The 57,671-nt window shown below is 51.2% G+C and carries 53 protein-coding genes, 7 tRNA genes, 1 rRNA gene and 1 riboswitch (1 of these 62 running past the window's edge); of the genes, 43 read left to right on the forward strand and 18 right to left on the reverse strand.

Annotated features, from left to right (window positions below; genetic code table 11):
* From WN56_RS09780 to WN56_RS09795, 4 genes are all read right to left on the reverse strand, one after another.
* Positions 1 to 587 (reverse strand): 16S ribosomal RNA (locus WN56_RS09780); the annotation flags it as partial.
* 553 nt (positions 588 to 1,140) lie between these two features.
* Complete coding sequence (hemG, locus tag WN56_RS09785) at positions 1,141 to 1,686, reverse strand: menaquinone-dependent protoporphyrinogen IX dehydrogenase (protein ID WP_046074829.1); 546 nt, start codon at positions 1,684 to 1,686, stop codon at positions 1,141 to 1,143.
* 21 nt (positions 1,687 to 1,707) lie between these two features.
* Positions 1,708 to 3,165 (reverse strand): TrkH family potassium uptake protein, encoded by a 1,458-nt coding sequence (locus WN56_RS09790; RefSeq protein WP_046074830.1) that lies wholly within the window; start codon positions 3,163 to 3,165, stop codon positions 1,708 to 1,710.
* Between the two features lie 67 nt (positions 3,166 to 3,232).
* Positions 3,233 to 3,871, reverse strand: coding sequence for a YigZ family protein (locus WN56_RS09795; protein ID WP_046074893.1), 639 nt, complete (start codon positions 3,869 to 3,871; stop codon positions 3,233 to 3,235).
* A gap of 216 nt (positions 3,872 to 4,087) precedes the next feature.
* Between WN56_RS09795 and fadB the strand changes: the two genes are divergently transcribed.
* From fadB to WN56_RS09810, 3 genes are all read left to right on the forward strand, one after another.
* Complete coding sequence (gene fadB, locus WN56_RS09800) at positions 4,088 to 6,268, forward strand: fatty acid oxidation complex subunit alpha FadB (protein WP_046074831.1); 2,181 nt, start codon at positions 4,088 to 4,090, stop codon at positions 6,266 to 6,268.
* A gap of 16 nt (positions 6,269 to 6,284) precedes the next feature.
* Positions 6,285 to 7,448, forward strand: a complete 1,164-nt coding sequence (gene fadA / locus WN56_RS09805) for an acetyl-CoA C-acyltransferase FadA (protein WP_046074832.1) — start codon at positions 6,285 to 6,287, stop codon at positions 7,446 to 7,448.
* A gap of 159 nt (positions 7,449 to 7,607) precedes the next feature.
* On the forward strand, positions 7,608 to 8,600 hold the full coding sequence (locus WN56_RS09810) for an MDR family oxidoreductase (RefSeq protein ID WP_046074833.1): 993 nt from the start codon (positions 7,608 to 7,610) through the stop codon (positions 8,598 to 8,600).
* 130 nt (positions 8,601 to 8,730) lie between these two features.
* On the opposite strand, the gene WN56_RS09815 is transcribed toward WN56_RS09810, so the two are convergent.
* The gene (locus WN56_RS09815) at positions 8,731 to 8,934 is read right to left on the reverse strand and encodes a hypothetical protein (RefSeq protein ID WP_046074834.1); all 204 of its coding nucleotides are present in this window, start codon (positions 8,932 to 8,934) and stop codon (positions 8,731 to 8,733) included.
* A 121-nt stretch (positions 8,935 to 9,055) separates the two neighbouring features.
* Here WN56_RS09815 and tusA point away from each other — a divergent pair, with 121 nt between their 5' ends.
* Positions 9,056 to 9,304 (forward strand): sulfurtransferase TusA, encoded by a 249-nt coding sequence (gene tusA, locus WN56_RS09820; protein WP_046074835.1) that lies wholly within the window; start codon positions 9,056 to 9,058, stop codon positions 9,302 to 9,304.
* Positions 9,305 to 9,337: 33 nt separating this feature from the next.
* On the opposite strand, the gene WN56_RS09825 is transcribed toward tusA, so the two are convergent.
* Complete coding sequence (locus WN56_RS09825; RefSeq protein WP_046074836.1) at positions 9,338 to 9,898, reverse strand: TMEM165/GDT1 family protein; 561 nt, start codon at positions 9,896 to 9,898, stop codon at positions 9,338 to 9,340.
* 28 nt (positions 9,899 to 9,926) lie between these two features.
* Positions 9,927 to 10,099, reverse strand: a riboswitch (yybP-ykoY riboswitch).
* Between the two features lie 175 nt (positions 10,100 to 10,274).
* On the opposite strand from WN56_RS09825, the gene glyQ reads away from it, so the two are divergent.
* The 3 genes from glyQ (at position 10,275) to WN56_RS09840 (ending at position 14,898) form a co-directional block, all read left to right on the forward strand.
* Positions 10,275 to 11,186, forward strand: coding sequence for a glycine--tRNA ligase subunit alpha (gene glyQ, locus WN56_RS09830; RefSeq protein ID WP_046074837.1), 912 nt, complete (start codon positions 10,275 to 10,277; stop codon positions 11,184 to 11,186).
* Positions 11,187 to 11,195: 9 nt separating this feature from the next.
* A complete protein-coding gene (gene glyS / locus WN56_RS09835; RefSeq protein ID WP_046074838.1) occupies positions 11,196 to 13,268 on the forward strand; it encodes a glycine--tRNA ligase subunit beta in 2,073 nt (690 codons plus the stop codon).
* A 376-nt stretch (positions 13,269 to 13,644) separates the two neighbouring features.
* Positions 13,645 to 14,898: a valine--pyruvate transaminase gene (locus WN56_RS09840; RefSeq protein ID WP_046074839.1), complete on the forward strand. Its 1,254-nt coding sequence runs from the start codon at positions 13,645 to 13,647 to the stop codon at positions 14,896 to 14,898.
* Between the two features lie 568 nt (positions 14,899 to 15,466).
* Here WN56_RS09840 and WN56_RS09845 read toward each other — a convergent pair.
* The 7 genes from WN56_RS09845 to dnaA all read right to left on the reverse strand — a co-directional run bounded on the left by WN56_RS09845 (position 15,467) and on the right by dnaA (position 23,102).
* Positions 15,467 to 15,904, reverse strand: coding sequence for an Hsp20 family protein (locus WN56_RS09845; RefSeq protein WP_046074840.1), 438 nt, complete (start codon positions 15,902 to 15,904; stop codon positions 15,467 to 15,469).
* A gap of 213 nt (positions 15,905 to 16,117) precedes the next feature.
* Complete coding sequence (locus WN56_RS09850) at positions 16,118 to 16,516, reverse strand: VOC family protein (RefSeq protein WP_046074841.1); 399 nt, start codon at positions 16,514 to 16,516, stop codon at positions 16,118 to 16,120.
* A 29-nt stretch (positions 16,517 to 16,545) separates the two neighbouring features.
* Entirely contained in the window at positions 16,546 to 16,923 is a 378-nt protein-coding gene (locus tag WN56_RS09855; RefSeq protein ID WP_046074842.1) for a VOC family protein, read from the reverse strand.
* 159 nt (positions 16,924 to 17,082) lie between these two features.
* Entirely contained in the window at positions 17,083 to 19,500 is a 2,418-nt protein-coding gene (gyrB, locus tag WN56_RS09860) for a DNA topoisomerase (ATP-hydrolyzing) subunit B (protein WP_046074843.1), read from the reverse strand.
* Between the two features lie 18 nt (positions 19,501 to 19,518).
* Complete coding sequence (recF, locus tag WN56_RS09865) at positions 19,519 to 20,598, reverse strand: DNA replication/repair protein RecF (RefSeq protein WP_046074844.1); 1,080 nt, start codon at positions 20,596 to 20,598, stop codon at positions 19,519 to 19,521.
* Positions 20,599 to 20,601: 3 nt separating this feature from the next.
* Positions 20,602 to 21,702: a DNA polymerase III subunit beta gene (dnaN, locus tag WN56_RS09870; RefSeq protein ID WP_046074845.1), complete on the reverse strand. Its 1,101-nt coding sequence runs from the start codon at positions 21,700 to 21,702 to the stop codon at positions 20,602 to 20,604.
* 2 nt (positions 21,703 to 21,704) lie between these two features.
* Positions 21,705 to 23,102 carry a chromosomal replication initiator protein DnaA gene (gene dnaA / locus WN56_RS09875; protein WP_046074846.1) on the reverse strand — a complete coding sequence of 466 codons (1,398 nt, stop codon included), beginning with the start codon at positions 23,100 to 23,102 and terminating at the stop codon, positions 21,705 to 21,707.
* 368 nt (positions 23,103 to 23,470) lie between these two features.
* On the opposite strand from dnaA, the gene WN56_RS09880 reads away from it, so the two are divergent.
* From WN56_RS09880 to WN56_RS10045, 35 genes are all read left to right on the forward strand, one after another.
* Positions 23,471 to 24,223 (forward strand): amino acid ABC transporter substrate-binding protein, encoded by a 753-nt coding sequence (locus tag WN56_RS09880; RefSeq protein WP_046074847.1) that lies wholly within the window; start codon positions 23,471 to 23,473, stop codon positions 24,221 to 24,223.
* A gap of 58 nt (positions 24,224 to 24,281) precedes the next feature.
* Positions 24,282 to 24,953 carry an amino acid ABC transporter permease gene (locus tag WN56_RS09885; protein WP_046074848.1) on the forward strand — a complete coding sequence of 224 codons (672 nt, stop codon included), beginning with the start codon at positions 24,282 to 24,284 and terminating at the stop codon, positions 24,951 to 24,953.
* Positions 24,950 to 25,696 (forward strand): amino acid ABC transporter ATP-binding protein, encoded by a 747-nt coding sequence (locus WN56_RS09890; RefSeq protein ID WP_046074849.1) that lies wholly within the window; start codon positions 24,950 to 24,952, stop codon positions 25,694 to 25,696. The genes WN56_RS09885 and WN56_RS09890 overlap by 4 nt, the downstream gene beginning before the upstream one ends.
* A gap of 209 nt (positions 25,697 to 25,905) precedes the next feature.
* Complete coding sequence (gene rpmH, locus WN56_RS09895; RefSeq protein WP_025672864.1) at positions 25,906 to 26,040, forward strand: 50S ribosomal protein L34; 135 nt, start codon at positions 25,906 to 25,908, stop codon at positions 26,038 to 26,040.
* Between the two features lie 13 nt (positions 26,041 to 26,053).
* Positions 26,054 to 26,425 (forward strand): ribonuclease P protein component, encoded by a 372-nt coding sequence (rnpA, locus tag WN56_RS09900; RefSeq protein WP_046074850.1) that lies wholly within the window; start codon positions 26,054 to 26,056, stop codon positions 26,423 to 26,425.
* Positions 26,377 to 26,637, forward strand: coding sequence for a membrane protein insertion efficiency factor YidD (gene yidD / locus WN56_RS16765; RefSeq protein ID WP_077456636.1), 261 nt, complete (start codon positions 26,377 to 26,379; stop codon positions 26,635 to 26,637). Before rnpA ends, yidD begins: the two co-directional genes overlap by 49 nt.
* A 2-nt stretch (positions 26,638 to 26,639) precedes the next feature.
* Positions 26,640 to 28,253: a membrane protein insertase YidC gene (gene yidC, locus WN56_RS09905; protein WP_046074851.1), complete on the forward strand. Its 1,614-nt coding sequence runs from the start codon at positions 26,640 to 26,642 to the stop codon at positions 28,251 to 28,253.
* Positions 28,254 to 28,352: 99 nt separating this feature from the next.
* On the forward strand, positions 28,353 to 29,717 hold the full coding sequence (gene mnmE, locus WN56_RS09910; protein ID WP_046074852.1) for a tRNA uridine-5-carboxymethylaminomethyl(34) synthesis GTPase MnmE: 1,365 nt from the start codon (positions 28,353 to 28,355) through the stop codon (positions 29,715 to 29,717).
* Positions 29,718 to 29,867: 150 nt separating this feature from the next.
* Complete coding sequence (locus WN56_RS09915; RefSeq protein ID WP_052708062.1) at positions 29,868 to 30,968, forward strand: GGDEF domain-containing protein; 1,101 nt, start codon at positions 29,868 to 29,870, stop codon at positions 30,966 to 30,968.
* Positions 30,969 to 31,034: 66 nt separating this feature from the next.
* On the forward strand, positions 31,035 to 31,487 hold the full coding sequence (gene mioC / locus WN56_RS09920) for an FMN-binding protein MioC (RefSeq protein WP_046074853.1): 453 nt from the start codon (positions 31,035 to 31,037) through the stop codon (positions 31,485 to 31,487).
* A 393-nt stretch (positions 31,488 to 31,880) separates the two neighbouring features.
* Complete coding sequence (gene mnmG / locus WN56_RS09925; protein WP_046074895.1) at positions 31,881 to 33,770, forward strand: tRNA uridine-5-carboxymethylaminomethyl(34) synthesis enzyme MnmG; 1,890 nt, start codon at positions 31,881 to 31,883, stop codon at positions 33,768 to 33,770.
* Positions 33,771 to 34,397 (forward strand): 16S rRNA (guanine(527)-N(7))-methyltransferase RsmG, encoded by a 627-nt coding sequence (gene rsmG, locus WN56_RS09930; protein ID WP_046074854.1) that lies wholly within the window; start codon positions 33,771 to 33,773, stop codon positions 34,395 to 34,397.
* Between the two features lie 13 nt (positions 34,398 to 34,410).
* Entirely contained in the window at positions 34,411 to 35,208 is a 798-nt protein-coding gene (locus tag WN56_RS09935; RefSeq protein WP_046074855.1) for a ParA family protein, read from the forward strand.
* Between the two features lie 8 nt (positions 35,209 to 35,216).
* Positions 35,217 to 36,107, forward strand: coding sequence for a ParB/RepB/Spo0J family partition protein (locus WN56_RS09940; protein ID WP_046074856.1), 891 nt, complete (start codon positions 35,217 to 35,219; stop codon positions 36,105 to 36,107).
* A 180-nt stretch (positions 36,108 to 36,287) separates the two neighbouring features.
* Positions 36,288 to 36,677, forward strand: a complete 390-nt coding sequence (locus WN56_RS09945; RefSeq protein WP_046074857.1) for a F0F1 ATP synthase subunit I — start codon at positions 36,288 to 36,290, stop codon at positions 36,675 to 36,677.
* 8 nt (positions 36,678 to 36,685) lie between these two features.
* Positions 36,686 to 37,474, forward strand: coding sequence for a F0F1 ATP synthase subunit A (gene atpB / locus WN56_RS09950; RefSeq protein ID WP_046074858.1), 789 nt, complete (start codon positions 36,686 to 36,688; stop codon positions 37,472 to 37,474).
* A 70-nt stretch (positions 37,475 to 37,544) separates the two neighbouring features.
* Positions 37,545 to 37,796 carry a F0F1 ATP synthase subunit C gene (atpE, locus tag WN56_RS09955; RefSeq protein ID WP_025672872.1) on the forward strand — a complete coding sequence of 84 codons (252 nt, stop codon included), beginning with the start codon at positions 37,545 to 37,547 and terminating at the stop codon, positions 37,794 to 37,796.
* Between the two features lie 52 nt (positions 37,797 to 37,848).
* Positions 37,849 to 38,319 (forward strand): F0F1 ATP synthase subunit B, encoded by a 471-nt coding sequence (gene atpF / locus WN56_RS09960; protein WP_046074859.1) that lies wholly within the window; start codon positions 37,849 to 37,851, stop codon positions 38,317 to 38,319.
* A 15-nt stretch (positions 38,320 to 38,334) separates the two neighbouring features.
* Positions 38,335 to 38,868, forward strand: coding sequence for a F0F1 ATP synthase subunit delta (atpH, locus tag WN56_RS09965; protein ID WP_046074860.1), 534 nt, complete (start codon positions 38,335 to 38,337; stop codon positions 38,866 to 38,868).
* Positions 38,869 to 38,884: 16 nt separating this feature from the next.
* The gene (gene atpA / locus WN56_RS09970) at positions 38,885 to 40,426 is read left to right on the forward strand and encodes a F0F1 ATP synthase subunit alpha (RefSeq protein WP_046074861.1); all 1,542 of its coding nucleotides are present in this window, start codon (positions 38,885 to 38,887) and stop codon (positions 40,424 to 40,426) included.
* Between the two features lie 46 nt (positions 40,427 to 40,472).
* Complete coding sequence (gene atpG / locus WN56_RS09975; RefSeq protein ID WP_046074862.1) at positions 40,473 to 41,339, forward strand: F0F1 ATP synthase subunit gamma; 867 nt, start codon at positions 40,473 to 40,475, stop codon at positions 41,337 to 41,339.
* 36 nt (positions 41,340 to 41,375) lie between these two features.
* The gene (gene atpD / locus WN56_RS09980) at positions 41,376 to 42,779 is read left to right on the forward strand and encodes a F0F1 ATP synthase subunit beta (RefSeq protein ID WP_046074863.1); all 1,404 of its coding nucleotides are present in this window, start codon (positions 41,376 to 41,378) and stop codon (positions 42,777 to 42,779) included.
* A gap of 19 nt (positions 42,780 to 42,798) precedes the next feature.
* Complete coding sequence (locus WN56_RS09985) at positions 42,799 to 43,221, forward strand: F0F1 ATP synthase subunit epsilon (RefSeq protein WP_046074864.1); 423 nt, start codon at positions 42,799 to 42,801, stop codon at positions 43,219 to 43,221.
* A 155-nt stretch (positions 43,222 to 43,376) separates the two neighbouring features.
* Positions 43,377 to 44,735 (forward strand): bifunctional UDP-N-acetylglucosamine diphosphorylase/glucosamine-1-phosphate N-acetyltransferase GlmU, encoded by a 1,359-nt coding sequence (gene glmU / locus WN56_RS09990; protein ID WP_046074865.1) that lies wholly within the window; start codon positions 43,377 to 43,379, stop codon positions 44,733 to 44,735.
* 118 nt (positions 44,736 to 44,853) lie between these two features.
* Positions 44,854 to 44,928, forward strand: a tRNA-Gln gene (locus tag WN56_RS09995).
* Between the two features lie 2 nt (positions 44,929 to 44,930).
* Positions 44,931 to 45,007, forward strand: a tRNA-Arg gene (locus WN56_RS10000).
* Between the two features lie 42 nt (positions 45,008 to 45,049).
* Positions 45,050 to 45,134: transfer RNA gene (locus WN56_RS10005), tRNA-Leu, on the forward strand.
* Positions 45,135 to 45,169: 35 nt separating this feature from the next.
* Positions 45,170 to 45,244 (forward strand) — tRNA-Gln (locus WN56_RS10010).
* A gap of 9 nt (positions 45,245 to 45,253) precedes the next feature.
* A tRNA-Met gene (locus tag WN56_RS10015) sits at positions 45,254 to 45,330 on the forward strand.
* A 41-nt stretch (positions 45,331 to 45,371) separates the two neighbouring features.
* Positions 45,372 to 45,458, forward strand: a tRNA-Leu gene (locus tag WN56_RS10020).
* A 45-nt stretch (positions 45,459 to 45,503) separates the two neighbouring features.
* Positions 45,504 to 45,588 (forward strand) — tRNA-Leu (locus WN56_RS10025).
* 155 nt (positions 45,589 to 45,743) lie between these two features.
* On the forward strand, positions 45,744 to 46,508 hold the full coding sequence (locus tag WN56_RS10030; protein ID WP_046074866.1) for a DeoR/GlpR family DNA-binding transcription regulator: 765 nt from the start codon (positions 45,744 to 45,746) through the stop codon (positions 46,506 to 46,508).
* 21 nt (positions 46,509 to 46,529) lie between these two features.
* The gene (glmS, locus tag WN56_RS10035; RefSeq protein WP_046074867.1) at positions 46,530 to 48,368 is read left to right on the forward strand and encodes a glutamine--fructose-6-phosphate transaminase (isomerizing); all 1,839 of its coding nucleotides are present in this window, start codon (positions 46,530 to 46,532) and stop codon (positions 48,366 to 48,368) included.
* A 279-nt stretch (positions 48,369 to 48,647) separates the two neighbouring features.
* Positions 48,648 to 49,019, forward strand: a complete 372-nt coding sequence (locus WN56_RS10040) for a helix-turn-helix transcriptional regulator (protein ID WP_021022741.1) — start codon at positions 48,648 to 48,650, stop codon at positions 49,017 to 49,019.
* Positions 49,020 to 49,205: 186 nt separating this feature from the next.
* Positions 49,206 to 49,577 carry a helix-turn-helix transcriptional regulator gene (locus tag WN56_RS10045; RefSeq protein WP_046074868.1) on the forward strand — a complete coding sequence of 124 codons (372 nt, stop codon included), beginning with the start codon at positions 49,206 to 49,208 and terminating at the stop codon, positions 49,575 to 49,577.
* A 38-nt stretch (positions 49,578 to 49,615) separates the two neighbouring features.
* Here WN56_RS10045 and ilvA read toward each other — a convergent pair whose 3' ends face one another.
* The 5 genes from ilvA to ilvG are packed head-to-tail and all read right to left on the reverse strand — an operon-like array spanning position 49,616 to position 55,897.
* Positions 49,616 to 51,175: a threonine ammonia-lyase, biosynthetic gene (gene ilvA / locus WN56_RS10050; RefSeq protein WP_046074869.1), complete on the reverse strand. Its 1,560-nt coding sequence runs from the start codon at positions 51,173 to 51,175 to the stop codon at positions 49,616 to 49,618.
* Between the two features lie 2 nt (positions 51,176 to 51,177).
* Complete coding sequence (gene ilvD, locus WN56_RS10055; RefSeq protein ID WP_046074870.1) at positions 51,178 to 53,019, reverse strand: dihydroxy-acid dehydratase; 1,842 nt, start codon at positions 53,017 to 53,019, stop codon at positions 51,178 to 51,180.
* Between the two features lie 17 nt (positions 53,020 to 53,036).
* Positions 53,037 to 53,978, reverse strand: a complete 942-nt coding sequence (gene ilvE, locus WN56_RS10060) for a branched-chain-amino-acid transaminase (RefSeq protein WP_046074871.1) — start codon at positions 53,976 to 53,978, stop codon at positions 53,037 to 53,039.
* Positions 53,979 to 53,996: 18 nt separating this feature from the next.
* A complete protein-coding gene (gene ilvM / locus WN56_RS10065) occupies positions 53,997 to 54,254 on the reverse strand; it encodes an acetolactate synthase 2 small subunit (RefSeq protein ID WP_046074872.1) in 258 nt (85 codons plus the stop codon).
* Positions 54,251 to 55,897: an acetolactate synthase 2 catalytic subunit gene (gene ilvG, locus WN56_RS10070; protein WP_046074873.1), complete on the reverse strand. Its 1,647-nt coding sequence runs from the start codon at positions 55,895 to 55,897 to the stop codon at positions 54,251 to 54,253. The genes ilvM and ilvG overlap by 4 nt, the downstream gene beginning before the upstream one ends.
* A 489-nt stretch (positions 55,898 to 56,386) precedes the next feature.
* Here ilvG and WN56_RS10075 point away from each other — a divergent pair, with 489 nt between their 5' ends.
* Positions 56,387 to 57,671, forward strand: the 5' portion of a protein-coding gene (locus WN56_RS10075; RefSeq protein ID WP_046074874.1) for a YifB family Mg chelatase-like AAA ATPase. The gene runs 239 nt beyond the window's last position; 1,285 of the gene's 1,524 nt are visible here — the first part of the coding sequence; it begins with the start codon at positions 56,387 to 56,389; the stop codon falls past the right edge of the window.

The raw sequence follows: 57,671 nt of genomic DNA on the forward strand, positions 1-57,671 counted from the left end.
CTTTACGCCCAGTAATTCCGATTAACGCTCGCACCCTCCGTATTACCGCGGCTGCTGGCACGGAGTTAGCCGGTGCTTCTTCTGCAGCTAACGTCAAGCCATGCACGTATTAAGTACACCACCTTCCTCACTGCTGAAAGTGCTTTACAACCCGAAGGCCTTCTTCACACACGCGGCATGGCTGCATCAGGGTCTCCCCCATTGTGCAATATTCCCCACTGCTGCCTCCCGTAGGAGTCTGGGCCGTGTCTCAGTCCCAGTGTGGCTGATCATCCTCTCAAACCAGCTAAGGATCGTCGCCTTGGTAAGCCATTACCTTACCAACTAGCTAATCCTAACTGGGCCCATCCCAACGCGATAGCTTACATGTAGAGGCCACCTTTGGTCCGTAGACATTATGCGGTATTAGCCGTCGTTTCCAACGGTTATCCCCCTCGTCAGGGCAGGTTCCCAGCCGTTACTCACCCGTCCGCCGCTCGACGTCCAGTAAATCCACCGAAGCTTCAATACTGCCGTTTCCGCTCGACTTGCATGTGTTAGGCCTGCCGCCAGCGTTCAATCTGAGCCATGATCAAACTCTTCAATTTAAGTTTTGGTGTTCGCTTTCCCAAAGGAAAGACAAACGGCTCGATAAATACTGTTTTGTTCATCTCTTACGAGACAAACGAATTGACTGTGCCGAACAACTGTAAAAGTTGTCGTTTGGTCACTCAGTTCATCGAATAAATCTTTTTGTCTATTCTCAACGAGTGCCCACACAGATTGCATAGGTCAAATTGTTAAAGAGCGTTGACGATGCGAAGCTGCGCTTCGCTTGGTCAGGGCTGCGTATCTTACGCGCCTTGCCGTTAAAGTCAAGAAGAAATTTTATCTTTTATTCTCAACCCGCCGGGTGAAATAAAACCTCTTTTTGACTCCCCTAACGCTTGGCGTTAAGTAGGTCGGCCATCTTAATCTTTTAAAAAATCACGTCAAGCGTTTATTTTTATTTGATTTTTTTCTCGACATGCTCGCTGAACGCTTGCCCTGCGTGCCGTGTCGATGGAGGCGCATTATAGAGAAACCACTCACCTTCGCAAGACTAAAAAGCGACTTTTTTTAGAAAAAGTCGCCGTTCGGTCAAACAATCAGCGTTATGACCTAAAAGCGGGCAAATTGCTCGCTAAATTCCGCCACTTTTCGCCAATCCGTGTATTCAACCTCTTTGGTCGTATCCGTCTCCCCACCCGTGATATGCATGATGAAGCGAATCATCACTCGATCAAACCATTTATAACGTGGGTAGTAGAGTGCGCCGGCAAAGACACCATGCAGTTCGGGGGTCCAGGGTGACTTTTCGATAAACTTACGGCTATAAGCGCTGGTTTCTGGCGTATCTTTCCCCGGTTTACGCGCGGTGAGATTGACACTAAAGAATGCTGCTTTCACGGTTTTAAGCTGATCTGCATGCGCATCAATGAATTGATATAGCTTTTTATTAAAGTGGCCATAGCGAATAGACGCACCAATCAGTATCCGATCGTATTGGCTGAGATCGATGTCTGGCCGCTGATGAATATCTTTCACCTCACACTGCGCCGAAGCCCCCAGCTGTTGCTCGATAAAATGCAGGATTTTCTTGGTCTGCCCTTCTCGGCTGGAATGTAGCAGTAAGACTTTTTGCGTTGCGTTGCTTTGCTCGCTCATGTCCTCTCCTTCCCCATACGGCTAGCTCCGCCAGAATGTGGGAGTAAATAAAACCAATAATGTGAATATTTCTAAACGACCGAATAGCATGGCAAGGATCAATACCCACTTCGCCGTGTCATTAATATCACCAAAGTGAGCAGCCACTTCGCCTAGCCCTGGGCCTAGGTTATTGAGCGTCGCTGCAACGGCTGAAAACGCCGTTAGCTCTTCAATCCCCGTCGCAATTAAGGCCAACATACAAATGACAAATACCAGCGCGTAGGCGGAGAAGAACCCCCATACGGCATCAACCACTTGCTGCCTTAGCGCCTTATTACCCACTTTGATGGTATATACCGCGCGAGGGTGCACCAAGCGTTTCAATTCTCGCGTTCCTTGGAGTGACAACAGCAAGATACGAATGACCTTCATCCCGCCACCGGTCGAGCCTGCACACCCACCAATAAATGACGAGAACAAGAGTAAAACGGGGAGGAACAACGGCCAATGGGCAAAGGTTGTGGTGGTATACCCCGCGGTGGTTGATATTGATACCGACTGAAATAGCGCCTGGGTGAAGGTTTCCGTGGCGCTCTCATAAACCTGATGCCCGCTCAGCATGGTAAACACCACCAGCCATAGTAGGAACTGAATCACCAAAAACGCGCGAAATTCTGGATCACGCAAGTAAAACTTTAGATTGAGCCCATTATTGGCAAAGGCGGCGAAATGGAGAGAAAAGTTACACGCAGAAATCAGCAGAAACACCACAGTGATGAGATTAACCGCAGTGCTATCAAAGTGACCAATGCTGGCATCGTGGGTTGAGAACCCGCCGATGGCAACGGTCGAAAAGCTGTGCCCAATGGCATCAAAGGCAGACATGCCCGCCAGCCAGTAGGCCAAGGCACAACTTACGGTTAAAGTCAGATAAATGTACCAGAGCACCTTGGCAGTCTCAGCGATCCGAGGTGTCATTTTGGTGTCTTTCACGGGGCCAGGGATCTCGGCGCGATAAAGCTGCATCCCCCCGATGCCGAGTACTGGTAGGATGGCCACCGCCAGCACAATGATCCCCATACCACCAAACCACTGTAGCAACTGACGATAGAACAAAATCGCTTTAGGTAACTCATCTAGCCCCACAATGACGGTTGCGCCCGTCGTGGTTAAACCAGAAAAGGACTCAAAAAACGCCTCGCTCACGGAAAGATCGGGCTGTTCAGACAGCATCAACGGAACTGCCCCTGCACTGCCGATCACCGTCCAGAATAATACAACAATCAAAAAGCCATCACGTGCTTTGAGTTCATGCCGATAATTTCGATTGGGGAACCAAAGTAACCCGCCACCTGCGAGTAGCAGAAAAAACGTCAAAACAAAAGGATAGCCCGCGCCATCACGATAGATAAACGCAACCAATGCAGGCGCTAACATGGTGATGCTGAACAGGGCCAGCAGGAGTCCGACAATGCGGGTAATGGAACGAAATTGCATAGCCTGACGTGGCCCTCTTATCGGCGGTAGCGACTTTCTACCGTCTCGTCGTTACACGTAAAGCAGGCTAAGTGCCTGACGTTGTCTTATGTTCTAACGGGTGCGCGCTTGCTTGTCCGCGGGTTTGATTTTTAAGTGCTTCAAGAAACACATCGATATAGCGCGCATCGATACGCACACTCAATCGCACATTATGGCTGAATTCTGCATCGAGCTGAACGCCATCGTACTGCTTGAGCAGCGATTCTATCGTATCAATGTGAGCATATTCACAGCTTATCGTGTAAGGGACTGTCACTGCCACTTCTCGCGTGGTCAAAAGGCCCAGGGCTTGCTGCACACTACTGCCATACGCTTTGACCAAGCCCCCAGTACCCAGTTTAATCCCGCCAAAATAGCGTACTACCACGGCACAAATCTCACCGACGTTCGCACCTGATAACTGCGCAAGCATCGGCTTGCCTGCCGTTCCCGCTGGCTCACCATCATCGCCACACCCCCATTGCACGGAAGATTCAGGCCGGCCTGCGACAAATGCCCAGCAGTGATGGCGTGCATCAGGATACGCTTCTCGCAACGATTGAATAAATTGCTTTGCCTCTTGTTCTCCGGGCGTATGAGCAAGATACGTAATAAACCGGCTTTTTTTGATTTCAAGCTCGTGCCTCACGGTGTCAGCAGGCACTGCGTATGGGGTGATAGGCATCATGGTACAACCTTTGTTTCTCAGCGATGCACTGTATCATATTCCCTCAAGCACGACAGGGACTCGACCACAGTAAAAACAACCCACACCACATATTTTAAACATTCGTTTAACTTTTGGTTGTCATTTCTTATAACAATGATCCACACTAGGTCGCATCTGGTCTAACCAGAACACTATTCAACCAGGATGGTACTGCCAACGTGGAGAACAACCATGATCTACCAAGGAGATAACCTATCAGTTCGTGCTTTGGATAACGGCATTGCAGAACTGACCCTAGACAGCCAAGGTTCTGTCAACAAATTGGATCTGGCAACGCTAGAAAGCTTAGACCAAGCCCTCGATGCCTTGTCGGGTCGCGATGATATTAAAGGACTGCTGCTGACCTCTGCTAAATCAGCCTTTATTGTCGGCGCAGACATTACCGAATTTCTCGGATTGTTTGCCAAACCCGACCAAGAGCTCTCTGATTGGGTATCTCGCGCCAATGCCATTTTCAATCGTTTAGAAGATTTACCCTATCCCACCCTTAGTGCCGTCAATGGCCATGCACTCGGCGGTGGCTGTGAGTGCATACTCGCGACCGATTTACGTGTAGCAGGTCAGGACGCGCGTATCGGTCTTCCTGAAACCAAGCTCGGTATTATGCCCGGCTTCGGTGGTACGGTGCGCTTGCCTCGACTTATCGGCGCCGATACCGCGATGGAAATCATCACTGCTGGGAAAGAAAAACGCGCGTCCGCGGCATTAAAAGAAGGCGTAGTGGATGCCGTTGTCGATAACGCGCACCTGCGTGACGCGGCGATTCGAATGCTAGGCCAAGCGATCGACGAAAAAATTGACTGGCAAAGCCGTCGCCAACAGAAAAAACAACCACTGAAGCTTAACCGCACCGAGGCAGCGATGAGCTTTACCATGGCCAAAGGCATGGTGGCACAAGTTGCAGGGAAACATTATCCGGCTCCAATGACGGCAGTGACGGCCATTGAAGAAGCCGCAGGGATGACACGCGATGAGGCACTTGAGGTCGAAAACCGCTATTTCGTCAAGCTAGCCAAAACCGATGTCGCACAAGCCTTGGTGGGCATTTTCCTCAATGACCAGGTCATCAAAGGCAACGCGAAAAAAGCAGCCAAACAAGGTAAAGACACACAACGTGGTGCGGTATTAGGCGCAGGCATCATGGGCGGCGGCATTGCCTATCAATCGGCACTGAAAGGCGTGCCGGTGATGATGAAAGACATCGCCCAAGCCTCACTCGACCTCGGTATGAAAGAAGCAACCAAGCTGCTGAATAAGCAGCTAGAGCGTGGTCGTGTCGATGGTTTTAAAATGGGCCAAGTATTGTCGTCAATCACCCCAAGTCTTCACTATGCGGGCATTGAGCAAAGTGACGTGATCGTCGAGGCCGTGGTCGAGAACCCGAAAGTGAAAACCAGCGTCCTCAAAGAAGTCGAAGCGCTAGTCAGTGACGACACGGTCATTGCGTCCAACACCTCTACCATTCCTATCAATACACTGGCGAAGTCATTGGCCCGTCCAGAAAACTTCTGTGGCATGCACTTCTTTAACCCGGTTCATCGCATGCCATTAGTGGAAGTGATTCGTGGCGAGAAAACCTCTGATGAAACCATCGCACGCGTGGTGGCTTACGCCGCCAAGATGGGTAAGTCGCCCGTGGTCGTCAACGACTGCCCCGGCTTTTTCGTCAACCGTGTATTGTTCCCCTACTTCCATGCCTTTAGCTTGCTACTGCGTGACGGGGTGGACTTCCAGCGCATTGATAAAATCATGGAAAAACAATTTGGCTGGCCGATGGGTCCGGCGTATCTGCTTGACGTGGTCGGTATTGATACCGCACATCATGCGCAGGCAGTGATGGCAGAAGGCTTCCCAGACCGCATGAGTAAGTCTGGCCGCGATGCCATTGATGTGATGTTTGAGGCCGAGCGCTTTGGTCAGAAGAATGGCAAAGGCTTCTACCGCTACACCACAGACAAAAAAGGCAAGCCGAAAAAAGAAGCCGATGAAGCCGTCCCTGCTTTGCTCGCACCCGTAATTGAAGGGGGTCAAGCAGAGATCAGTGACGAGGATATTATCGCTCGCATGATGGTGCCGATGATCAACGAAGTCGCCCGCTGTTTGGAAGAAAACATCATTGCCTCTCCGGCAGAAGCAGACATTGCTTTGGTTTACGGTATCGGCTTCCCGCCATTCCGAGGCGGTGCCTTCCGTTATGTCGATACTTTGGGTGTTGATAACTACGTCGCCATGGCTGACAAATTCTCTGAGCTCGGCGCTTTGTATCATGTTCCTACGGATATGAAACGTCGTGCCAGCGATAAACAGGCTTACTTTGATGTCACACCGGTCAACGCACCGCAATCAGCCTAAGTTTAAGGAGAGAACAATGAACAATGTAGTGATCGTTGACTGTATCCGTACCCCCATGGGCCGTTCGAAAGGCGGTGTGTTTCGCCACGTTCGTGCTGAAGATCTATCCGCGCACCTGATGAAGTCTCTATTGGTACGTAACCCTGGGGTAGACAGCACCAGTATTGAAGACATCTACTGGGGCTGTGTACAACAAACGCTCGAGCAAGGTTTCAACATTGCCCGTAATGCGGCGCTCCTTGCTGGCATTCCACATAGCGTGGGTGCCACCACGGTCAACCGCCTGTGTGGCTCGTCGATGCAGGCACTGCACGATGCGGCTCGCGCAATCATGGTCGGTGATGGCGACACCTTCTTGATTGGTGGTGTCGAACACATGGGCCACGTGCCGATGAACCATGGTGTCGACTTCCACCCTGGCTTATCTAAGTCAGTCGCTAAAGCCGCTGGCATGATGGGACTGACCGCAGAAATGCTCGGTCGCATGCATGGCATCAGTCGTGAAATGCAAGACCAGTTTGCCGCTCGTTCTCATGCCCGTGCGCATGCCGCCACCGTGGAAGGCCGTTTTAGAGATGAGATTGCGCCTATTGAAGGCCATGATGCCGATGGCTTACTCACCTTGGTGGAAGACGATGAAGTGATTCGTCCAGAAACCACTGTAGAGAGCCTCGCTGGTTTACGCCCCGCCTTTGACCCTGCCAATGGCACAGTAACCGCTGGCTCGTCGTCGGCACTATCGGATGGTGCCTCTGCAATGTTGGTGATGAGTGAAGAAAAGGCCAAAGCCTTGGGGCTGCCTATCCGTGCACGTATCCGTGCCATGGGCGTCGCCGGCTGTGACCCATCCATTATGGGATATGGTCCGGTCCCAGCGACCAAAAAAGCGCTCAAACGTGCGGGCCTAAGCATCGATGACATTGACTTGGTCGAACTGAATGAGGCATTTGCCGCCCAGTCTCTGCCTTGTGTCAAAGATCTTGGCCTGATGGATAAAGTGGATGACAAAGTTAACCTCAACGGTGGTGCAATTGCACTGGGTCACCCGCTAGGCTGTTCCGGCGCACGCATCTCGACCACCTTGCTACATCAAATGGAACGCCAAGATGCTACCTTAGGCTTAGCGACCATGTGCATTGGTCTCGGTCAGGGGATTGCGACAGTGTTCGAACGCGTCTAACCACAATGCGCACTTTCATCAATAAAGAGCGGCTACGTCCGCTCTTTTTTTGGCTTGCGTCATCCCGCACGCAATCGCATAGTGATTGATGTAACGCATGTGGTGGTAACATCATCTGGCCTAGTATGGCCACTCACTGACTTCAACCGGGAGAATGCCATGTTTAACGCGCTTGTCCTTGAACAACACGAAAAGCAAACCCTCGCCAAAATCACCTCACTCGATGATGACCTTCTTCCAGAAGGCAATGTCACCGTCAATGTTGATTTCAGCTCCCTCAATTATAAAGACGGCTTAGCCATTACCGGCAAAGGTAAGATTGTTCGCCAATTCCCCATGGTGCCAGGGATCGACTTTGCCGGCACAGTTGCCGATAGCCAACACCCCGACTATCAACCCGGAGATAAAGTGGTGCTCACTGGTTGGGGCGTCGGTGAAGCACACTGGGGAGGCATGGCAGAGAAAGCGCGTGTTAATGGCGACTGGCTCGTTCCCCTTCCTGAGGGGCTCACTGCGCAACAAGCAATGATGGTAGGCACCGCGGGGTTTACCGCGATGTTATGTGTGCAAGCCTTAATCGATGGTGGCGTCAAACCTGAAGATGGCCCTGTGGTAGTCACCGGAGCCAGTGGCGGCGTTGGCTCTGTCGCGGTCACCTTATTGCATGCGTTGGGCTATCGCGTCAGTGCCGTCACAGGCCGACTTGAAGCCAACCAAGCGTGGCTTAAGCAACTAGGCGCTGACGAAGTGCTACCGCGCGAGTCCTTTAGCGCACCAGGTCGCCCGCTGGACAAGCAACAGTGGGCAGGCGCAATTGATACCGTGGGCAGTCAAATGCTCGCCAATGTCCTTTCACAAATCCAGTACGGTGGCACAGTTGCCGCATGCGGCCTTGCCGGCGGTTTCGATTTACCCGCCACTGTGATGCCGTTTATTTTGCGCAATGTGCGATTGCAAGGTGTCGATTCAGTCTCTTGCCCGAAAGCGCAACGTCAAGCTGCGTGGCAGTCACTGACCAAGCTATTGCCCGCCAGTTACTTTGAACAGGCGTGCCACACCATCGCACTGGCGCAAACCCCAGAGTATGCGGATAAAATTATTCAGGGCGAGGTGAAAGGCCGCGTCGTTATCGAGATCGCTCACCAAGACTAATCCGCGCAAAAAGGCCAATCTTTATTACGGGTTGGCCTTTATTGGCGACGTGCAGACAAAAAAAATCCCGCTCGAAGAGCGGGGAAGCCCAAGAAAACTGGGAGTGAGTGTAGCTGTTGAGTGAGTTAGCCTAGTCAGGCTGCGAGCGTGGCGTTGAGGTCGATAAGGCTTCTACCAATAACCCCAAGGCTGCGGCGCAGATTGCTAGTGTTGCCAAGAGAGTGTGCTCATGACTGTGCGTTAATCCCCAAAAAGCGAGTCCGCTAAGCCCTGTGTAAGCAGCGATACGGTGTCCATAAGCCAAGCTCAATGTGCTCGTTTGTGCTTTTTTCATGATTCCGCCTTTCGTTAACGACTTGTTAAATAATTTACACAACTCATTTACAAGCGCAACCCTGTTTGAATAATTTGTCGCCATAAGTATGATCAGGTCGACACTTTTTGAGGTAAAAACAATGACACTCGCTTTTGACCACGCCGATCTTCAACTTGATGCCTTAGGCCTGCGCTGCCCGGAGCCTGTAATGATGGTACGTAAACGTATCCGTCATATGGACGAGGGACAAACCTTGCTGATTACCGCCGATGATCCCTCAACCACGCGTGATATTCCCAGCTTTTGTCGTTTTATGGATCACACCCTTATCGCAGCCCAAACAGAGAGCGTGCCGTTTCAGTTTTTGATCAAAAAAGGGCTGGCATAACGCCAACCCTTACTCATTCATCATTGTCCTGCGTTAGCTCAGTAGATACCAAGTATCGAGCACAGCCAATGCGGCAAACATCGCCGCCGCGAGCACCCGCACGACAGCAAGCGGGACATGGCGCTGAATTTTATCACCCGCCAGCACCACAGGGACATTGGCTAGCAACATACCAATGGTTGATCCAATCACTACCACCCACAACGCTTCATTAAACTGTGCGCCCAATGCGGTCGTGGCGAGCTGGGTTTTATCGCCAATTTCTGCGACAAAGAACGCACTGAAGCTCGCCCAAAACGCGCTTTTGCCCTGAATACCTTCATCCTCAAGCTTATCCGGGATCAGCATCCATACCGCCATCACGCCAAAACTGATGATCAAAATAATATGCAATACGGTATCGGTCAGAATATCGGCCGCAACCACGCCGAGCCAAGCAGCAATGGCGTGATTGACTAACGTCGCCAATAAAATGGCACTGATAATCACCGCAGGTTTACGAAAACGTGTCGCTAACGCCAGCGATAATAATTGGGTTTTATCCCCGATTTCCGCCAAGGTGACGGTAGAGATAGAAATGGCAAGAACGCTCATGACATTGCTCATCTGGGGCAGGGCTTATTATGATTCAACCACGACAACACACACGCCCCACCCCGGTTCGTGCGATTGTCGTTGGTCTCGTCAAGCCCAGAGCACCTAATGGCAGGCTTGCAATCACCATGAAGATTTTGCTTCAACTATGTTGATGATTGCCCCACTGACTGTGCAGTGGTCGACTACTCCCCAAGACGGCGCTAGTGTACGATTTGAACAATCGCTTGGCAACTTCTATTCCTCTTGCCCCTGCACGGAGAAAATAAGCGCCTCAAAGGCGCACAAAAATCCGCCAGCCCCCTACTGCTTGAGCGCGCTGCGAGTTATAATTGCCAGCTATTTTCTCCATTCATCAACTCGCGCGAACCTGACAATGCATAAATTCGATATCAAAACCTTTCAGGGTATGATCCTCGCGCTGCAGGATTATTGGGCCCAGCAAGGCTGTACCATTGTTCAGCCGCTAGACATGGAAGTGGGTGCAGGTACCTCCCACCCAATGACATGCTTGCGTGCACTTGGTCCAGAGCCCATTGCAGCGGCTTACGTTCAACCTTCTCGTCGTCCTACCGATGGGCGTTATGGCGAGAACCCGAACCGTCTGCAGCACTACTACCAGTTTCAAACCATCCTGAAGCCGTCACCCGATAACATTCAAGAGCTGTATTTAGGCTCGCTGCGAGTGCTGGGAATTGACCCAGAAGTCCACGACATTCGCTTTGTGGAAGATAACTGGGAAAACCCAACGCTTGGCGCTTGGGGCCTCGGCTGGGAAGTCTGGCTGAACGGGATGGAGATCACCCAGTTTACCTACTTCCAGCAAGTCGGCGGATTGGAATGTAAACCGGTCACCGGTGAGATTACCTACGGTATCGAACGTCTAGCGATGTACATTCAAGAAGTCGATTCTGTGTATGATCTGGTTTGGACCGATGGCCCATTTGGCAAAGTCACCTACGGCGATATTTTCCACCAAAACGAAGTGGAGCAATCGACCTACAACTTTGAACACGCTGATGTTGATTTTCTGTTCCGCTACTTTGATCAGTGCGAAGCCGAAAGTACCAAGCTTCTGGATCTCGAGCAGCCGCTCCCGTTGCCTGCTTACGAACAGATCCTAAAAGCCGGTCATGCGTTCAACCTGCTGGATGCGCGTAAAGCCATCTCAGTGACTGAACGTCAACGCTATATTCTGCGCATTCGCACACTGACTAAACGTGTCGCCGAAGCCTACTACGCATCTCGCGAAGCGCTGGGCTTCCCGATGTGCCGACACACCAAATAAGGGAGCATCATGGCAACGCAAAATTTCCTGATTGAGCTCGGCACTGAAGAGCTACCACCCACAGCCTTGCGCACCTTGGCTGAAGCTTTTGCCAGCCAATTCGACGCACAATTGAAAGACGCTGATCTGAGCCACCAAGGCATTACTTGGTACGCCTCCCCACGTCGCTTAGCACTTAAAGTGGCGGCGTTGAGCGATCGCCAGCCAGATAAAGTGGTTGAGAAGCGCGGTCCTGCGGTTAGTGCCGCCTTTGACGCAGATGGCAACCCCACCAAAGCGGCCATGGGTTGGGCGCGCGGTAACGGGATTGACGTGAGCGAGGCCGAGCGCCTAAAAACCGATAAAGGTGAATGGTTGCTGTATCGTCAACACGTACCCGGTCAAGCCATTGACGCCTTACTGCCGGTACTGGCCGATAACGCTCTGAGCAAGCTGCCTATTCCTAAACCCATGCGCTGGGGTGACAAAGACACCCAGTTTATCCGCCCAGTGAAAACCTTGGTGATGCTGTATGGGGACACCTTGATTGAAGGCACCATCCTAGGCGTGGCGTCTGATCGCGTGATTCGAGGTCACCGCTTTATGGGTGAATCTAGCTTAACGCTGGATCATGCTGACCAATACCCAGAGCGCCTTGAGCGTGAAGGTAAAGTCATGGCCGATTATGAAAAGCGTAAGGCGTTGATTATTAAAGATGCCAAAGCAGCGGCTGACGCGGTTGGCGGGATTGCTGAGCTTGATGAAGACTTGGTTGAAGAAGTCACCTCACTGGTGGAATGGCCAGTGGTACTGACGGCCTCTTTCGAAGACAAGTTCCTTAAGGTGCCATCAGAAGCGCTGGTGTACACCATGAAAGGCGACCAAAAGTACTTCCCGGTTTATGACGCTAACGGCGAGCTACTGCCCAAGTTCATCTTCGTGTCGAACATTGAATCGAAAGATCCGGCGCAGGTTATCTCAGGGAATGAAAAAGTCGTGCGTCCTCGCCTCGCGGATGCGGAGTTCTTCTTTGATACTGACCGCAAGCGCCCATTGATTGATCGCCTGCCAGAGCTTGATAGCGCGGTATTCCAAAAGCAATTAGGTACCATCAAAGATAAAACCGATCGCATTACTGCACTCGCAGGACAGATTGCAGAGCGTATCGGCGCCGACAAGTCACACACTGAGCGCGCGGGCCAACTGGCTAAGTGCGATCTCATGACCTCGATGGTGTTTGAGTTCACCGAAACCCAAGGCGTGATGGGCATGCACTATGCGCGTCATGATGGCGAGCCTGAAGCCGTAGCGCTGGCACTGAATGAGCAATACTGGCCGCGCTTCGCCGGTGATAAGCTACCTACCACACCGGTCTCCTCAGCACTCGCGATGGCTGACAAAATGGATACCATCGTGGGCATCTTTGGTATTGGTCAAGCACCGAAAGGGAGCGACCCCTTCGCCCTGCGTCGGGCCGCGTTAGGCGTTCTACGTATTATCGTCGAGAACGGCGGCTATCAGCTTGATCTTGTCGACCTCATCCGTGATGCCAAAGCTCAGTACGATGACCGTCTGACTCACAAAGAGGTAGAGGCGGATGTCCTCGACTTTATGCTAGGTCGTTTCCGCGCTTGGTACCAAGATATGGGCTATAGCGTTGATATCATCCAAGCCGTGTTAGCACGTCGACCAACCAAGCCTGCTGACTTTGACAGCCGCGTGAAAGCGGTGTCGCACTTCCGCAGTCTTGAAGAAGCCGAAGCACTTGCCGCGGCCAACAAGCGTGTAGGCAATATCTTGGCCAAGTATGACGGCGAGCTCCCTAGCAGCGTCAATACTAGCTTGCTACAAGAAGACGCTGAAAAAGCATTGGCGGACGTGGTCGCAGAGAAAGTCGCTGCGGTTAAACCTTTATTTGATGACAGCGATTATCAAGGCGCTTTGACCGAGCTGGCGCAATTGCGTACACCGGTTGATACCTTCTTTGATAACGTGATGGTTATGGCAGATGATCCTGCACTGAAAGCCAACCGCTTGGCGATGCTTCACCTTATCCGTGAGCAGTTCCTCAACGTGGCAGATATTTCTGTTCTACAGAAGTAATTATCAGCAACACACGACTCAGCCCCGCTATGACGCGGGGCTTTTTTTGGGTGTTGATACGCGGACGCCCCTCTTCGCTACCAATTCTCATCTACCTTGCTATCAGCTCTCAGCCTCGTTGGCTACCCAATTTAATGACGCTAATCACCCTGTTTGTCGAGCCAAGCCGAGTTGGTTTCACGTGGAACACTTGGATTTCTACACCTCTAAGCGACTTTCGCCCTAGTGTGTACCGATAGCGTAACAACCCCGTCAACCATACCCTTTAATGACGAGACGATAACAAACTTACCATGCTTTCTTTTACACAATAGATTGTTGTATGTTGATTGCAGCTTAACCACAACATCGATACAGATATTTAAAGGTAGTAATCATGGAAGTCACTCACTTTGGAGAGAAGTTCGCAAATCACTCGGGCATCACACAGTTAATGGACGATCTTAATGACGGCTTACGTAATCCAGACGCCATTATGTTGGGGGGCGGCAACCCCGCTGCGATCCCGGAAATGCTCGACTACTTTAAGACGCTAAGCCAATCAATGCTCGACGACGGTAGTCTCGTTCACGCCATGGCAAACTACGATGGTCCACAAGGAAAATCGGCATTACTGAATGCCCTCGCCGAGCTGCTGAATAAGACTTATGGCTGGCAGCTGTCAAGCAAAAACATCATGCTGACCAATGGCAGCCAAAGTGCATTCTTTTATCTGTTTAACCTATTAGCGGGGCGCTATGCCGATGGCAGCCACAAAAAAATATTGCTACCCCTCGCCCCCGAGTATATCGGCTATGGTGACGCCGGTATCAACGACGATATCTTTGTTAGCTATCAACCTGAGATTGAATTATTGGATAACCGCCAATTTAAATACCATGTCGACTTCAGCCGCCTGAAGATTGATGGGAGCATTGGTGCCATCTGTGCCTCCCGCCCGACTAACCCAACCGGGAATGTGCTAACCGATAACGAAATCCGACAACTGGACCAACTCGCGCGCGACCACAATATTCCACTGATCATCGATAACGCTTATGGCACGCCCTTCCCGGATATTATTTTTGAAGACGTTGCACCGTTCTGGAATGACAACACCATACTCTGCTCGAGCCTCAGTAAGCTAGGTTTGCCTGGTGTGCGTTGCGGGATTGTGATTGCCAATGAAACGGTGATCAATGCGATGTCCAACATCAATGGTATCGTCAGCCTGTCGCCAAACAGTATGGGGCCAGCAATGGCACTAGCAATGATAGAACGCGGTGATCTATTACGCTTAAGCAAAGACGTCGTTCGTCCTTTCTACCAGCAAAAGTCACAGCGCACATTAAAGATGGTGCTTGAGACCATTAATGATGAGCGAGTTCGTGTTCATAAGCCAGAAGGAGCTATCTTCCTGTGGCTCTGGTTTAACGAGCTCCCAATCTCTACCCAAGAGTTATATAAACGCTTAAAAGCTCGCGGTGTACTGGTTGTCCCCGGAGAATATTTCTTTATTGGTGTCGATCACGAAGGCTGGGATCATGCTAAGCAATGCATACGCATGAACTATGTCCAAGAGGATGATGCTATGCAACAAGGTATAAAAGTGATTGCTGAAGAAGTCGCGCGCGCCTACGACGAAGGATAAGTTTTGGTTTCACGTGGAACACAAGTACATACATGTTCCACGTGAAACCTGTCATTAAACCTCTGGCAACGAGAAAATGCGCCATAACATTTTCCTTCTCGCTTCTATCTAACCAGACCTTCTTCTGCTGACCGACTACTTTCTCCTTTCATCAGCTTAAGCCTTAATCATCGGTCGCTTGATCTAACTATCGAACCATTCTGCACCCCATATTTCTAAACGGGGTAATACGGCGCAGTGCGAACAATCATGTGGTTTGGTTCGGCTTGGCTTGGATCGTTCTATTAAGACAATCCAAATGTTCCACGTGAAACCTATCGGCTCCAATCTGTGCGAATCTTATTCAAGTCCACGAGCCTACGGAGATTCTTTTCGGCCAGGCTACAATCGTGGGTTCAACCTTCACCTTCATTCGCTAGGGCTATTCACCAACAGCGGCGAGTGAAAAGAACGTGTCTATAATGAGAAGGATTGAAGCCGGCTAGTGAATCTGAACATCACGATTTGCTATCCACAAAAAAGGGCAGCGGTGCTGCCCTCTCCTTTTTCGTATCGTTATGGCCGACACTTACTCAACGTTTTCGAGTAAACGGCTACCGATTTCGATACGACGAGGTTTCTCCTCTTCAGGCACCTCACGCACCAAATCAATATGAAGCATACCGTTTTCCATTTCCGCCCCCGTCACTTTAATATGATCGTCGAGGTGGAACTTGCGTTCGAAGTCACGCTCAGCAATGCCCTGATACAAGAACTTCGTATCTTGATTACGGCTGGCTTTTTTACCCGCAACCGTTAGGCTGTTCTTTTGTTGGGTAATGTCTACTTCGTCTTGGCTAAAGCCTGCTACCGCCATTGTGATTCGGTATTGGTTCTCTTTGCCTTGCTCAATATTGTAAGGAGGAAAACCACCTGCATTTGACGCATTCGTGTTTTCAACCAAATCAAACAAACGGTCAAAGCCAATCGCGGTACGATAGAGTGGAGAGAAATCAAAGTTACGCATAATCTTATCCTTCCTATGAAGCAATAAAATGTTATCTACGGCTTTCCAACCTGGACAAGCCCCCGGCGACCCAATGGCATCGCCTCATTACTGTATATAGGGTTGGGTAATTTGATTTCAAGCCTCATCGAACGATTTTTATCATCGCCAGACGTGTTACCGTTTTATCTACCCATACGGGTACGTTCAAATACCTCTGACCGCTTTAATAAACTACGGCTCTGGATGATGACATACCGCTTCAATGTTATTGCCGTCTGGGTCAATAAGAAATGCCCCAAAGTAATGGTTGTGATACATAGGCCTCAGACCTGGCTTACCATTATCGATTCCCCCAGCCTCCATTCCAGCATCGTAAAACGCCTCCACTGTCGCTCTTGTTGGTGATGAAAATGCTATATGACGAGGGGTATAGGGAGTCTGGGTTTCTATCACCCAAAAGATGGGCCGATCGCTTGGTCCAAAAGCACACATTCGCTGGGTCGGAAAATCAGTATTCCATTCTGCAACAAACTCCATTTGGATCGCATAGCCGAGCGGTTCAAACACCGAACGATAGAACTCTTTAGTTGCCGAGAAGTTCGTTGCGTAGGTACTTAGATGGTCAATCATAATTGCTCCTTATTGGAATAGCGATATGCTTAATCAAGCGGCGCAACGCGCACGAGATGCCCATCAGGGTCTTGAATCACGAATGTTCGACCAAACACATCATCGTAAGGAGCTTGCACAACATTGATGGTTAGGTTGTTCGACCATTGGTCAAAAACGGCATCAACGTCATCATTGGTAGGCACCATAATGCCAATTTCACTCAGTCGTGTCATCGAGGGTGAGGGCTGCTCGCCGCCTGTCCACAACGCGAATAAGGCATCTCCCTGCTCAGAGGCAGAAAACGCCACATACCTGGGACTGGTAAAGACAGGATCACATTGAAACAGTTGCTGATAGAAACCCACAGAACGGTCAATATCAGAAACATAAACCAATTGCAGATTAGCACGCGTTTTTATAGACATCAGGCTTCCTATCACTTTGTCGTTAAGGGAATGATAAGTGTACTCGCGCTAGATGTACTGTATATAAAAACAGTTATGCATTGCGATTTGTCTCGCAAAGAGATATGAAAAAGGCCAGCAATGCTGGCCTTAACTGTTGATAAATAGTTGATTTATCAGTTATACATCGAGGTTTTCTACTTTGAGCGCATTATTTTCGATAAACGCACGACGTGGCTCAACTTGATCACCCATCAAGGTGGTAAACAACTCATCCGCGGCAACCGCATCCTGAATCGTCACCTGCATCATGCGGCGACCTTCAGGATCCATAGTGGTTTCCCAAAGCTGCTCTGGGTTCATCTCTCCCAAACCTTTATAGCGCTGACGAGACACACCACGGGTTGACTCTTTGATTAACCAGTTGAGTGTTTGCTCAAAGCTCTCTACCGATTGCGTACGTTCACCGCGCTTAACATACGCCCCTTCATCCAAGAGATCATTCAAGGTTTCTGACAAGCTAGCGATTCGGCCGTACTCTTTCGAGTTCAGGAAGTCATAACTCACCAAGTACTTGTAATCAACACCGTGCGTCCGCACCACCAGCTCAGGCACCCATACTTGATGCTCTTCATCGAGTCGACATGATGCCTGGTACTGGCTTTCACCCGTTGATTTGCGATTCAAGATCCCAACAATGTTCTCTACCCATTGCTTCGCCGCCCATTCGTCCCGTAGGTCGTCGACTGACAAGCGAGGTTGGTAAAGTAACTCATTAAGCAGCGCCGCGGGATAGCGACGCTTCATGCGCTGAATCAGCTTGAGCACACCGTTGTACTCTTTCACCAATTTCTCGAGTGATTCGCCGTGCATCGCTGGCGCATCTGGGTTCACGAACAATGACGCGTTCTCCAATGCCAATGCCACCTGATACTGCTCCATCGCCTCATCATCTTTGATGTATTGCTCTTGCTTGCCCTTTTTCACTTTATAAAGTGGCGGTTGAGCAATATAGATGTAGCCCCGTTCAATCAACTCTGGCATTTGGCGATAGAAGAAGGTCAATAGCAAGGTACGAATGTGTGAACCGTCGACGTCCGCATCGGTCATGATAATGATGCTGTGATAACGCAGCTTATCCGGATCGTACTCTTCTCGGCCAATGCCGCATCCCATCGCCGTGATCAACGTTGCCACCTCTTGTGACGATAGCATTTTATCGAAGCGGGCTTTTTCTACGTTGAGGATCTTACCTTTCAAAGGCAAGATGGCCTGGTTCTTACGATTACGCCCTTGCTTGGCTGACCCACCTGCCGAGTCACCCTCCACAATGTAGAGCTCAGAAAGCGCTGGATCTTTTTCCTGGCAATCAGCAAGCTTGCCGGGAAGACCAGCTAAATCCAACGCGCCTTTACGGCGAGTCATTTCACGTGCTTTACGTGCCGCATCACGCGCACGGGCAGCGTCAATGATCTTGGTACACACTACTTTCGCATCGGCAGGGTGCTCAATAAGAAAGTCTGATAAGTGGCTGCTCATGGCGGACTCAACCGCCGATTTCACTTCCGATGACACCAGCTTGTCTTTGGTCTGGCTTGAGAACTTAGGATCGGGTACTTTCACTGAAACCACTGCGGTCAAGCCTTCTCGGGCATCATCGCCAGATGTCGCCGCTTTGGCTTTTTTGGAGTAGCCTTCTTTGTCCATAAAGCTGTTGAGCGTACGTGTCAATGCCGCGCGGAAACCCGCAAGGTGAGTACCACCATCGCGCTGGGGAATATTGTTGGTAAAGCAATAGATATTTTCTTGATAGCCATCGTTCCACTGCATCGCCACTTCAACGCTCACTCCGTCTTCACGGGTATGTTCAAAGTGGAAGACTGATGGGTGGATGGAGGTTTTCTTATTGTTGAGGTGTTCAACAAACGCGCGGATACCGCCTTCGTATTTAAAGTGATCCGCTTTGTCTTCTTCGCGCTCGTCAATCAGCTTGATGGAGACACCCGAATTAAGAAAAGACAACTCACGCAAGCGCTTGGCAAGCACGTCATAATTAAAGTTGATATCAGAGAACGTCTCTTCGCTTGGCCAAAAACGAATACGGGTACCCGTTTGGTCGGTCTCACCCATTTCAGCCAGCGGCCCTAGAGGCTCGCCGTGGGCAAAGTTAAGCTGGTGAACATGACCATTACGCCAAATGGTCAGTTCCAATTTCTCTGACAAGGCGTTAACCACAGAGACCCCAACACCGTGGAGACCACCGGAGACTTTATAGGAGTTATCATCAAATTTACCGCCGGCGTGGAGGACGGTCATGATAACTTGCGCGGCTGAGACGCCTTCTTCTTCATGAATATCTACAGGGATGCCACGGCCATCATCACGCACTGATACCGAGCCATCTTCGTGGATTGTCGCCACGATATCATTACAATGTCCGGCCAGTGCTTCATCGATCGAGTTATCGACCACCTCAAACACCATGTGGTGTAGGCCGGTACCGTCGTCGGTATCGCCGATATACATTCCCGGACGCTTACGCACGGCATCCAAGCCCTTCAGTACCTTGATACTCGATGAATCGTATTCGTTGGACATTGAGTTACTCTCGCTTATTTATCCTGCGTTAATTTTGCCATGTTCCACATGAAACATCTTACTATTTTCGTCGCAAATTTCCGCGACTTGATCGGCACTAATGGCGCTAACAAAAACCTGAGCCCCAATGCGGGTCAACTCACTGGCCAATAGTGCTCGCCGGCGACTGTCTAATTCGGAGGCAAAGTCATCGATTAAGTAGATACAAGCGATACCTTGCTCCTCGCTATACAACTGGCCTTGTGCAAGCCGAAGTGCACATACCATTAATTTTAACTGTCCGCGCGATAGCACATCATCGACTGGCGTACCTGCCACCTTGATGCGCAAATCGGCTTTATGCGGCCCTGATACCGTGTATCCCATTTGCTGGTCGCGCTCAAAGTTCGCCGCCAACAATGCCTGATAGTCTGCGCCTCGCTCCCATCCTTGGTAAAAACGAAACTGGATGGAAAACTCGGGAAGAAATGCTTGGCATAATGCGGTCGCTCGCGCGGCAACCGCATCAACGTAAGCCTGACGCCATGCGCTGATTTGTTCGGCAAGGCGTGCTAGTTCCGTATCCCATACTTGGATATCGCCATAGTGGCGCGCTGTTTTCAACGCGGCGTTGCGTTGCTTCGTTAGGCGCTTCACTCGTGTCCAAGCTTCAAAAAAACCTGGCTCAGAATGAAACACCCCCCAATCGATAAACGCACGACGAAACTTGGGCCCATCGGTTAATAACTCAAAACCTTCAGGGGTGATCAATTGCAATGGCAGCACTTTGGCCAGGGCCACCAGCTTTTGCCCTTTTTCTTGACCGATTTTAACATCTGCACTGCCGTCTCGGCGCTTTTGAATGCCGACCGGAAGCAAGATCCCATCTTGCGTTTTTACTCGACCATGTACTGTAAGATTGGGTTGCTGATGACGAATCACTCGGCTGTTAAGCGCGCTGCGAAAGGAGCGCCCATGACCGAGAAAGTGGATGGCTTCCAATACACTGGTTTTACCACTGCCATTGGGGCCAATTAAAAAGTTAAAGCCTGACGACAACTCAATATCGCAGGCTTCAATATTTCGAAAGTCGTGGACGACCAGTCGTGATAGCGCCATAACCTAGAGGCGAATTGGCATCACAACATACATGGCGTCTTCGCGATCGCAGTCCTCAATCAAGGTACTGCCCACCGCGTCTGTCATCGAAAAACGCACCTTGTCACAACGTAAAACATTGAGCACATCGAGCACGTAACTGACATTAAAACCGATTTCGATTGGCTCACCTTGATAGTCGACTTCCAAAAACTCTTCCGCTTCTTCTTGCTCAGGGTTGTTGGCGGAGATACGCAGCTCGCTACCTTCAATATTCATTCGCACGCCGCGAAATTTCTCGTTCGATAATACCGCGGCTAATGACAATGCTTGCTTGAGCTCAGCACAGTCGACCTCAAGCGTTCGGGAAGTGGATTGTGGCAACACACGCCGATAATCAGGAAAGCGTCCATCAACCAATTTAGAGGTAAAGGTCACATTGCCCACCACCGCACGAATATTAGACGCGCCAATTTGGATATTCACCGGGTGCTCGCTATCATCGAGCAAACGCGCCAACTCACTGACGCCTTTACGTGGCACAATCACTTGTTGTGCGGGCAACGCCTCTTCCATGGATAAATGACACACCGCCATCCGGTGGCCGTCCGTCCCAACGGTGCGCAGCGTATGCCCATCGGTTTCGAATAAGAGTCCATTGAGATAATAGCGTACATCTTGGTTCGCCATCGAAAACTGCGTGGCGTCAATCAGATGACCCAGCTTGCTTTGCGGTACTTGTAAGCTCACTTCGGCATGCCAGTCTTCGATGTTGGGATAATCTGAAGCCGGTAAGGTCGATAATGTAAAGCGGCTTCGTCCCGCTCGCACCACCACGCGGTCACCTTCTTGCGCCACAGTGATACGAGCTTCGCTATGTAAGCCTTTGATGATATCCATAAACTTACGCGAAGGCACAGTGATCGCCCCATCAAGATACTCACCGTCCAGCGGTGCGGTGGCATTGAGCTCGACCTCCATATCGGTCGCCGTCAGCTTGAGTTGCTGCTCCGCCACTTCAATCAATAGGTTACTTAAAATCGGCAAGGTACTACGCCCGCCAAGTGCCCCAGAAACTTGCTGAAGCGGTTGAAGTAATTGCTCACGCGTAAGAGTAAATTTCATAATTAGGACGACAACGTTCGAATCAGGTTAGAGTAGTCTTCTTTAATATCGTGACTTTCTTCACGCAGCTGCTCAATCTTACGACAAGCATGCAATACGGTGGTATGGTCACGACCGCCAAATGCATCACCAATTTCCGGTAAGCTGTGGTTGGTCAGCTCTTTTGCTAGCGCCATCGCCATCTGGCGGGGTCGCGCCACTGAGCGAGACCGACGCTTAGACAACAAGTCTGCCATCTTGATTTTATAATATTCAGCCACGGTTTTCTGGATATTATCAATGGTGACCAACTTTTCTTGCAAGGCGAGCAAATCCCGCAACGCTTCTCGGACGAAATCGATGGTGATCGCACGGCCTGTAAAGTTGGCATTGGCGATCACGCGGTTAAGCGCCCCTTCAAGTTCACGCACGTTAGAACGCAGTCTTTTCGCGATAAAAAAGGCCACTTCATCAGGCAAACGAATGGCATGGTCTTCCGCTTTTTTCATTAAAATCGCCACCCGGGTTTCCAGCTCTGGCGGCTCAATCGCGACGGTCAGCCCCCAGCCAAACCGCGATTTTAAGCGGTCCTCGACCCCGTTGATCTCTTTGGGATAGCGGTCGGAGGTGAGAATGATTTGCTGGTTACCCTCAAGCAACGCATTAAAGGTATGGAAGAATTCTTCTTGCGAGCGCTCTTTGTTGGCAAAGAATTGGATATCATCAATCAATAGCGCATCGACACTGCGGTAATAACGCTTAAACTCTTCGATAGCATTATTTTGCAGCGCTTTCACCATATCTTGCACAAAGCGCTCTGAGTGCATGTACACCACGCGCGCATCCGCTTTGCGATCAGAAATGGCATTACCCACCGCATGCAACAAGTGCGTTTTACCTAAGCCCGTTCCGCCATAAAGAAAAAGGGGATTATAGGCCGCCCCCGGGTTATCCGACACCTGACGCGCGGCTGCCAAGGCTAACTGGTTCGATTTACCCTCAACAAAGTTATTGAACTTGTGTTTGGGGTTGACGTTGGAGCGATGATTAACATCCGATTGCACCGGTGAGGGAGCAGGCTCCCACACTCGTCCTTGCGGCGGCGCTGGCGCCGCTTGTTGCGGAGCGGGCGCAGCAGCAGGCCCGGCAGGGGCAGCTTGTGGCGTTGCGGCAACCGGTTTGCTCCCCACCTCAAAGCGCAGCATGGGTACGTCGACACCACAAAACTCGTTCAGTAATTGATTAATTTGATGCAGATACTTATCTCGCACCCAATCAAGCACAAAACGGTTTGGGGCAAAGAGGGTCAACGTATTGTCATTGAGCTCGGCTTGAAGTGGCCGTACCCACATACTGAATTCTGTCGCAGGTAAATCATCTTGAAGACGTTCAAGACACTGCAACCAAAGCGATGATGACACGTTTGACTCCACGCAGTTGTACCGAAAAGAGAAAGGCCACAATGGTACTCCTGTCGCGCCCAGATCGCTACCCACAAGATCCCGAAATCAGTGAATAAGATCCGAGTTATTCACATAGATCCCACAGAAATACGTGAGATCGCCACAGCAAACCCATGTTTTACTCACAAGAATAGGATCAGATTGGCCAATGATCCTGTTCTTTCCTTGTGCATAATTTTGATCAATGTGGGGTTTATCCCAGGAATTACACGACAACTTCGGTGAATAAGTTATTACTCATAACAAGAAGGTATTTCTCGCCTGCCACTGCCACCCTCTATATTACGCACCTTATCAATATCGATGTGGTTACTACGGAGCTTTTCATGACTAAATGGTTCATCAACGCCCTGCTCAGCGTGAGCATGATTCTCACTGCCCCCGCCTTTGCTTCTGAAACAGTAAAAGTGGGCATGTCTGGCCGCTACTTTCCGTTTACGTTTGTTAAACAAGACCAGCTACAAGGTTTCGAAGTCGATTTGTGGGATGAGATTGGCGAGCGCAACGACTACGATGTGGAGTATGTCACCGCTAACTTCTCAGGACTGTTTGGTCTGTTACAAACCGGCCGTATCGACACCATTTCAAACCAAATCACCATCACCGATGAGCGCCAAGCGAAATATCTATTCACTGACCCGTATGTGGTGGACGGCGCACAAATCACGGTTCGTAAAGGCAATGATGCCATTAACTCGGTCGCCGATCTGAAGGGCAAAACCGTGGCCGTTAACTTAGGCTCGAACTTTGAACAACTGCTGCGTGAACACCCAGCCGCTGATGACATCAACATCAAAACCTACGAAACCGGGATTGAACACGATGTGGCCTTGGGTCGTGCTGATGCCTTTATTATGGATCGCCTCTCCGCGCTACAATTGATCAAAGAGTCAGGTCTGCCCCTACAATTAGCTGGACAACCTTTTGAAACCATTGCTAATGCATGGCCGTTTGTCGACTCAGAGCGTGGTCAACGCTTACGTGATGAAGTCAATGCTGCGCTAAACGCGATGCGTGAGGACGGCACCTTGGCGGATATCTCAACCAAATGGTTCGGTGGCGATATCACTAAAAAGTAAGTGTTTACTTTCATTTAATAAGCCCGCGCAGGCGGGCTTTTTTGTTTAAAGGTCAATCATGGCGTTCGATTTTGATTACATGGCCTCCTTGTTTCCCCTGCTGCTGCGTTATTTGGGGATCACCATGGAGATGGCTGTACTGGGCCTCATCTTCGCCCTCGCCTTGGCAGTGGCGATAGCCTTGATTCGCGTGTTTCGCATCCCTGGGCTCAATGGTATTGCACAGATCTTTATTAGCTTCTTCCGTGGCACCCCGCTATTGGTGCAACTGTTTCTACTTTATTACGGTCTCCCTCAGGTCATCCCCGCCTTAGTAGGAATGGAAGCCTTTACCGCCGCAGTGATCGGAATTAGTCTGCATTTTTCTGCGTATATGGCCGAGTCAATCCGCGCCGCCATTACCGGGGTGGATCGCAGCCAGATGGAAGCCAGTCTGGCGGTGGGCATGACCACCCGCCAAGCGATGCAACGCATCATCTTGCCGCAAGCGGTGCGTATTGCCCTGCCATCGTTGATGAACTACTTCATTGATATGATTAAAGCCACGTCACTCGCCTTTACGCTCGGGGTCGCGGAAATCATGGCACAAGCGCAAATGGAAGCGTCATCCAGCTTCAAGTTCTTTGAAGCTTACTTAGCGGTGGCACTCATCTATTGGGCCGTGGTTGTGGCATTAACGCGTGTTCAGTATTGGGCAGAGGCACACCTTAATAAGGCGTATCAACGATGATAAAGATAGAAAAGCTAAAAAAAATCTATCAAGGCGTTGCGGTGCTCGACGGCATCGACCTCACTATCGACCGAGGCGAAATAGTTTGCATTATTGGTCCTAGCGGCACCGGTAAATCGACCTTATTGCGTTGCATTAATTTTCTCGAGCGTGCCGAGCAAGGGATCATCGAAATCGGGGAGCAACGCGTTGATAGCGGCAATATGGCCACCCGTAAGCAGGATATTCTGGCGTTGCGGCGTCAAACTGGCTTTGTTTTCCAAAATTATGCGTTATTTGCTCACCTCAATGCCCGTGACAACATTGCCGAAGGGCTGCGCACCGTTAAAGGATGGGCGAAAGACAAAGCCCGTGAGCGTGCCCAGCAAATTCTCGATGATATTGGGCTTGGCGATAAAGGGGATCATTACCCGGCCTCTTTATCGGGTGGACAACAGCAACGGGTTGGCATCGGCCGGGCGATGGCGCTGGAGGCTGAGCTGCTGCTGTTTGATGAGCCCACATCAGCCCTCGATCCAGAGTGGGTTGGCGAAGTGTTGGCGTTGATGAAAAAGCTCGCCACTCGCCACCAAACCATGCTGGTGGTCACCCATGAAATGCAGTTCGCTCGCGATGTGGCGGATCGGGTGGTATTTATGAACGACGGCCATATTATTGCCCAAGGGACACCGGATTGGTTATTTAACCAATGCGACGATCCCCGTTTGCATAAGTTTTTGAATCAAGTCGGGATCATCCCCTAGTCAACGATCGCTTGGGGATCGATCCTTGCGATCTGTGCCCAAGTGCTTATAATTCACCGCCCGGAGTGGCGTCGGTTAGTGATTGACTAATCGTTAGTCAATGGCTACAATCCGCCCTCTTTGTTGAGAGGCGTCGGAGTCAAGCCTAGTGCTACCCTCCCACGTCGGGTTAACAAACCTAACACTGATCAGTAATAAAGGTAGAAACCATGAAACGCACTTTTCAACCTTCAGTTCTAAAGCGTAAGCGCACTCACGGTTTCCGTGCGCGCATGGCGACTAAGAACGGCCGTAAGGTCATTGCCGCTCGCCGTGCGAAAGGCCGCAAGCAGCTTTCTAAATAATCCGCAGTGATTTGTGAATAAGCTCGCTTATCCTCGGGAGTTACGTCTGCTAACTCCCGAACATTTCAGTGCCGTCTTCCAGCAACCGCATCGCGCCGGTTCGCCGCACTTAACTATACTCGCCAGAAACAACCCACTCGGCCATCCACGTCTCGGTCAAGCTGTACCGAAAAAGCAAATCAAACTTGCTGTTGATCGCAACCGCTTTAAACGTGTGGTCCGCGAAAGCTTTCGTTTACGTCAACATCAACTGCCGGCGAAAGACTTTGTGGTGATCGCGAAAAAAAGTGCTAACAACCTAAGCAATCAAGCGCTGCGAGACGAATTGGACAAGTTATGGCAACGTTTGTCGCGACCGCCGCGCAAAAAGCGCTCATCGCGCTGATTCGGGGATACCAACTGGTTATAAGTCCACTTATTGGACCACGATGCCGGTTTACACCAACCTGCTCTCACTACGCCATCATGGCGATTCAATCCCATGGTGTGATAAAAGGGTGTTGGTTGGCAGGCAAACGTCTATTAAAATGCCACCCTTTGAATGATGGCGGTTACGATCCTGTGCCGCCTTGCGACCACCATAACAGAGACAATTAACAATGGATTCCCAACGCAATATCCTGTTGATTGCCCTATTGTTCGTTTCTTTCATGCTTTACATGGAATGGAACAAACCAGACTCCCCGCAACCGCAGGGACAGGGCGTTGAGCAGCAGCAAACCACTCACAGTGACGTGCCAAGCAGCAATGACGGTGATACCACGTCTCTTGATGCACAGCCTGTCTCTGACAAGCTTGTCACCATCAACACTGACGTTTTAACACTGAAAATTGATACGCAAGGCGGTGATGTTGTCCATGCCGAGCTCCCGCAATATGATGCGGAGCTGGATTCTGACAACGCCTTCACGCTGTTGCACAGCAAACCTGATCATACCTTTGTGGCACAAAGCGGCTTAATTGGTGCCAACGGCATCGATACGGCAGAGGGACGCGCACAATACCAGGTGACGCAAAACAACTTCTCGCTCTCGGACGATCAAGACACCCTACGGGTGCCAATGACGGTTGAGAAAGATGGCATTACCTACACCAAAACCTTCGTGTTTGAGCGTGGTAGCTATGCGGTAGATGTTGAACACACTATCAACAACCAAACCGACAACAACGCCAGTGTCACTATGTACACCCAGCTTAAGCAAAACTTGCTGGACGATGGCGGCAGTTTGACCATGCCGACTTATCGCGGTGGCGCCTACTCCACCGACGACAAGCGTTACGAAAAGTACAGCTTTGATGATATGCAAAGCAAAAACCTGAACGTGACGTTTGACCAAGGTTGGGCCGCGATGATCCAGCACTACTTTGCTACCGCGTGGATCCCACGGGCGGACAATAATGTGCTGAGCACCCGTACCACGGCTCAATACGGTTATATCCAAACCAAGACCCGCGATACCATTGCCGCTGGCACCAGCAAGACGCTGACAGCAACCTTATGGGTCGGTCCGAAACTGCAAGAACAAATGGCCGCGGTGGCACCAAGCCTGGATTTGGTGGTCGACTACGGCTGGCTATGGTTTATCGCTAAACCGCTGCACTGGTTGCTCTCCACCATTCAAACCTTTGTGGGGAACTGGGGTCTGGCCATCATCATGCTAACCTTCATCGTGCGTGGCGCCATGTACCCGCTCACTAAAGCGCAGTACACCTCGATGGCGAAAATGCGCATGCTGCAGCCTAAACTGCAAGAAATGAAAGAGCGTATCGGTGACGATCGTCAACGCATGAGCCAAGAGATGATGGAGCTCTATAAGCGTGAGAAGGTCAATCCGCTTGGCGGCTGTCTGCCATTGGTTCTGCAAATGCCGATCTTTATTGCCTTGTACTGGGCACTGATGGAGTCGGTAGAATTGCGCCATGCGCCATTCTTTGGCTGGATTCAAGACTTGTCGGCACAAGACCCATACTATGTGCTGCCGCTGTTGATGGGTGCATCCATGTTCTTGATTCAGAAGATGAGCCCCACCACGGTCACCGATCCGATGCAGCAGAAGATCATGACCTTTATGCCTGTGGTCTTTACGTTCTTCTTCTTGTTCTTCCCATCCGGTCTGGTTCTATACTGGCTGGTATCGAACGTGGTCACGCTTATCCAACAGACACTGATTTACAAGTCGTTGGAGAAAAAAGGCCTGCATTCACGCTCGTAACTCAGGCCGCGTCACGTAATAATAAAAAGGCGACCCGGTGGTCGCCTTTTTTGTCGTTTATGGCCTAAAGGCCTGTAATTCAAATAAAGAGTGTGCACTATGGCTCAAACCGACACTATCGTGGCACAAGCCACTGCAACTGGCCGCGGCGGCGTAGGGATTGTCCGCGTGTCTGGCCCGCTCGCCCATGAGATTGGTACAAAAATGACGGGACGTGATCTGGCGCCTCGTCGTGCAGATTATTTGCCCTTTCTCGACCAAGAGGGTCAACCTATCGATCAGGGCATTGCTTTATTCTTTAAAGGCCCTCATTCGTTCACAGGCGAGGATGTGCTTGAACTGCAAGGCCATGGTGGCCCAGTGATCATGGACATGCTTATTCAGCGCATCAGTGCCTTTTCTGGGGTGCGTGCCGCACGACCCGGAGAGTTCTCCGAACGCGCGTTTTTAAACGACAAACTGGATTTAGCCCAAGCTGAAGCCATTGCCGACTTGATTGATGCCAGCTCCGAGCAGGCCGCCCGCTCGGCCTTGCAATCGCTGCAAGGCGCCTTCTCTAGTCAGGTGAATGCGCTGGTGGAAAAAGTGATTCACCTGCGTATTTACGTTGAAGCCGCAATTGACTTTCCCGATGAAGAAATCGACTTTCTCTCTGATGGCAAAGTCGCCAGCGATCTCACGCAGATTATCGAGCACCTCGCCACACTGCGCAAAGAAGCCAACCAAGGGGCGATTATGCGTGAGGGAATGAAAGTGGTGATCGCAGGCCGCCCCAACGCCGGAAAATCAAGCTTATTAAACGCCTTATCAGGGAAAGATAGCGCGATTGTCACGGATATCGCCGGTACGACTCGAGATGTCTTGCGTGAGCACATTCATATTGACGGTATGCCTTTACACATTATTGATACGGCAGGGCTACGCGATACCGCTGATGAGGTCGAACGTATTGGTGTCGAGCGGGCATGGGATGAAATTGAGCAAGCCGATCGCGTTTTATTTATGGTCGATGGCACCACTACCGACGCCACTCATCCTGCGGAAATTTGGCCAGACTTTGTTTCACGTTTACCTAAAGCGATGGGCATGACAGTGATCCGCAACAAAGTCGATATGACCGGCGAGCCAATGGGACACGATAGTAACCATGATCCCGCACTCATCCGCTTAAGTGCCAAAACGGGCGAAGGCATGGACGCATTACGTCAGCACCTCAAAGCCTGTATGGGCTACGCCGGCGGCAGTGAAGGCGGATTTATGGCGCGTCGCCGTCACCTCGACGCGCTTGCTAATGCCGCACATCACTTGGACATCGGTCAGGCGCAACTAGAAGGTTATATGGCCGGCGAGATTTTAGCAGAAGAATTACGCCTCACTCAGCAACACCTCAATACCATCACCGGTGAGTTCAGTGCCGATGATTTGCTGGGGAAAATTTTCTCTTCATTCTGCATCGGGAAGTAATTATCCCCAACCTGATCACGGGATCCTTCTACTAAGGATCCCTTGTAATACCTCGCCTGATCCCCTTTATCCTTGTTATTCGATCGTAAGTTATCCACGTAGTTTTCACCATGATCAGCTACGCTTTAACGAGGTGTGGATGGAGGTACTATGCTGGCAAGTTTTAACCCGATCTTATCAATAGGCCTGAGTGAACATAATCAACTGATGCGGCATCAGATCCGCATGACCAATCTACTCACGGTGATCTGCGTGGTTGGCACGATCATTTTCTCCACCATGTACTGGCTTGCTTTCCAAACCCCGATCGCGGCTTGGCACAACGTCAGTTACGCCTTTTTGTACGCGGCAACCTGGCTGTTGATGTGGTCAGGACGCTGGTATATCGCTCGGTACTACCTTTTTTTCATGTTTTTTGCCCAGCAGTTCATCATGTCTTACTGGGTGTTTGCGGCACAAAGCCAGAACGAACTCTTGTTACTGGTCTCGCCCACTATCGTCTTATTGCTGTTTGACCCCAATGAGCGTCTGGCGCGTTACGGGCTATCACTGACAGCCATCGGCTTAATGTTTTCCATCCAGGTATTACCCACACCCGACCCCTTGGTAAACCTTTCCACCCTAAACAGCAAAACCATTTACCTTAGCGTTGTCCTGATATTTATTGCCTTATCAGTGATTTTAATGGACTTCTATCTCCATGATCTCTACACCCTCAACCGGCAGGCACGGCAGTACATTCAGCGCGAGCCCCTAGCGCAAACATGGAATGCAACCCAGTTTTATCGCCGACTGAGCACGGAGTGCCAATCATCGACCGACAAGCCGATCGCAATCCTTTGCATTAATATTGATCATTTTCAGCATTTTAATACGCAACATGGCCACTCTATTGGTGATCAAAGCTTACAGTTCCTAGCCGGCTTACTTCATCGTCATCTACCACGCGATGCCCTACTTAGCCGCACTCACGCCGATCAGTTTTTAGTCATGCTCAAAGAAAATGATTGCGCCGATGCCCCAAAATGGGCGGTTAAATGTTATCACGCCATCGCAGAGACCCCCTTTACCTTTCATGGCGGCGCCCATGCATTCACCGCCTCGATAGGCATCGTTCAGCACTTTTCCGGAAACGGTCAAGCGATCGAGTTAATTGACCAAGCCTGCCAAGCCATGACGGAGGCGAAACAAGCGGGCGGCAACCAATGTGTCTGTCAACTTAGCCAGATGACGGCTAGCCAAGCGGTTTAAGCGGAGATTGACTCCTTGAGGTAAGGTCGAAATACTAGGGATGAATACCTTAACGATGAGGAAAGCATGGCAACTATCACTATTATTACCGGCAGTACCCTAGGTGGCGCTGAGTATGTCGGCGATCATCTCGCAGATCTCTTGCAAGCAAAAGGCCATCACCCTCAAGTGGTCAACGAGGGGCTCATTGATGATGTGCTCGGTGCCTCTACCCTATTGATCGTCACGTCAACCCATGGCGCAGGGGACTTTCCAGACAGCATCGCTCCCTTAATGGAACAACTGATCACCGAGCGCCCGATGCTACGCGACGTTCACTATGGCGTGGTCGGGATTGGGGACTCGAGCTACGACACGTTTTGCGAAGCAGGCATGAAAGCAGATGCGTTATTACAAGACTTGGGCGCAATCAAAGTCGGTGAGCGCATTGATATCGATATTCAAGCGCATCCGGTCCCAGAAGATGAAGCCGAACGCTGGTTAACAGACTGGGAACCACAACTTCACGCGCTCAAGTGAACAAAAAACAACCAACCTAACTGTGGATAACTAAGGAATAACCCAGTGATCTTCCTTTAGTTATCCATTTAATACTTTTCACCCCCTGCCCCCTATGTGGATAACTACCCATTTTGATCCCAGGTGATACAGGATCGGATCCAAGGCCACCCACAGAAAGTGATCGTTTCAAGATCCTTGATCTCTATGATCTTTTTTTAGTTATCCACTAAGATCCCTTTCCCTAATAGTAGATCTAACAAAGGATCTATATAAAGATCTTATATATATAAAGCCAATGCGCTCTAACGATCCGGATCAAGGTTTGGTTCCCTGTTGGCAGAAAAAGCGCTAGAATGTCGCCCCTTTTGCTTAGTTCATGCGCAAACACTTAACCAGGTTGAGGCTTTAATCATGTTTTACCAGGATCACTTTGACGTCATCGTTGTGGGTGGTGGCCATGCTGGTACCGAAGCGGCACTGGCTGCTGCCCGGATGAATCAAAGAACACTGTTGTTGACCCATAATATCGACACCTTGGGACAGATGTCGTGTAACCCCGCGATTGGTGGGATCGGGAAAGGACACCTGGTAAAAGAAATTGATGCCCTGGGTGGTGCCATGGCGCAAGCCACCGACAAAGGCGGGATCCAATTTAGAACGCTGAATGCATCTAAAGGACCGGCGGTACGCGCGACACGAGCTCAAGCTGATCGCGCACTTTACAAAGCGGCGATCCGTCATACCTTGGAGAACACGCCAAACCTTTCTTTGTTTCAACAAGCGGTGGTCGACCTGATCGTCGAGCAGGATCGTGTTACAGGCGTAGAAACAGAAATGGGGCTGAAGTTCAGCGCGACCACGGTTGTGCTAACGGTCGGAACCTTTTTGGGTGGGAAAATCCATATCGGTATGGATAATTACGCCGGTGGACGTGCCGGTGATCCGCCGTCAAACAAACTTGCGGATCGCTTACGTGCATTACCGTTTCGCGTTGATCGACTGAAAACCGGCACACCTCCGCGCATTGACGCACGCTCGGTCGATTTTTCAGTGATGCAAACCCAACATGGTGATACCCCTTGCCCGGTATTTTCATTCATGGGAAATGTCCAGCAGCATCCGCAACAAATCCCGTGCTATATCACCTACACCAATGAAAGAACGCACGACGTCATCCGCGAAAACCTTTCTCGTAGTCCGATGTATTCTGGCGTGATTGAAGGTATTGGGCCGCGTTATTGTCCGTCGATTGAAGACAAGGTGATGCGGTTTGCCGACAAAGACAAACATCAAATCTTTGTGGAACCAGAAGGATTGACCAGCAATGAGTTGTATCCGAATGGCATCTCCACCAGCTTGCCGTTTGATGTGCAAATGGGCATTATCCAGTCGATCAAAGGGTTTGAAAACGCCAAAGTGATCCGCCCTGGCTATGCGATCGAGTATGATTTCTTTGATCCTCGCGATCTCAAACAAACGCTAGAAACCAAATTTATCGACGGGTTATTTTTTGCGGGACAAATTAACGGTACCACCGGTTATGAAGAAGCCGGGGCGCAAGGTTTGCTCGCTGGGTGTAACGCGGCATTACAAGCTCAAGGCAAAGAAGGCTGGAGCCCACGTCGCGATCAAGCCTATATGGGCGTGTTGATCGACGATCTCTCCACCATGGGCACCCAAGAGCCTTACCGCATGTTTACCTCTCGTGCCGAGTATCGATTACTATTGCGCGAAGACAATGCTGATATGCGCTTAACCGAAAAAGGGCGCGAGCTTGGTTTGGTCGACGATGCTCGCTGGGCGCGTTTTAATCAGAAAATGGAAAACATGGAGCAAGAGCGTCAGCGCCTGCGTGGGACTTGGATCCATCCACATTCGGACGATGTTACTGCGCTTAACGCCATGCTGAAAACCCCCTTAGCACGTGAAGCCAATGGCGAAGATTTGCTGCGTCGTCCCGAGCTGCGTTATCAAGATATTGTGGCGTTACCGACCTTTGGGCCGGCCCATCAAGACACGCAAGCCAGTGAGCAAGTGGAGATCCAAGTGAAATATGCCGGTTACATCGACCGTCAGCAGGATGAAATCGCCAAGTCGCAGCGTCATGAACATACGACACTGCCAACAGACCTCGATTATGAGCAAATCAAAGGCTTGTCCAATGAGGTGAAAGGGAAGCTTGCCGATGCACGCCCGGAAACCGTGGGCAAAGCGTCTCGCATTTCTGGTGTGACACCCGCTGCCATCTCCATTTTGCTTGTGCACTTGAAAAAGCAAGGCATGTTGAAGAAAGGGGCATAAATGGAATCACAACTACAACAAGGGCTTGCCAAAGCAGGCCTGTTTTTGTCTGCACAACAACAGGCTCAGCTCCTTGCCTATGTGCGCCTGTTGGATAAATGGAACAAGGCGTACAACCTGACATCTGTCCGTCGTCCTGAAGACATGGTGATGAAACATATTCTTGATAGTTTGGTTGTTTCCCCCCATCTTGACGGCGATCATTTTATCGATGTGGGGACAGGTCCAGGATTACCAGGTATTCCTCTGGCTATTGCGAATCCGGATAAACACTTCACCTTACTAGACAGTTTAGGGAAACGGATCCGCTTCATTCGCCAAGTGTTGCACGAACTAGAAATAGACAATGTCACGCCGGTACAAAGCCGCGTCGAGGACTTTATCCCCGATAATGGCTTTGATGGCGTCTTGAGCCGGGCGTTTGCTTCCATGAACGACATGGTGAGCTGGTGCCAACATCTTCCTCATGCTGAGGGACAATTTTACGCGCTGAAAGGGCAAGTGGACCAGCAGGAGCTGGATGCCTTGCCTGCTGCTTGTTCTGTGACCGATATCAAAGCTTTGAAGGTACCGGGATTGGAAGGGGCGCGTCATCTAGTAATCTTGAGAGCAAAGAGTAACGAATAGAGGTCGAGAGCACGTGGGTAAAGTTATCGCGGTAGCAAACCAGAAAGGCGGCGTGGGGAAAACCACCACCAGTGTCAATCTTGCAGCGTCACTGGCTGCCACCAATCGCAAAGTGCTACTGATTGATTTAGACCCACAGGGCAACGCGACCATGGCCAGTGGGGTGGATAAATACGATGTGCATGCCACTGCCTACGACCTCTTAATTGAAGACACACCGTTTGAGCAAGTCGTGGTGGAAGACACGGCAGGCAGCTATCACCTGATTGCCGCCAATGGCGACGTGACCGCCGCTGAAATTAAGCTGATGGAAGTATTCGCTCGCGAAGTTCGCCTGCGCACCATGCTTGAGCCGGTGGTGGATCGCTATGATTATATTTTTATTGATTGCCCACCTTCGCTCAACTTGCTGACAATTAACGCAATGACCGCTGCCAACTCTGTGTTGGTTCCCATGCAGTGTGAGTACTTTGCCCTGGAGGGATTAACGGCATTGATGGATACCATCAGCAAGCTTGCCAGTGTGGTCAATGCTGAGCTTCACGTGGAAGGGGTGCTGCGCACCATGTACGATCCGCGTAACCGATTAGCGACCGAAGTATCGGATCAGATCAAAAAACACTTCGGTGATAAGGTGTATCGTACCGTGATTCCTCGCAACGTGCGGCTTGCGGAAGCGCCAAGTCATGGCCGACCCGCCATGTACTACGACAAATTATCGAGCGGTGCCAAAGCCTACCTCGCCCTTGCGGGTGAAATCCTGCGTCGCGAAGAGCAAGCACGCTCCTCGCCAGACGCTGTCAATGCCTGAGGAAAACAATGAATTCAGCGAAACGCGGTCTTGGAAAGGGCCTGGATGCCTTGTTGGCGACCAGTGCACATGCACAGTCATCCACCCAAGCTTCCCCTGAGTCCACCAATACGAGTAACAGCGAATTACAGCAGTTGCCCGTTACTGCGTTGGAGCCAGGTCAGTATCAGCCACGTCAAGATATGGCTGAGGAGGCACTGGAAGAGTTAACCGAGTCCATCCGCGCGCAAGGTATTATTCAGCCTTTGGTTGTCCGTCAAGTGGCAGCCGGGCGCTATGAAATCATTGCCGGTGAGCGTCGCTGGCGTGCCGCTAAGCAAGCAGGGCTTAACAATGTTCCCTGCTTGGTGCGCGAGATGAGCGATAAGGTCGCCAGTGCGGTCGCCTTGATTGAGAATATCCAGCGCGAGAACCTGAATGCGATGGAAGAAGCCCAGGCACTCGCGCGCTTAGTTGACGAATTTGAACTGACTCACCAACAGTTGGCGGAGTCACTCGGTAAATCTCGGGCCACCATTAGTAATCTACTTAGGTTAAATGGATTGGAGTCCGGTGTGCGGCAATTGCTGCTTAACAAACAACTCGAGATGGGTCACGCACGTGCCCTGCTGGCGCTCGAAGGCGACGCACAAATCGATGCGGCGCTGACCGCCGTCAATAAAAAGATGACGGTTCGCCAGATAGAAAAACTAGTAAAAAAGATGCTTTCGCCTCCTGTTGAAACGGAAAAGCCTAAATTATCACCTGAAGTCGAAGCGCTCCAGCAACGACTTGGCGATAAGCTAGGAGCCAGTGTCGCGTTAACACAACAGAAAAACGGTAGTGGGAAATTGGTGATTAATTTTGAAGAATCTGAAAAATTAGCGCAAATTCTTGCAATTTTCGACGAAGAAATGTGACCTATGCCATTCGCTTTTTGTTACATAAAAGCGCTTACTGTGATCAGGTTACTCTGTTGTAAAATTTTCCCCGCTTTTTTACATCGATGCGATTGCATTAGTTGGGGCGAAACGTATAATTTTTGCTGTTTTCCCAGCACGGCAACAGTGCTAAGTGGAACGGAATCGAGGAACAAATACATGGTATCGACGCTCGCGCGGCCGGGTCGTGAAATCGCGACAAAATTGGTGCTTTTGCAAGCTGGCGTCGTATTAGCAACGGCAATCGTGATGGCGCTTGCTATCAATGTCGACTGGGGAAAATCCGCGCTGATCGGTGGGGGCATCTTTGTGGTTGCCAATGCTGCCTTTGCGGCGTGTGCTTTCCTTTTTAGTGGGGCAAGAGCTGCGAAATTCGTAGTTGCGTCCTTCTTTAGCGGTGAAGTGTTGAAAATTTCACTGACTGTCGTCTTGTTTGTCCTTGCTTACCTGTATGTCGAGGTGGAATTGCTTCCCCTCAAACTGGCCTATTTGCTGGCATTAGGGGTTAATATCCTCGCGCCAGTTTTATTCATTAACAACAACAAATAGGATGAGTTATGGCTGCGTCAGGTGATGCGCTTACACCGTCTGGCTATATCACTCACCACCTGACACACTTGTCAAGCGGTGAGGGGTTTTGGGCGGTTCACATTGATAGCCTGTTTTTCTCTGTCCTCATCGGTATTGTCTTCCTAGGCCTTTTCCGATCGGTGGCAAAGAAAGCATCGACAGGTGTCCCGGGTAAGTTTCAGTGCTTCGTTGAGATCTTGGTTGAGTTCGTTGATGACAACGTCCGCGAAACCTTCCATGGACGAAATCCACTGATCGCACCTTTGGCCCTGACTATCTTCGTCTGGATATTCTTGATGAATACGATGGACTTAATCCCTATCGATTTTCTACCGTATCCGGCGGAACACTGGTTAGGCATTCCTTACTTGAAAGTGGTGCCAACTGCAGACGTAAATATCACCCTTGCGATGGCGCTGGGCGTGTTCTTCTTGATGATTTTCTACAGCATCAAGATTAAAGGTGTGAGTGGCTTTGCCAAAGAGCTGGCGCTACACCCGTTCAATCACCCTATCATGATTCCGTTCAACCTCCTGTTGGAGATAGTTTCGCTGCTGGCGAAGCCTATTTCACTCGGGATGCGTCTGTTCGGTAACATGTTTGCCGGTGAGGTGGTATTTATTCTTATCGCGGCGTTGTTGCCGTGGTGGGCGCAATGGCTGGGCTCTGTGCCGTGGGCAATATTCCACATTCTAGTCATTACGATTCAAGCCTTTGTCTTTATGATGTTGACCATCGTGTATCTCTCGCAGGCACACGAAGACTCAGATCATTGATGACATTTTTTAGAAAGCAATTTGTTAGTCATTATTGGCTCAAAGCCGACAACGAAAACTGGAGATAGTGATGGAAACTTTATTGAGCTTTTCTGCAATTGCCGTGGGCATCATTGTAGGTCTTGCTTCCCTTGGTACTGCGATTGGTTTCGCCCTGCTGGGTGGTAAATTCCTTGAAGGTGCAGCACGTCAACCTGAGATGGCTCCTATGCTGCAAGTTAAGATGTTCATCATCGCGGGTCTTCTTGATGCGGTTCCAATGATCGGTATCGTAATCGCACTGCTGTTCACGTTCGCGAACCCATTCGTAGGTCAACTGTAAACTGGCTAATAGCTGAACAGACCCTTTAGCTTATGATTAAGGAGGCGCCGTTGTGAATATCAACGCAACTCTGCTAGGCCAGGCAATCGCGTTCACTATCTTTGTGTGGTTCTGCATGAAATATGTATGGCCACCATTGATGCAAGCGATTGAAGAACGTCAGAAAAAAATCGCTGACGGTCTCGCGGCGGCTGATCGCGCCGCCAAAGACCTGGATTTGGCCCAGGCGAATGCTTCTGATCAATTGAAAGAAGCGAAGCGCAACGCAACTGACATTATCGAGCAGGCCAATAAGCGCAAAGCACAAATCCTCGATGAGGCACGTGCAGAAGCGGCTGCTGAGCGCGACAATATCCTCAATCAGGGTAAAGCCGAGCTAGAAGCCGAGCGTAACCGTGCTCGCGATGAGCTGCGTAAGCAAGTTGCATCGCTCGCTGTTATTGGTGCCGAGAAAATTATTGAGCGCTCTATTGACGAGAATGCTCATAAAGATCTTCTCGATAAAATCACTGCAGAACTGTAACAAGGAGGGGCAGCAATGTCTGAACTGACAACACTCGCTCGCCCCTACGCGAAAGCAGCCTTTGATTTTGCGGTAGAAAAAGGCGAGTTAGCTCAATGGGCTGAAATGCTCGCCTTTACTGCTGAGATTGCCCGTGATGAACGTGTTCAACATATGTTGGATGCCTCTTTCTCTGCTGACACATTGGCAGAGATGTTCATCACAGTTGGCGGTGATCAGCTCAATGATTTTGGTCAAAACCTGATTAAGGTGATGGCCGAAAACAAGCGCTTAAAAGCTCTTCCTGAGGTTTGTGAGCAGTTCCTAGCGATGCGTCTGGAACTGGAAAAAGAAGTTGAAGTTCAAGTGATTTCAGCGACGGCTCTTTCCGAAGAGCAACAACAAGCCATCAGTGACAAGCTCGCCGCGCGTCTTGAGCGCAAAGTAAAGCTGAACTGTAGTGTAGACGAAACCCTGGTTGCCGGGGTTATTATTCGAGCTGGAGACTTGGTCATCGATAACTCAGTAAGTGGCCGTATGCGCCGCCTGAGCGATGCATTGCAGTCTTGATTTGGGGAATTGGAGCATGCAACTTAATTCCACGGAAATTAGCGATTTGATCAAACAACGCATCGAGAAATTCGACGTTGTGAGTGAAGCGCGCAACGAAGGTACCATCGTGTCAGTCAGCGACGGTATCATTCGCATTCACGGCCTTGCTGATGCGATGCAAGGTGAAATGATTGAACTGCCTGGCAACCGCTATGCACTTGCATTGAACCTTGAGCGTGACTCAGTGGGTGCGGTTGTGATGGGTCCTTACTCGGACCTGCAAGAAGGCATGAAGGTGACCGGCACAGGCCGTATCCTTGAAGTACCAACAGGTCCTGAACTATTGGGCCGCGTGGTAAACACCCTGGGTGAGCCGATTGATGGTAAAGGCCCTATTGAGGCAAAAACCACGTCGCCAGTCGAAGTGATCGCCCCAGGTGTTATCGCACGTCAATCCGTTGATCAGCCAGTGCAAACCGGCTACAAAGCGGTTGACTCGATGATCCCTATCGGCCGAGGCCAGCGTGAGCTGATCATCGGTGACCGCCAAACCGGTAAAACGGCGTTGGCGATCGATGCGATCATTAACCAGAAAAACTCGGGTATCTACTCCATCTATGTGGCGATTGGTCAGAAAGCCTCGACCATTGCTAACGTGGTGCGCAAGCTGGAAGAACATGATGCACTGAAAAACACCATTGTGGTGGTGGCATCAGCGTCTGAAGCCGCAGCATTGCAGTACCTCGCGCCTTACGCGGGTTGTGCAATGGGTGAGTACTTCCGTGACCGCGGTGAAGATGCGCTGATTGTCTACGATGACCTGTCTAAACAGGCTGTTGCATACCGTCAGATCTCACTATTGCTACGTCGTCCACCGGGCCGCGAAGCTTTCCCGGGTGATGTTTTCTACTTGCACTCACGTCTTCTTGAGCGTGCGGCACGTGTTAACGCCCACTATGTGGAAGAGTTCACACAAGGTGAAGTGAAAGGCAAAACCGGTTCATTGACGGCGCTGCCTATCATTGAAACCCAAGCCGGTGACGTATCGGCGTTCGTACCGACTAACGTTATCTCGATCACCGACGGTCAGATCTTCCTACAAACCGAGCTGTTTAACGCGGGTATTCGCCCAGCGGTTGACCCAGGCATTTCGGTGTCGCGTGTGGGTGGTTCTGCACAAACCAAGATCATGAAGAAATTGTCAGGCGGTATTCGTACAGCCCTTGCACAATATCGTGAATTGGCGGCCTTTGCGCAATTCTCTTCTGATCTGGATGACGCGACCAAGAAGCAATTGGATCACGGTCAGAAAGTGACCGAGCTGATGAAGCAGATGCAATATGCACCTATGTCTGTGTTTGAGCAGGCGTTGGTGATCTTTGCGGCTGAGAAAGGCTACTTGGAAGACGTTGAGCTGAACAAGATCGGTGACTTTGAACGTTCCCTACTGGCCTTTGCGAAGAGCCAGTACGCTGACCTGGCTGCTCAAATTGAAGAGTCTGGTGCTTACAACGATGACGTTGAAGCACAGCTGAAAAAGCTGTTGGATGACTTCAAAGCGACCCAGACTTGGTAACACGTAGGTGACCACTTCGGTGGTCGCCCACTAATGGAGAGTAACTATGGCCGGCGCAAAAGAGATTCGTAATAAGATCGGAAGTGTGAAAAACACACAGAAGATCACTAAAGCGATGGAAATGGTGGCAGCCTCCAAAATGCGTAAAACGCAAGAAGCCATGGAGTCGTCACGTCCATACGCTGTCACTATGCGCAAAGTGATCGGTCATCTTGCACTGGGTAACTTGGAGTACCGCCATCCCTATTTGGAAGAGCGGGAAGCCAAGCGCGTTGGTTACATCATCATTTCTACTGACCGCGGACTGTGTGGTGGCCTGAACATTAACTTGTTCAAAAGTGTCATCAACGATATGGAAAGCTGGAGCCAAAAAGGTGCCGAAATCGACATGGCACTGGTTGGGGCGAAAGCCACCGCTTTCTTTAACAGCTACGGCGGCAATGTAGTGGCACAAACTTCTGGCCTGGGTGACACCCCAGTACTGGAAGACCTCATCGGTACTGTTGGGGTGATGCTGAAAAAATATGATGAAGGTGAGCTGGACCGCTTGTACCTGGTTTTCAATAAGTTTGAAAACACCATGGTGCAGACCCCAGTGATCGATCAATTGCTGCCTTTGCCAAAGTCAGACGACGAGGAGATGCAGCGCAGCCACGCTTGGGATTATATCTATGAACCTGAGCCGAAGCCGTTGCTCGATACCTTGTTGGTTCGCTATGCCGAATCGCAAGTGTATCAAGGTGTGGTAGAGAACCTCGCCAGTGAGCAAGCGGCACGTATGGTGGCAATGAAAGCTGCGACCGATAATGCGGGGAATCTGATTGATGATCTGCAATTGGTTTACAACAAAGCCCGTCAGGCTGCAATCACCCAAGAGTTGTCAGAAATTGTTTCTGGCGCAAGCGCGGTGTAAAGGCAAGGGTTAACGAACTAGTTTAGAGGAATAACGATGGCTACAGGTAAGATCGTTCAGATCATCGGTGCGGTAGTCGACGTAGAGTTTCCACAAGACGCCGTACCTAAGGTATACGATGCGTTGAATGTGAAACGTGAAGGCGAGCGTCTGGTGCTGGAAGTTCAGCAGCAGCTTGGTGGTGGCGTTATCCGTGCCATCGCAATGGGCTCATCTGATGGTCTGCGTCGTGGAATCGAAGTAGAAAATACAGGTAAAGCAATCGAAGTCCCTGTGGGTGAAGCCACGCTGGGGCGTATCGTCAACGTCTTGGGTGACGCGATTGATGAGCGTGGCGATCTCGGTGAGAAAGAGCGTTACTCTATCCACCGTGAAGCGCCAAGCTATGAAGATCAGTCGAGCGCGACCGAGCTTTTGGAAACCGGCGTTAAGGTTATCGACCTTATCTGTCCGTTTGCCAAAGGCGGTAAAATCGGTCTGTTTGGCGGTGCGGGTGTCGGTAAGACCGTTAACATGATGGAGCTTATCAACAACATCGCACTGCAACACTCAGGTCTGTCTGTATTCGCTGGTGTCGGTGAGCGTACTCGTGAGGGTAACGACTTCTACTACGAAATGCAGGAAGCCGGTGTTGTAAACATTGAGAATCCCGAAGAGTCAAAAGTGGCCATGGTCTATGGTCAGATGAACGAGCCACCAGGTAACCGCCTGCGTGTCGCACTGACTGGCCTAACCATGGCGGAAAAATTCCGTGATGATGGCCGTGATGTACTGCTGTTCATCGATAACATCTATCGTTACACCCTTGCCGGTACCGAAGTATCTGCCCTGTTGGGTCGTATGCCATCGGCAGTAGGTTACCAGCCAACACTGGCTGAAGAGATGGGTGTTCTGCAAGAGCGTATTACCTCAACCCGTACCGGTTCTATCACCTCGGTACAGGCGGTTTACGTTCCTGCGGATGACTTGACTGACCCGTCACCCGCCACCACCTTTGCCCACTTGGATGCAACGGTTGTATTGTCGCGTAACATCGCGTCGATGGGTATGTACCCGGCGATTGACCCACTGGATTCAACCTCACGTATGTTGGACCCATTGGTGGTTGGTCAAGACCATTATGACGTGGCTCGTGGCGTGCAGTCTGTCCTTCAGCGCTATAAAGAGCTGAAAGACATCATTGCTATCCTAGGTATGGATGAGCTGTCTGAAGAAGATAAGCTGACGGTTGCACGTGCACGTAAGATTGAGCGTTTCTTGACGCAGCCTTACCACGTCGCCGAAGTCTTCACCGGCCAGCCAGGTGTTTATGTTTCGCTAAAAGATACCATTGCAAGCTTCAAAGGCCTGCTCAGTGGTGAGTACGATGACATCCCAGAGCAGGCATTCCTGTACTGCGGTAGCATCGAAGAAGTGCTCGAAAAAGCGAAAAACCTGTAAGGCTTGAGTAGGAGGCGATATGGCAGCGATAACCTTCCATCTGGATGTGGTCAGTGCAGAGCGACAATTGTTCTCTGGTCGTGCTGAGCATATTCAGGTGACCGGTAGCGAAGGTGAACTGGGTATTCACGCAGGACACACACCGCTGCTGACCGCTATCACGCCTGGCATGGTTCGCATCGTCAAACAAGGCGGTAGCGAAGAGATTATTTATCTTTCTGGTGGCACGCTTGAAGTGCAGCCTGGCACAGTGACTGTGCTGGCTGACACCGCAATTCGTGGTGAAGAACTGGACCAAGCTAAGGCGGAAGAAGCGAAGCGCCGCGCTGAGGATAAAATCCACAATCAGCATAAAGACGTCGACTTTGCTCAAGCGGCCAGTGACCTGGCTAAGGCGATTGCGAAGCTTCGAGTGATCGAGCTGACCAAGCACAAGCGTTAATCAGGCACTTACGGTGAGAATAAAAGCGACGCTTCGGCGTCGCTTTTTTATTGCCTGCAAAGACCACCTTGTAGTCTGCGATTCGCGCGACACCTAAAACGCGTTACACTAAGGGCAACTTAATAGACAACCTTCTCTTTTATCACGGAAAGACTATGCAATACAGTGCAGTTATTCTCGCGGCCGGTAAGGGCACGCGCATGTATTCACAAACCCCTAAGGTGCTTCATACCTTGGCGGGTAAGCCTATGGTTGAGCACGTTATTGACACTTGTCACGGCCTCGGCGCTTCGCAAATCCATTTGGTTTATGGCCATGGTGGCGACACTATGCAGCGCGTTTTAGCGCACTCACCGGTGAACTGGTGCTTGCAAGCGGATCAATTGGGCACCGGCCATGCCGTGCAACAAGCGGCGCCGCACTTCGCGGATGATGAGCAAGTATTGGTGCTCTACGGCGATGTCCCTTTGATTTCAGAGCAAACCCTCTCGCGTTTGCTCGAAGGGCAGCCTGAAGGTGGGATTGGTCTATTAACCGTGCATCAGGACGATCCGACTGGCTACGGCCGTATTGTCCGTGAAAACGGGGAAGTGGTGGCGATTGTTGAGCAAAAAGACGCGACTGACAGCCAGCTTGCCATCACTGAAATCAATACCGGTGTGCTGGTGGCCACCGGACGTGACTTGCGGCATTGGTTATCGCAACTTGATAACCACAATGCACAAGGCGAGTTTTATCTCACTGATGTGATTGCCCTGGCACATCAACAAGGCCGCTCGATTCAAGCGGTTCACCCTGTGAATGCGGTGGAAGTGGAAGGGGTGAATAACCGCCTGCAGCTTTCACGCCTTGAGCGTGAATACCAAAAAATGCAGGCTGAACAGCTATTACTCAGTGGTGTGATGCTCAAAGACCCTGCGCGTTTTGACTTGCGTGGCCAGCTGCAATGCGGGCAGGATGTCACCATCGACGCTAACGTGATCATCGAAGGCAATGTCACCTTAGGGGATAACGTGACCATCGGGGCCGGGAGCGTACTGATTGATTGCGAGGTTGATGATAATACATTGGTACGTCCGTATAGCGTGATAGAAGGGGCTAGCGTCGGTGAGGATTGTACCGTTGGTCCGTTCACACGGCTGCGTCCGGGCGCCGAGATGGCGCGCGATGCCCACGTGGGCAACTTTGTCGAGATGAAAAAGTCTCGCTTAGGCGAAGGCTCGAAAGCCAATCATCTGACTTACCTGGGTGATACCGACGTTGGCCGCGGCGTGAACATTGGTGCCGGCGTGATCACCTGTAATTACGATGGTGCCAATAAACATAAAACCGTGATTAAAGATAACGCCTTTATTGGTTCGGACTCTCAGCTGGTGGCACCTGTGGTGATCGGCGAAGGGGTGACCGTTGGGGCTGGCAGCACCATCAGCAAAGATGTCGCCGATGGTCAACTTATCATCACTCGTGCTAAACCAAGGACAATTGACGCTTGGCAACGGCCGAAAAAAAAGTAGAATACTGATGGTTGAGCGCGCGCAGGCGGCTTTTTAGCTTGAAAGGCGAAAAGTTGTGCGGTTGGTAAAATCAGGTATTGACTCCCGATAAAAACCAGCCTATTATGCGCGCCTCAGTTGGGGTATCGCCAAGCGGTAAGGCAACGGGTTTTGATCTCGTCATTCCCAGGTTCGAATCCTGGTACCCCAGCCAACGCGTCCGTAGCTCAGCTGGATAGAGTACCTGGCTACGAACCAGGCGGTCGGAGGTTCGAATCCTCCCGGACGCGCCATCTTTCTTCAGCTACCATGAAGTCAGATGAACAACTTGGAATGCGGAAGTGGCGGAATTGGTAGACGCACCAGATTTAGGTTCTGGCGCCGCAAGGTGTGAGAGTTCAAGTCTCTCCTTCCGCACCATTATTTAAACATGTGGCATTTAGCGGCATGAAAATTGGGGTATCGCCAAGCGGTAAGGCAACGGGTTTTGATCTCGTCATTCCCAGGTTCGAATCCTGGTACCCCAGCCACTTTAGGTTGGCTACGTAGCTCAGTTGGTTAGAGCACATCACTCATAATGATGGGGTCACAGGTTCGAATCCCGTCGTAGCCACCATTATTCCGATTTGTTGCTAACGCAGTAAATCGCACCGATTTGCGGCGGTGGCGGAATTGGTAGACGCGCTAGCTTCAGGTGCTAGTGTCCGAAAGGACGTGAGGGTTCAAGTCCCTCCCCCCGCACCAAGACAATTGATACTCGGCCCGCCCGCCGATCTATCATACAAATTTGCGGAAGTGGCGGAATTGGTAGACGCACCAGATTTAGGTTCTGGCGCCGCAAGGTGTGAGAGTTCAAGTCTCTCCTTCCGCACCATATCAAGCCCATCAGCATTTGCTGGTGGGCTTTTTTCGTTATTGCCCTACGCTGAACCCTCCTCTTCTTTGTTTTGCCACACTTTTAGCCGCGTTATCTTGATCTTTGTTTTGTTTGCTCTACCATAAGTTTCGAATCGAAACTTTGGTTGTTATATGTCGAAACGAAATACCCAACAACGTCGCCATACCATCGTCAGTTTATTGACCGAGCAAGGCCAAGTGAGTGTTGATGCGCTCTCGCAACGCTTTGAAACCTCAGAAGTGACGATCCGTAAAGACTTGGCGGAGCTTGAGAAGAATGGCTTGTTACTGCGCCGTTATGGCGGTGCAGTCCCCGTGCCACAAGAAATGGTGTCGGAGCACGCGGTCAAGGTATCGAAACAAAAGCAAAGTATTGCCGATGCGGCCGCTGCGCGCATTCGTGACCATAACCGGATTGTGGTCGACAGTGGTACCACCACGGCCGCTTTGATCCCTTTACTGAATAAGAAGCGTGGTCTTGTGGTTATGACCAACTCGCTACAGGTCGCCAACGCGATACGTGAACTGGAACATGAGCCAACGCTATTGATGACTGGGGGGACCTGGGACACCCATTCTGAATCGTTTCAAGGCCAAGTGGCCGAACAAACCTTGCGAGCGTACGACTTTGATCAGCTTTTTGTCGGTGCCGATGGCATTGATGTGGCACGGGGTACCACGACCTTTAACGAAATGACGGGCCTGACGCGGGTGATGGCGGAGGTCGCACGAGAAGTGGTGGTGATGATTGAGTCGGAAAAAATTGGCCGTCGGATCCCCAATCTAGAGCTTGCGTGGTCAAGCATCGATACCCTGATCACCGACAGTTCGCTTGACGATGATCTTAAACACGCCATAGAACAAACCGGCATAGATGTGATCTGTGCTGACCAGTAATAAGACCAGTAAGGAAAGACTATGTGTGGAATTGTAGGGGCGGTCGCGCAGCGTGATGTCGCCGAGATTTTAGTAGAGGGGTTGCGTCGCCTTGAGTATCGCGGTTATGACTCGGCCGGGGTCGCGATCACTGATTCAGCAACCGGGCAGCTCACACGTGTGCGTCGTCTTGGTAAAGTGGCCGCGTTGTCAGATGCGGTGACCGAGACGAATCCTACCGGTGGTACCGGTATCGCACACACACGTTGGGCCACCCATGGCGAGCCCAGTGAAGTGAATGCCCACCCACATATGTCTGGCGAGACGATTGCAGTGGTACACAATGGCATTATTGAAAACCACCAAACGCTGCGTGAACAGCTGCAAGCGCGAGGCTATCAATTCCACTCACAAACCGATACTGAAGTGATTGCGCATTTGGTTGATTGGGAGCTTAAGCAAACCTCTGATTTACTTGAAGCATTCCAACGTACAGTCACCCAGCTCGAGGGCGCTTACGGTACTGTGGTGATGGATAAAACTCAGCCTGAGCGCTTGATTGCTGCGCGTTCGGGAAGCCCATTAGTGATTGGTTTGGGGATTGGCGAAAACTTTCTCGCCTCTGATCAGTTGGCGCTGCTCAATGTCACGCGTCGTTTCATCTATCTCGAAGAAGGCGATGTGGCCGATATCTCTCGCCGCGAGGTGACCATTTATAATCAAGAAGGCACACCGGTGGAACGTGAGGTGCATGAAGCCAGTGCTCAATACGATGCGGCGGATAAAGGCCAATATCGCCACTATATGCAAAAAGAGATTTATGAGCAGCCAACGGCACTCACCAATACCATGGAAGGCCGCTTGGGCAGCGATCATGTGATTGTCGAGGCAATTGGCAATGGGGCCAGTGATATCCTCGCCAAAGCGCAGCACATTCAAATTATCGCTTGTGGCACCTCGTATAATGCGGGCATGGTGGCGCGATATTGGTTTGAGTCGCTGGCAGGGGTCAGTTGTGATGTGGAGATTGCCTCGGAGTTTCGCTATCGCCAGTTTGTCACTCGTCCAAATAGCGTGCTGATCACCTTGTCACAGTCTGGCGAAACGGCCGATACGCTGGCGGCGCTGCGCTTAGCCAAGGAGCGTGGTTATATGGCGACTATGGCGATTTGTAACGTTGCGGGCTCCTCATTGGTACGAGAGTCGGATCTCGCCTTTATGACTAGAGCAGGGACAGAAATAGGCGTGGCATCGACCAAGGCCTTTACCACCCAGCTGTCTGCGCTGCTGATGCTGGTCACCGCGCTGGGCAAAATGCAAGGGTCGATTGGTCGTGATAAAGAACGTGAGATTGTCGATGCCTTGCATCACCTGCCTTCGAGTATCGAGCAGGCGCTGACCTTTGATAAGGCGATTGAGCAACTTGCCCAAGACTTTGCCGACAAGCATCATGCGCTATTTTTGGGACGTGGTGAATATTACCCGATTGCCGTTGAAGCCGCGCTCAAGCTAAAAGAGATCTCGTACATTCATGCGGAAGCCTATGCGGCGGGTGAGCTTAAACATGGCCCATTGGCGCTGATTGATGCGGATATGCCAGTGATTGTGATTGCCCCCAATAACGAGCTGCTGGAAAAGCTGAAATCAAACATTGAAGAAGTGCGTGCCCGCGGTGGCCAGCTCTATGTGTTTGCCGACCAAGATGCGGGGTTCACACCCGAGGAGGGAATGAATATTATCGCGATGCCGCATGCTGATGAGATTATCGCCCCCGTGTTCTACACGGTGCCGATGCAGCAATTGTCTTATCATGTAGCCTTAATCAAGGGCACTGACGTTGACCAGCCCCGAAACCTCGCCAAAGCGGTGACGGTTGAGTAATCCTGCCCAATAATCACCACGCTCTGACCAGGAGCGTGGTTGATCTTTTATCAATTACTGTCCTCTTTCTACAAAAATGCGATCTGCATAGGTTTTGTTGCAAAATGCAAATCATTTTGCATTTAATCTCAGGCATGGCGTCTGGAAAATTAAACAGAACGTCATTCTGTGTTTTAACTGATTGATATTTTTGATTTTTATAAGTGCCTAATAACTTGGCCTACATTGTGCATACTCAGGGTATAACGACTAACATCGACCAGTTATAGAGAGGAAGCAATGATTGACTCTAAAACCCAAGTAGCAAAACGCATCAAAGAAGCGCGTGAGTGGAAAGGCATCACCCAAGTAAAAATGGCTAAGTTGCTTAATGTGGCCCGCCAAACCTACTTGGATATCGAAAATGGCAAGACAGAGCCGCGTGTTCGTATGTTGTCCAACATTGCTGAGCTGACTGAGCGCCCATTGGTATGGTTTGTCTACGGTGACGAAGATGTCGAAATGCACGATGTTCAGTATAAGCAAGACGTGAATCGCCTGCTTGAGCATTTCTCTCGCTTACCGCACGAAGCCCGTACTGCGATCTTAAACCAAAGCGTGAACATGGCTTCGTTCTTGGTGAACTATTCTAAAGCGGCCCAGCGCGCATAAAAGTACTGCCTGCTCGACTAGATATGCGGGTAAGTGCTTGCTTACTGAGGTAGGCATCAAAAGCGTAGTGTCACACTATCGGTGTGCGCCACCATGATACGCCTGCCGAGCCATGCATAATGCAGGGTTGGTGTTGTGACGGGCTGTGTTTAATACAGCTCGGGTAGCAGAAATGAGGCATGAACCATGGTGATTTCGACCGCGCGCATGGCGCAACGGATCCGTGAAGCACGGGAATTTAGTAAAATAACCCAAGTAGACATGGCGAAGCGTTTGAATGTCGCGCGCCAGACCTATTTGGATATGGAGTCGGGGAAGACGGATCCGAAAATCCTCGCGCTGGTCATGATTGCCGATATTACCGGCCGTCCCTTTAATTGGTTCGTGCATGGCGAAACGGACGAGCGAGACATTGCGTTCTCTCACCGTGATGATTTAGCCGCATTGACGAGCTTGCTGAGTCAGCTCCCGCAAATGGCACGACAGACGGTGATGGATAACGCCCTATCGATCGCCGAATATGTGGTCACATTGGCCCCAGAGCCGCCAGACGAATAAACCAAGCCCGACATTAATGTCGGGCTTTTTGTTATGGGTTAATCGGTGGTTTTTGACAGGAAAAAACGGTAAGCCGGGTTCGATGTCTCATCTTTCCAGCCATATCCGAGCTCACGCAAATGGGCAGTAAAGGCGAGCAAGTCTTTGTCGCCAATTTCAAAGCCGCACAGTACGCGACCGTAGTCAGACCCATGGTTACGATAATTGAACAGGCTAATGTTCCAATGGGTGCCCAAGGTTTGCAAAAAGTGCAGCAATGCTCCCGGGTATTCAGGAAACTCAAAACTGTAAAGCCGTTCACTGAGGTTGGCCAATGGTCGACCACCAATCATATAGCGCACATGCACCTTAGCCATTTCATCATCGGACAAATCTTCGACCGGATAGCCGGCTTGGCGCAAATCGCGCAAGATATTGTCCAACTCTTCTTGCCCGCCGAGTAATCTGACACCGACGAAGATATTGGCGAGATGATCATCGCCATACCGATAATTGAATTCGGTGACGGCGCGATCGCCCAATATCTGACAAAAATTGAAAAAGGCACCGGTTTGCTCTGGGATGGTGACAGCCAGTAAGCCTTCACGTTTCTCACCCAGTTCCGCGCGCTCAGAGACGTAGCGCAGCGAATGGAAATTGGTATTGGCACCAGACAACACGGTCGCAAGCTGTTTATCTTTGAGTTGGTGTTTTTCCACGTATTGCTTCAGGCCGGCTAATGCCAAGGCGCCAGAGGGCTCGGAGATAGCCCGCGTGTCCTCAAAGATGTCTTGCACGGCCGCACAGATAGCGTCACTCGATACGGTGATGCTGTCATCTAAGTACTGCTGACAAAGCCGGAAAGACTCATCGCCTATGCGTTTCACTGCTACACCGTCGGCAAAGGTGCCCACGCGATCAAGGGTCACGGGGAAGCCAGCATCTAACGCCGCACGCAGACAGGCGGAGTCCTCCGCTTCTACCCCGATAACTTTGATGTTGGGCATCAGTTGTTTGATAAGGACGGCCACACCCGCAGCGATGCCCCCGCCTCCAACGGGCAGAAAAATATAATCGAGGTGACCATTTTGTTGCACAAGCTCCAAGCCAATAGTGCCTTGTCCGGCAATCACTTGGGGATGATCAAAAGGTGGCACAAAGGTGTAGCCATGTTCGTCGGCGAGCTGTTGTGCCATGCCTTTGGCTTCATCGAAATTATTGCCGTGCAGTACCACATGGCCGCCAAAGCCGCGTACCGCGTCGACCTTGATGGCTGGCGTTGTACGGGGCATGACGATGGTCGCCTTCACCCCAAGACGGCTACCTGATAAGGCAACGCCTTGTGCATGGTTACCCGCCGATGCCGCAATCACACCGGCTTTTTTTTGCGCCTCGGTGAGCTGTGCCATCATGTTATGCGCGCCGCGTAATTTAAACGAGTGGACGGGTTGGCGATCTTCACGCTTGAGCTGTACCTGATTATTGAAGCGCTTAGATAAGCGCTTCATGGTTTGAAGAGGCGAGGTAATCGCCACTTCATAAACAGGCGCGCGCAAGATATCCCTGAGGTAATCAGCACCGTCCATCGGTTGTGCAGTTGAGGGTTGCGCCTGTTGCATGCTTATTCCTCCAATTTACTACGATCGCGCACCGCACCTTTATCGGCGCTGGTGGCGAGGCTGGCATAGGCTTTTAACGCGTAAGACACCTGACGTTGGCGGTCTTTGGGTTTCCAACCGCGAGCGTTCACGTCTGCGCGGCGGGTGGCCAGTGTCGCTTCGTCCACCAGCAGACTGATTTCGCGGGTGGGGATATCAATACGAATACGATCACCGTTTTCCACTAACGCGATGGTGCCGCCGTTCGCTGCCTCGGGAGACACATGACCAATGGATAGCCCAGAGGTACCGCCAGAGAAGCGCCCATCGGTGAGCAGCGCGCAGGATTTGCCCAATCCCATCGATTTTAAGTAGGTGGTGGGATAGAGCATTTCTTGCATGCCTGGTCCCCCTTTCGGCCCTTCGTAACGGATCACCACCACATCACCGGCTTTGACTTCACCACCGAGGATGGCTTCCACCGCGTGGTCTTGACTTTCAAACACCACAGCTGGCCCCTCGAAGGTCAGAATACTTTCATCGACCCCAGCGGTTTTGACGATACAGCCATTGAGCGCGATGTTGCCTTGTAGCACGGCTAAGCCACCATCTTGGCTAAAGGCATGTTCATGGGCGCGGATACAGCCTGATTGGCGATCATCATCCAGGGTGTCCCAGCGACAGTTTTGCGAGAAGGCTTGGGTGGTACGAATGCCCGCTGGCCCGGCGCGATAGAAGGCTTTAATCGCTTCATCATCGGTTTGTACAATGTCATATTGCGCCAGTTGTTCTTTGAGGCTCATGCCCAGTACGGTTTGTTGCTCGACGTTGAGCAGGTTAGCGCGCTGAAGCTCACCGAGGATCCCCATCACCCCGCCAGCACGGTGCACATCTTCCATGTGATATTGCTGCGTCGATGGTGCCACTTTGCAAAGGTGAGGCACTTGGCGTGACATCCGATCAATATCATCCATATCGAAATGGACGTCGCCTTCTTGTGCAGCTGCCAGTAGGTGCAAGACTGTATTGGTAGAACCACCCATGGCAATATCCAGCGCCATCGCGTTTTCAAACGAGGCGCGGTTGGCGATATTACGCGGCAGGATGCTGTCATCGTCTTGCTCATAATAGCGCTTAGTCAGCGCAACAATCCGTTTACCGGCGTTGATGAATAGCTGCTCACGGTCAGCATGGGTGGCGAGCATCGACCCATTACCTGGCTGACTCAGCCCCAGCGCTTCGGTGAGACAGTTCATCGAGTTGGCGGTAAACATGCCAGAGCACGAACCACAAGTGGGACACGCGGAGCGCTCAATTTGCTCGCTTTGTTCATCGGACACATCTGGGTTGGCACCTTGCATCATGGCATCGACCAGATCGAGTTTTAGGATCTGATCGGACAGCTTGGTTTTGCCGGCCTCCATTGGGCCACCGGAGACAAAAATCACCGGGACATTGAGGCGCATCGAGGCCATCAACATGCCCGGGGTGATTTTGTCACAGTTAGAAATACAGACCATGGCATCGGCACAATGGGCATTGACCATATACTCGACCGAGTCTGCGATAATCCCACGGGAAGGCAGTGAGTACAGCATGCCGCCATGACCCATGGCGATACCATCATCGACAGCGATGGTATTGAACTCTTTGGCGATGCCGCCTGCTTTTTCGATTTCCTTGGCGACCAGCTGACCCATGTCTTTGAGATGGACATGGCCTGGCACAAACTGGGTAAATGAGTTGACGACGGCGATAATCGGTTTGCCGAAATCATCATCTTTTACGCCGGTAGCGCGCCACAATGCACGCGCGCCAGCCATGTTGCGACCGTGGGTAGTAGTTTTGGAACGATAGGTTGGCATATTACGACTCCTTTGCCTTATGCGTTCTGGTCTGGGTAAACCGGGTCAAGCCAGCCCCATTTGTCTTCGGTGGTACCATCAAACAAGCCAAAGAAGGCTTGCTGTAGTGAGGCGGTGATCGGGCCACGTTGACCCTCACCGACGGTGATCTGATCGACGCTACGCACAGGCACAATTTCTGCCGCGGTACCGGTCATAAAGACTTCATCGGCCAGGTACAGTGCTTCACGCGCAATCGGCTCTTCGCAAATGGTGAGTCCTTTCTCTTTCGCCAGCGTGATGATGGCGTCACGCGTGAGCCCCGGTAAAATGGCGCTGGTCGCCGGGGGGGTGCTAATCACGCCGTTTTTAATAATAAAGAGGTTTTCACCGGCCCCCTCGGACAGGTAGCCGCGGACATCCAAGGCAATGCCTTCGGCATAGCCATGACGACGGGCTTCACCACCTACCAACAGAGAAGATAAGTAGTTCCCGCCGGCTTTGGCCGCAGTCGGAATGGTATTGGGTGCCGCTCGGTTCCAGCTCGACACCATGGCATCCACCCCTTGGGCGAGCGCTTCTTCCCCTAAGTAGCTCCCCCAGCTAAAGGCGGCGATGATGATATCCATTTGTGTATCAGGTGGCGGGCAGACCCCTAAGCCTACATTGCCCACAAAGCCAAGCGGGCGAATGTAGGCAGAGCGTAGCTGATTGACGCGCAAAGTTTCACGGCACGCTTCCATGAGTGCATCGACGCTGTAGGGGATCGGAAAACGGTAAATTTTGGCAGAATCTTTTAAGCGCTGCATGTGCTCGCGATGGCGAAACACCACTGGGCCGTTCGGTGTGTCATAGCAGCGGATCCCTTCAAACACTGAGGTGCCGTAGTGCATGGCGTGCGTGAGTACGTGCACGGTGGCATCCTGCCAAGCGATCATTTCACCGTTAGACCAAATGTAATCAGCGGTATTTGTCGACATTCTTTTCTTCCTTTTTGGTTATGCGCGTAGGGATTGTTGCTGGGATGAGGACATCATGACCTCAGCCACATCCCATAGCTTAGTCAGTTGTGGTCGCAAGGTCTCGATCGCTCTTTGGCTTTCGACGGTGACATCAAAAATGACGTGGCCGTTGTCCGCGGGCAAAGACATGTTGAACTGGCAAACCGTAAAACCGCGATGACGGATCACACGCAAAACACGCTCGAGCAGTTCAGGGCTGTGGGTCGCATGAATAGAAAACTGGTGTTGCATCATAAGTCTTGCTCCATCATTTGTTGGTTTGCCGCGCCGGGTGGTACCAGCGGCCATACATTTTCCATTTCATCAATGGCAACATGCAGCAAATAAGGACCTTGATGTGTCATCAAGGTGTTGAGTGCGTCCTCGACCTCATCTTTACGCTGGATACTGTGCCCAGGAATATCAAAGGCGCGCGCCAGGGTGAGAAAATCCGGGTTATCAGACAGGTCGGTTTCACTATAGCGTTGCTCGAAAAACAATTGTTGCCATTGACGCACCATGCCCAAACGCTGGTTATCTAGCAGGATGATTTTTACCCCGATGCCGCGACGCTTGAGCGTACCGAGCTCTTGGACGTTCATCATGAATGAGCCATCTCCGGACACCAGTACCACTTCATCCTCGGGACGGGCTACTTTGGCGCCCATTGCGGCAGGCAAGCCAAATCCCATGGTGCCTAGCCCCGCCGAGGTCAGCAGGTTCTCGGGTTGAGAGGGACGAACATGTTGCGCGACCCACATTTGATGTTGGCCCACATCGGTGGCAACGACTGTGCTTGCGGACATGCTATCGGACAAGCTTTTGAGCAAGGCGGGTGCATAGATGGCCTCGCCAGGGTGGTCGTAGCGCCACGCGTGCGAGGTCTGCCATTCGGTAATTTGTTCCCGCCATGCCGGTGACGTGTCAGGGCATGCGAGTGCAGGGAGTACTTGATTGAGTGGGGCGCAAACCGGTGCTTGCGCGCGGCGCAGTTTGTTGATTTCGGCCGCATCAATATCAAGGTGCACCACGTTGGCATGAGGGGCGAAGGTATCGAGCTTGCCGGTCACCCGGTCATCGAAACGTGCGCCAACCACAATCAGTAAGTCGGACGCCTGCACCGCGAGGTTCGCCGCTTTGGTGCCATGCATACCGAGCATCCCAAGGTAATGCGGATAGTTTGATTCAACCGTGCCCAAGCCTTTTAGTGTGCTGACCACTGGGAGCTGACTGCGTGCCAAGTAATCGCGTAACGCCTCGGTGGCTTTACCCAATACCACACCGCCACCGAGGTAAACCATAGGTCGCTCACTGGTACGAATAAGCGCATTGGCCTTTTCGAGTGCTTGGCTATCGACAGGGGCAGTATGTGAAACATGAACCTGAGCCTCAGTGTTTGGGATCAGTGCTTGTTGCACATCTTTAGCGATATCCACCAATACCGGGCCAGGACGGCCTGATTGTGCTATTTCGAATGCCTGCGCTAAAGTCGTCGTAAGCTCGGCCGGATCGGTGACCAGAAAACTGTGTTTGGTGCAGGCGAGAGATAAGCCGAGGACATCAATCTCTTGGAACGCATCCGTCCCTATTAGTGGGCTGGCGACCTGGCCGGTGATCGCGACTACGGACACCGAGTCCATCATCGCATCGGCAAGCCCGGTGACTAAGTTAGTGGCGCCCGGTCCCGATGTCGCCAGGCAGACGCCAGGACGGCCACTGGCGCGGGCATACCCGATGGCGGCCATCGCTGCCCCTTGTTCGTGGCGACATAAAATATGTTCAACCCCACCATCATAGAGGGCATCATACACAGGCATGATGGCGCCGCCTGGATACCCAAATACGGTTTCAACGCCTTGCTTACGTAAGGCTTCCACAACCCATTGTGCACCTGTCATCCTTGTCCCTCCCCGTATGAACGGGGAGGGCAGGCGGGCGAATGATCTGTCTCTGCGCTCTCCATCATTGTTGCTTCCGTTGTCGCGTGGCGTCGCCACATGAATGAAAAAAGCCCCCGAACCTGTTGGTTGCGGGGGCTTGGTTGCGATGTTGCTGCTGTATTTCGCGTACCTAAACCCCTCGCGGAATAATGACCACGATGAGGCGAATAATTAGGACGATAGCGAAGTTAAGCATTTGTCTGTCTTTTCTTGTCGTTAGCCCATTTTATGGGTTTTTTGTTAATTGTGTTTTTGTTTACGCCTGCTTGTTACAGGTCAGTCACGAACCCGATCTGTCGCCGAGTCTCGTGTTTAATTGTTGTGCATTTGTAGTGGTATCACAGACCTCACTCGCATGACAAGAAAAAAATACTCTTAATCATAAATTGGCTCGGCACTATAAGAGTCGGGTTTCATAGTGGTTAACAAGGGTAACGCGGAGAGAAAATGGCATTAGCGATAGTGCACAGTCGAGCCTGTGTGGGCGTGCAAGCACCGAATGTGACTGTAGAAGTACACATATCTAACGGTTTACCTGGGTTTGCGCTGGTGGGGCTGCCTGAAACCACGGTGAAAGAAGCGCGGGACAGGGTGAGAAGTGCAATTGTGACGTCGAACTTTGAGTTCCCATCACGCCGGATCACCGTTAACCTTGCACCGGCTGACTTACCCAAAGAAGGTGGACGGTTTGATTTGCCGATAGCGCTCGGGATCTTGGTTGCATCTGGGCAGCTGCCGGAAAAGCGGCTCAACGAATTCGAGTTTTTGGGAGAGTTGGCTTTGTCCGGACAGCTACGGCCGGTTAAAGGGGCCTTGCCCGCCGCGCTTGCCTGTCAAAAAGCGCAGCGCGCACTGGTGGTGCCAGATGATAACGCCAGCCAGGTGGCATTGGTGGATAATGAGCGCCATGTGTCAGCGCCTGATCTGATTGCGGTGGCGCAGCACCTCATTGGTCAACAAAATCTCGGTTTGAATGCGACACAGGTAGAAGCCCCCGAACCTCCCTCAACACGGTGTTTGCGTGACATTATTGGCCAACAACAAGGAAAACGCGCGCTAGAGATCGCCGCCAGTGGTTCACATAATCTGCTTTTTGTTGGCCCGCCCGGAACCGGAAAAACCATGCTAGCCTCGCGGTTGTGTGATTTGCTCCCGCCTATGAATGATGAAGAGGCATTAGCGTCAGCCGCGGTCACGTCGTTGACCCAGCAACCTTTGCATGAAGGAAACTGGCGTCGGCGCCCGTTTCGTAGTCCACACCACTCAAGCTCGATGGCGGCATTGGTTGGGGGTGGCACCGTTCCGCGCCCGGGAGAGATCTCTTTGTCTCACCATGGGGTGCTGTTTCTCGATGAGATGCCAGAGTTCGAGCGCCGGGTGCTTGATGCCCTGCGTGAGCCGCTAGAGTCGGGGGAGATTATTATCTCCCGCGCCAATGGCAAAACCCGCTTTCCCGCACGCTTTCAGCTGATAGGCGCATTAAACCCCAGTCCCACAGGCCATCATGAAGGAGAGCTCGCGCGCTCAAACCCACAGCAAATCTTGCGCTATCTAGCCCGTTTGTCTGGGCCATTATTGGACAGGTTTGATATGTCGATTGATATTCCGGCACTGCCAAGAGGGAGCCTCTCCAGTGGTGGTGAGCGCGGTGAGTCAACGGTCGTGGTAAAAGCCCGAGTTGAAGCGGCGCGAGCCAGGATGTTGGCGCGTCAAGGTAAGGTTAATGCGTTGC

The organism is Salinivibrio sp. KP-1 (assembly GCF_000968645.1).
GTDB classification, from domain to species: domain Bacteria; phylum Pseudomonadota; class Gammaproteobacteria; order Enterobacterales; family Vibrionaceae; genus Salinivibrio; species Salinivibrio siamensis.

Excerpts from the sequence above, each read along its gene's own strand:
- mioC (WP_046074853.1), top strand. The coding sequence starts at position 31,035 with ATGGCAACTATCACTATTATTACCGGCAGTACCCTAGGTGGCGCTGAG.
- WN56_RS09945 (WP_046074857.1), top strand. The coding sequence starts at position 36,288 with ATGGTATCGACGCTCGCGCGGCCGGGTCGTGAAATCGCGACAAAATTG.
- WN56_RS09940 (WP_046074856.1), top strand. The coding sequence starts at position 35,217 with ATGAATTCAGCGAAACGCGGTCTTGGAAAGGGCCTGGATGCCTTGTTG.
- WN56_RS09795 (WP_046074893.1), bottom strand. The coding sequence starts at position 3,871 with ATGCCTATCACCCCATACGCAGTGCCTGCTGACACCGTGAGGCACGAG.
- WN56_RS09985 (WP_046074864.1), top strand. The coding sequence starts at position 42,799 with ATGGCAGCGATAACCTTCCATCTGGATGTGGTCAGTGCAGAGCGACAA.
- WN56_RS09915 (WP_052708062.1), top strand. The coding sequence starts at position 29,868 with ATGCTGGCAAGTTTTAACCCGATCTTATCAATAGGCCTGAGTGAACAT.
- WN56_RS09815 (WP_046074834.1), bottom strand. The coding sequence starts at position 8,934 with ATGAAAAAAGCACAAACGAGCACATTGAGCTTGGCTTATGGACACCGT.
- WN56_RS10045 (WP_046074868.1), top strand. The coding sequence starts at position 49,206 with ATGGTGATTTCGACCGCGCGCATGGCGCAACGGATCCGTGAAGCACGG.
- glyQ (WP_046074837.1), top strand. The coding sequence starts at position 10,275 with ATGCATAAATTCGATATCAAAACCTTTCAGGGTATGATCCTCGCGCTG.
- WN56_RS09825 (WP_046074836.1), bottom strand. The coding sequence starts at position 9,898 with ATGAGCGTTCTTGCCATTTCTATCTCTACCGTCACCTTGGCGGAAATC.
- WN56_RS09790 (WP_046074830.1), bottom strand. The coding sequence starts at position 3,165 with ATGCAATTTCGTTCCATTACCCGCATTGTCGGACTCCTGCTGGCCCTG.
- hemG (WP_046074829.1), bottom strand. The coding sequence starts at position 1,686 with ATGAGCGAGCAAAGCAACGCAACGCAAAAAGTCTTACTGCTACATTCC.
- atpG (WP_046074862.1), top strand. The coding sequence starts at position 40,473 with ATGGCCGGCGCAAAAGAGATTCGTAATAAGATCGGAAGTGTGAAAAAC.
- rpmH (WP_025672864.1), top strand. The coding sequence starts at position 25,906 with ATGAAACGCACTTTTCAACCTTCAGTTCTAAAGCGTAAGCGCACTCAC.
- recF (WP_046074844.1), bottom strand. The coding sequence starts at position 20,598 with ATGGCGCTATCACGACTGGTCGTCCACGACTTTCGAAATATTGAAGCC.
- WN56_RS10030 (WP_046074866.1), top strand. The coding sequence starts at position 45,744 with ATGTCGAAACGAAATACCCAACAACGTCGCCATACCATCGTCAGTTTA.
- atpB (WP_046074858.1), top strand. The coding sequence starts at position 36,686 with ATGGCTGCGTCAGGTGATGCGCTTACACCGTCTGGCTATATCACTCAC.
- tusA (WP_046074835.1), top strand. The coding sequence starts at position 9,056 with ATGACACTCGCTTTTGACCACGCCGATCTTCAACTTGATGCCTTAGGC.
- WN56_RS09885 (WP_046074848.1), top strand. The coding sequence starts at position 24,282 with ATGGCGTTCGATTTTGATTACATGGCCTCCTTGTTTCCCCTGCTGCTG.
- mnmE (WP_046074852.1), top strand. The coding sequence starts at position 28,353 with ATGGCTCAAACCGACACTATCGTGGCACAAGCCACTGCAACTGGCCGC.
- WN56_RS09880 (WP_046074847.1), top strand. The coding sequence starts at position 23,471 with ATGACTAAATGGTTCATCAACGCCCTGCTCAGCGTGAGCATGATTCTC.
- gyrB (WP_046074843.1), bottom strand. The coding sequence starts at position 19,500 with ATGTCCAACGAATACGATTCATCGAGTATCAAGGTACTGAAGGGCTTG.
- yidD (WP_077456636.1), top strand. The coding sequence starts at position 26,377 with ATGGCAACGTTTGTCGCGACCGCCGCGCAAAAAGCGCTCATCGCGCTG.
- WN56_RS09890 (WP_046074849.1), top strand. The coding sequence starts at position 24,950 with ATGATAAAGATAGAAAAGCTAAAAAAAATCTATCAAGGCGTTGCGGTG.
- atpA (WP_046074861.1), top strand. The coding sequence starts at position 38,885 with ATGCAACTTAATTCCACGGAAATTAGCGATTTGATCAAACAACGCATC.
- WN56_RS09850 (WP_046074841.1), bottom strand. The coding sequence starts at position 16,516 with ATGATTGACCATCTAAGTACCTACGCAACGAACTTCTCGGCAACTAAA.
- fadA (WP_046074832.1), top strand. The coding sequence starts at position 6,285 with ATGAACAATGTAGTGATCGTTGACTGTATCCGTACCCCCATGGGCCGT.
- ilvD (WP_046074870.1), bottom strand. The coding sequence starts at position 53,019 with ATGCCAACCTATCGTTCCAAAACTACTACCCACGGTCGCAACATGGCT.
- atpE (WP_025672872.1), top strand. The coding sequence starts at position 37,545 with ATGGAAACTTTATTGAGCTTTTCTGCAATTGCCGTGGGCATCATTGTA.
- yidC (WP_046074851.1), top strand. The coding sequence starts at position 26,640 with ATGGATTCCCAACGCAATATCCTGTTGATTGCCCTATTGTTCGTTTCT.
- glmS (WP_046074867.1), top strand. The coding sequence starts at position 46,530 with ATGTGTGGAATTGTAGGGGCGGTCGCGCAGCGTGATGTCGCCGAGATT.
- WN56_RS09855 (WP_046074842.1), bottom strand. The coding sequence starts at position 16,923 with ATGTCTATAAAAACGCGTGCTAATCTGCAATTGGTTTATGTTTCTGAT.
- rsmG (WP_046074854.1), top strand. The coding sequence starts at position 33,771 with ATGGAATCACAACTACAACAAGGGCTTGCCAAAGCAGGCCTGTTTTTG.
- fadB (WP_046074831.1), top strand. The coding sequence starts at position 4,088 with ATGATCTACCAAGGAGATAACCTATCAGTTCGTGCTTTGGATAACGGC.
- ilvM (WP_046074872.1), bottom strand. The coding sequence starts at position 54,254 with ATGATGCAACACCAGTTTTCTATTCATGCGACCCACAGCCCTGAACTG.
- glmU (WP_046074865.1), top strand. The coding sequence starts at position 43,377 with ATGCAATACAGTGCAGTTATTCTCGCGGCCGGTAAGGGCACGCGCATG.
- WN56_RS09845 (WP_046074840.1), bottom strand. The coding sequence starts at position 15,904 with ATGCGTAACTTTGATTTCTCTCCACTCTATCGTACCGCGATTGGCTTT.
- atpH (WP_046074860.1), top strand. The coding sequence starts at position 38,335 with ATGTCTGAACTGACAACACTCGCTCGCCCCTACGCGAAAGCAGCCTTT.
- ilvE (WP_046074871.1), bottom strand. The coding sequence starts at position 53,978 with ATGTCGACAAATACCGCTGATTACATTTGGTCTAACGGTGAAATGATC.
- ilvG (WP_046074873.1), bottom strand. The coding sequence starts at position 55,897 with ATGACAGGTGCACAATGGGTTGTGGAAGCCTTACGTAAGCAAGGCGTT.
- WN56_RS09840 (WP_046074839.1), top strand. The coding sequence starts at position 13,645 with ATGGAAGTCACTCACTTTGGAGAGAAGTTCGCAAATCACTCGGGCATC.
- dnaN (WP_046074845.1), bottom strand. The coding sequence starts at position 21,702 with ATGAAATTTACTCTTACGCGTGAGCAATTACTTCAACCGCTTCAGCAA.
- mnmG (WP_046074895.1), top strand. The coding sequence starts at position 31,881 with ATGTTTTACCAGGATCACTTTGACGTCATCGTTGTGGGTGGTGGCCAT.
- ilvA (WP_046074869.1), bottom strand. The coding sequence starts at position 51,175 with ATGCAACAGGCGCAACCCTCAACTGCACAACCGATGGACGGTGCTGAT.
- glyS (WP_046074838.1), top strand. The coding sequence starts at position 11,196 with ATGGCAACGCAAAATTTCCTGATTGAGCTCGGCACTGAAGAGCTACCA.
- WN56_RS10040 (WP_021022741.1), top strand. The coding sequence starts at position 48,648 with ATGATTGACTCTAAAACCCAAGTAGCAAAACGCATCAAAGAAGCGCGT.
- atpD (WP_046074863.1), top strand. The coding sequence starts at position 41,376 with ATGGCTACAGGTAAGATCGTTCAGATCATCGGTGCGGTAGTCGACGTA.
- WN56_RS09810 (WP_046074833.1), top strand. The coding sequence starts at position 7,608 with ATGTTTAACGCGCTTGTCCTTGAACAACACGAAAAGCAAACCCTCGCC.